The 57,671-nt window shown below is 50.4% G+C and carries 49 protein-coding genes and 1 pseudogene (2 of these 50 running past the window's edge); 40 read left to right on the forward strand and 10 right to left on the reverse strand.

Annotated elements, in window-relative coordinates; translation table 11 throughout:
• Positions 1-99: the start of an RICIN domain-containing protein gene (locus AC6B99_RS08855; RefSeq protein ID WP_056032829.1), read on the reverse strand. 1,512 nt of this gene lie to the left of the window's left edge; 99 of the gene's 1,611 nt are visible here — the first part of the coding sequence; it begins with the start codon at positions 97-99; its stop codon lies off the left edge, out of view.
• Positions 100-396: 297 nt separating this feature from the next.
• The gene (locus AC6B99_RS08860) at positions 397-621 is read right to left on the reverse strand and encodes a helix-turn-helix domain-containing protein (RefSeq protein WP_006040330.1); all 225 of its coding nucleotides are present in this window, start codon (positions 619-621) and stop codon (positions 397-399) included.
• 218 nt (positions 622-839) lie between these two features.
• Between AC6B99_RS08860 and AC6B99_RS08865 the strand changes: the two genes are divergently transcribed.
• The 7 genes from AC6B99_RS08865 to AC6B99_RS08895 all read left to right on the forward strand — a co-directional run bounded on the left by AC6B99_RS08865 (position 840) and on the right by AC6B99_RS08895 (position 10,174).
• A complete protein-coding gene (locus AC6B99_RS08865) occupies positions 840-1,514 on the forward strand; it encodes a tetratricopeptide repeat protein (protein WP_056030272.1) in 675 nt (224 codons plus the stop codon).
• A gap of 100 nt (positions 1,515-1,614) precedes the next feature.
• On the forward strand, positions 1,615-3,372 hold the full coding sequence (locus AC6B99_RS08870) for a sensor histidine kinase (RefSeq protein WP_056030269.1): 1,758 nt from the start codon (positions 1,615-1,617) through the stop codon (positions 3,370-3,372).
• A gap of 162 nt (positions 3,373-3,534) precedes the next feature.
• Positions 3,535-3,960, forward strand: coding sequence for a MarR family winged helix-turn-helix transcriptional regulator (locus AC6B99_RS08875; protein ID WP_056032827.1), 426 nt, complete (start codon positions 3,535-3,537; stop codon positions 3,958-3,960).
• A gap of 33 nt (positions 3,961-3,993) precedes the next feature.
• Positions 3,994-4,581 (forward strand): NAD(P)H-dependent oxidoreductase, encoded by a 588-nt coding sequence (locus AC6B99_RS08880; RefSeq protein ID WP_496663213.1) that lies wholly within the window; start codon positions 3,994-3,996, stop codon positions 4,579-4,581.
• A gap of 625 nt (positions 4,582-5,206) precedes the next feature.
• Positions 5,207-6,817 carry an SWIM zinc finger family protein gene (locus tag AC6B99_RS08885; protein ID WP_056030264.1) on the forward strand — a complete coding sequence of 537 codons (1,611 nt, stop codon included), beginning with the start codon at positions 5,207-5,209 and terminating at the stop codon, positions 6,815-6,817.
• Positions 6,814-9,819, forward strand: coding sequence for a DEAD/DEAH box helicase (locus tag AC6B99_RS08890; protein ID WP_056030261.1), 3,006 nt, complete (start codon positions 6,814-6,816; stop codon positions 9,817-9,819). The genes AC6B99_RS08885 and AC6B99_RS08890 overlap by 4 nt, the downstream gene beginning before the upstream one ends.
• Before the next feature lie 7 nt (positions 9,820-9,826).
• Positions 9,827-10,174 carry a hypothetical protein gene (locus AC6B99_RS08895; protein WP_056030258.1) on the forward strand — a complete coding sequence of 116 codons (348 nt, stop codon included), beginning with the start codon at positions 9,827-9,829 and terminating at the stop codon, positions 10,172-10,174.
• A 181-nt stretch (positions 10,175-10,355) separates the two neighbouring features.
• On the opposite strand, the gene yfbR is transcribed toward AC6B99_RS08895, so the two are convergent.
• Complete coding sequence (yfbR, locus tag AC6B99_RS08900) at positions 10,356-10,955, reverse strand: 5'-deoxynucleotidase (protein WP_056030255.1); 600 nt, start codon at positions 10,953-10,955, stop codon at positions 10,356-10,358.
• Positions 10,956-11,177: 222 nt separating this feature from the next.
• Between yfbR and AC6B99_RS08905 the strand changes: the two genes are divergently transcribed.
• The 10 genes and pseudogenes from AC6B99_RS08905 to AC6B99_RS08950 all read left to right on the forward strand — a co-directional run bounded on the left by AC6B99_RS08905 (position 11,178) and on the right by AC6B99_RS08950 (position 26,718).
• A complete protein-coding gene (locus AC6B99_RS08905) occupies positions 11,178-12,110 on the forward strand; it encodes a bile acid:sodium symporter family protein (RefSeq protein WP_494878422.1) in 933 nt (310 codons plus the stop codon).
• Between the two features lie 251 nt (positions 12,111-12,361).
• A complete protein-coding gene (locus AC6B99_RS08910) occupies positions 12,362-13,399 on the forward strand; it encodes a LacI family DNA-binding transcriptional regulator (protein ID WP_056030248.1) in 1,038 nt (345 codons plus the stop codon).
• A gap of 210 nt (positions 13,400-13,609) precedes the next feature.
• On the forward strand, positions 13,610-14,977 hold the full coding sequence (locus AC6B99_RS08915) for an ABC transporter substrate-binding protein (protein WP_056030245.1): 1,368 nt from the start codon (positions 13,610-13,612) through the stop codon (positions 14,975-14,977).
• Between the two features lie 250 nt (positions 14,978-15,227).
• Positions 15,228-16,157: a carbohydrate ABC transporter permease gene (locus AC6B99_RS08920; RefSeq protein ID WP_496663214.1), complete on the forward strand. Its 930-nt coding sequence runs from the start codon at positions 15,228-15,230 to the stop codon at positions 16,155-16,157.
• Between the two features lie 4 nt (positions 16,158-16,161).
• The gene (locus AC6B99_RS08925; RefSeq protein WP_056030239.1) at positions 16,162-17,013 is read left to right on the forward strand and encodes a carbohydrate ABC transporter permease; all 852 of its coding nucleotides are present in this window, start codon (positions 16,162-16,164) and stop codon (positions 17,011-17,013) included.
• 27 nt (positions 17,014-17,040) lie between these two features.
• On the forward strand, positions 17,041-19,044 hold the full coding sequence (locus tag AC6B99_RS08930) for a glycoside hydrolase family 127 protein (protein ID WP_496663215.1): 2,004 nt from the start codon (positions 17,041-17,043) through the stop codon (positions 19,042-19,044).
• A 220-nt stretch (positions 19,045-19,264) separates the two neighbouring features.
• Positions 19,265-19,396: a hypothetical protein gene (locus tag AC6B99_RS08935; RefSeq protein ID WP_268795402.1), complete on the forward strand. Its 132-nt coding sequence runs from the start codon at positions 19,265-19,267 to the stop codon at positions 19,394-19,396.
• A 183-nt stretch (positions 19,397-19,579) separates the two neighbouring features.
• Positions 19,580-23,164, forward strand: a pseudogene (locus AC6B99_RS08940) (DUF5695 domain-containing protein); the annotation flags it as partial.
• Between the two features lie 961 nt (positions 23,165-24,125).
• Positions 24,126-25,901: a two-component system histidine kinase PnpS gene (gene pnpS, locus AC6B99_RS08945; RefSeq protein ID WP_155972778.1), complete on the forward strand. Its 1,776-nt coding sequence runs from the start codon at positions 24,126-24,128 to the stop codon at positions 25,899-25,901.
• 91 nt (positions 25,902-25,992) lie between these two features.
• On the forward strand, positions 25,993-26,718 hold the full coding sequence (locus AC6B99_RS08950) for a response regulator transcription factor (RefSeq protein ID WP_056030237.1): 726 nt from the start codon (positions 25,993-25,995) through the stop codon (positions 26,716-26,718).
• Positions 26,719-27,102: 384 nt separating this feature from the next.
• On the opposite strand, the gene AC6B99_RS08955 is transcribed toward AC6B99_RS08950, so the two are convergent.
• A complete protein-coding gene (locus AC6B99_RS08955; RefSeq protein ID WP_056030234.1) occupies positions 27,103-27,969 on the reverse strand; it encodes a helix-turn-helix domain-containing protein in 867 nt (288 codons plus the stop codon).
• A gap of 137 nt (positions 27,970-28,106) precedes the next feature.
• Here AC6B99_RS08955 and AC6B99_RS08960 point away from each other — a divergent pair, with 137 nt between their 5' ends.
• On the forward strand, positions 28,107-29,075 hold the full coding sequence (locus AC6B99_RS08960) for a 2-hydroxyacid dehydrogenase (RefSeq protein WP_496663216.1): 969 nt from the start codon (positions 28,107-28,109) through the stop codon (positions 29,073-29,075).
• A gap of 146 nt (positions 29,076-29,221) precedes the next feature.
• Here AC6B99_RS08960 and AC6B99_RS08965 read toward each other — a convergent pair whose 3' ends face one another.
• The 3 genes from AC6B99_RS08965 to AC6B99_RS08975 form a co-directional block, all read right to left on the reverse strand.
• Positions 29,222-29,503 carry a hypothetical protein gene (locus AC6B99_RS08965; RefSeq protein ID WP_494857962.1) on the reverse strand — a complete coding sequence of 94 codons (282 nt, stop codon included), beginning with the start codon at positions 29,501-29,503 and terminating at the stop codon, positions 29,222-29,224.
• Between the two features lie 87 nt (positions 29,504-29,590).
• Positions 29,591-30,757, reverse strand: coding sequence for a M20 family metallopeptidase (locus AC6B99_RS08970; RefSeq protein ID WP_056030228.1), 1,167 nt, complete (start codon positions 30,755-30,757; stop codon positions 29,591-29,593).
• Between the two features lie 209 nt (positions 30,758-30,966).
• Complete coding sequence (locus tag AC6B99_RS08975) at positions 30,967-31,794, reverse strand: AraC family transcriptional regulator (protein WP_056030225.1); 828 nt, start codon at positions 31,792-31,794, stop codon at positions 30,967-30,969.
• 142 nt (positions 31,795-31,936) lie between these two features.
• Here AC6B99_RS08975 and AC6B99_RS08980 point away from each other — a divergent pair, with 142 nt between their 5' ends.
• The 5 genes from AC6B99_RS08980 (at position 31,937) to phoU (ending at position 39,354) form a co-directional block, all read left to right on the forward strand.
• Entirely contained in the window at positions 31,937-34,003 is a 2,067-nt protein-coding gene (locus tag AC6B99_RS08980; RefSeq protein WP_056030222.1) for a beta-galactosidase, read from the forward strand.
• Positions 34,004-34,180: 177 nt separating this feature from the next.
• Positions 34,181-36,292 carry a methyl-accepting chemotaxis protein gene (locus tag AC6B99_RS08985; protein WP_496663217.1) on the forward strand — a complete coding sequence of 704 codons (2,112 nt, stop codon included), beginning with the start codon at positions 34,181-34,183 and terminating at the stop codon, positions 36,290-36,292.
• A gap of 195 nt (positions 36,293-36,487) precedes the next feature.
• Positions 36,488-37,705, forward strand: a complete 1,218-nt coding sequence (locus AC6B99_RS08990) for a methyl-accepting chemotaxis protein (protein WP_496663218.1) — start codon at positions 36,488-36,490, stop codon at positions 37,703-37,705.
• A 157-nt stretch (positions 37,706-37,862) separates the two neighbouring features.
• The gene (gene pstB / locus AC6B99_RS08995; protein WP_056030213.1) at positions 37,863-38,618 is read left to right on the forward strand and encodes a phosphate ABC transporter ATP-binding protein PstB; all 756 of its coding nucleotides are present in this window, start codon (positions 37,863-37,865) and stop codon (positions 38,616-38,618) included.
• 76 nt (positions 38,619-38,694) lie between these two features.
• The gene (phoU, locus tag AC6B99_RS09000) at positions 38,695-39,354 is read left to right on the forward strand and encodes a phosphate signaling complex protein PhoU (RefSeq protein ID WP_056032815.1); all 660 of its coding nucleotides are present in this window, start codon (positions 38,695-38,697) and stop codon (positions 39,352-39,354) included.
• Between the two features lie 64 nt (positions 39,355-39,418).
• Here the strand turns inward: phoU and AC6B99_RS09005 are convergent, their stop codons facing one another.
• Complete coding sequence (locus tag AC6B99_RS09005; RefSeq protein WP_056030210.1) at positions 39,419-40,321, reverse strand: LysR family transcriptional regulator; 903 nt, start codon at positions 40,319-40,321, stop codon at positions 39,419-39,421.
• A gap of 167 nt (positions 40,322-40,488) precedes the next feature.
• Here AC6B99_RS09005 and AC6B99_RS09010 point away from each other — a divergent pair, with 167 nt between their 5' ends.
• From AC6B99_RS09010 to AC6B99_RS09060, 11 genes are all read left to right on the forward strand, one after another.
• On the forward strand, positions 40,489-41,445 hold the full coding sequence (locus AC6B99_RS09010) for a phosphate ABC transporter substrate-binding protein (RefSeq protein ID WP_056030206.1): 957 nt from the start codon (positions 40,489-40,491) through the stop codon (positions 41,443-41,445).
• Positions 41,446-41,521: 76 nt separating this feature from the next.
• The gene (gene pstC / locus AC6B99_RS09015) at positions 41,522-42,445 is read left to right on the forward strand and encodes a phosphate ABC transporter permease subunit PstC (RefSeq protein ID WP_056030203.1); all 924 of its coding nucleotides are present in this window, start codon (positions 41,522-41,524) and stop codon (positions 42,443-42,445) included.
• Complete coding sequence (gene pstA, locus AC6B99_RS09020; protein WP_496663219.1) at positions 42,442-43,329, forward strand: phosphate ABC transporter permease PstA; 888 nt, start codon at positions 42,442-42,444, stop codon at positions 43,327-43,329. The genes pstC and pstA overlap by 4 nt, the downstream gene beginning before the upstream one ends.
• A 14-nt stretch (positions 43,330-43,343) precedes the next feature.
• A complete protein-coding gene (gene pstB / locus AC6B99_RS09025) occupies positions 43,344-44,102 on the forward strand; it encodes a phosphate ABC transporter ATP-binding protein PstB (protein WP_056030197.1) in 759 nt (252 codons plus the stop codon).
• Between the two features lie 254 nt (positions 44,103-44,356).
• Positions 44,357-45,964 (forward strand): GGDEF domain-containing protein, encoded by a 1,608-nt coding sequence (locus AC6B99_RS09030; protein WP_496663220.1) that lies wholly within the window; start codon positions 44,357-44,359, stop codon positions 45,962-45,964.
• A complete protein-coding gene (locus AC6B99_RS09035) occupies positions 45,915-47,150 on the forward strand; it encodes an EAL domain-containing protein (RefSeq protein ID WP_494857973.1) in 1,236 nt (411 codons plus the stop codon). Before AC6B99_RS09030 ends, AC6B99_RS09035 begins: the two co-directional genes overlap by 50 nt.
• Positions 47,151-47,366: 216 nt before the next feature.
• Positions 47,367-50,042 carry a DNA polymerase I gene (gene polA, locus AC6B99_RS09040; RefSeq protein WP_056030185.1) on the forward strand — a complete coding sequence of 892 codons (2,676 nt, stop codon included), beginning with the start codon at positions 47,367-47,369 and terminating at the stop codon, positions 50,040-50,042.
• A 48-nt stretch (positions 50,043-50,090) separates the two neighbouring features.
• Positions 50,091-50,948 carry a DNA-formamidopyrimidine glycosylase gene (gene mutM / locus AC6B99_RS09045; RefSeq protein ID WP_494878403.1) on the forward strand — a complete coding sequence of 286 codons (858 nt, stop codon included), beginning with the start codon at positions 50,091-50,093 and terminating at the stop codon, positions 50,946-50,948.
• 140 nt (positions 50,949-51,088) lie between these two features.
• Entirely contained in the window at positions 51,089-51,826 is a 738-nt protein-coding gene (locus AC6B99_RS09050) for an MntP/YtaF family protein (RefSeq protein ID WP_056030179.1), read from the forward strand.
• A 17-nt stretch (positions 51,827-51,843) separates the two neighbouring features.
• The gene (coaE, locus tag AC6B99_RS09055) at positions 51,844-52,443 is read left to right on the forward strand and encodes a dephospho-CoA kinase (protein ID WP_056030176.1); all 600 of its coding nucleotides are present in this window, start codon (positions 51,844-51,846) and stop codon (positions 52,441-52,443) included.
• 38 nt (positions 52,444-52,481) lie between these two features.
• Positions 52,482-53,024: a lytic transglycosylase domain-containing protein gene (locus AC6B99_RS09060; protein WP_331458039.1), complete on the forward strand. Its 543-nt coding sequence runs from the start codon at positions 52,482-52,484 to the stop codon at positions 53,022-53,024.
• 76 nt (positions 53,025-53,100) lie between these two features.
• Here the strand turns inward: AC6B99_RS09060 and AC6B99_RS09065 are convergent, their stop codons facing one another.
• Positions 53,101-53,319: an alpha/beta-type small acid-soluble spore protein gene (locus AC6B99_RS09065; protein WP_046230244.1), complete on the reverse strand. Its 219-nt coding sequence runs from the start codon at positions 53,317-53,319 to the stop codon at positions 53,101-53,103.
• Between the two features lie 110 nt (positions 53,320-53,429).
• Here AC6B99_RS09065 and nrdR point away from each other — a divergent pair, with 110 nt between their 5' ends.
• From nrdR to AC6B99_RS09095, 6 genes are all read left to right on the forward strand, one after another.
• Positions 53,430-53,909 (forward strand): transcriptional regulator NrdR, encoded by a 480-nt coding sequence (gene nrdR, locus AC6B99_RS09070; protein WP_046230243.1) that lies wholly within the window; start codon positions 53,430-53,432, stop codon positions 53,907-53,909.
• A gap of 176 nt (positions 53,910-54,085) precedes the next feature.
• On the forward strand, positions 54,086-54,532 hold the full coding sequence (locus AC6B99_RS09075) for a GNAT family N-acetyltransferase (protein ID WP_056030170.1): 447 nt from the start codon (positions 54,086-54,088) through the stop codon (positions 54,530-54,532).
• 144 nt (positions 54,533-54,676) lie between these two features.
• Positions 54,677-55,309 (forward strand): 3-hexulose-6-phosphate synthase, encoded by a 633-nt coding sequence (gene hxlA, locus AC6B99_RS09080; RefSeq protein ID WP_056030167.1) that lies wholly within the window; start codon positions 54,677-54,679, stop codon positions 55,307-55,309.
• Positions 55,310-55,314: 5 nt separating this feature from the next.
• A complete protein-coding gene (gene hxlB, locus AC6B99_RS09085; RefSeq protein ID WP_056030164.1) occupies positions 55,315-55,872 on the forward strand; it encodes a 6-phospho-3-hexuloisomerase in 558 nt (185 codons plus the stop codon).
• Between the two features lie 65 nt (positions 55,873-55,937).
• Positions 55,938-56,291, forward strand: a complete 354-nt coding sequence (locus AC6B99_RS09090) for a winged helix-turn-helix transcriptional regulator (RefSeq protein ID WP_046230239.1) — start codon at positions 55,938-55,940, stop codon at positions 56,289-56,291.
• A gap of 183 nt (positions 56,292-56,474) precedes the next feature.
• The gene (locus AC6B99_RS09095) at positions 56,475-56,957 is read left to right on the forward strand and encodes a DUF4261 domain-containing protein (protein WP_496663221.1); all 483 of its coding nucleotides are present in this window, start codon (positions 56,475-56,477) and stop codon (positions 56,955-56,957) included.
• A gap of 83 nt (positions 56,958-57,040) precedes the next feature.
• On the opposite strand, the gene AC6B99_RS09100 is transcribed toward AC6B99_RS09095, so the two are convergent.
• On the reverse strand, positions 57,041-57,671 hold the 3' portion of the coding sequence (locus AC6B99_RS09100) for an aldo/keto reductase (RefSeq protein ID WP_496663222.1). The gene runs 338 nt beyond the window's last position; the window shows 631 of its 969 coding nt (coding positions 339-969); its start codon lies beyond the right edge, outside the window; the stop codon is at positions 57,041-57,043.

A 57,671-nucleotide genomic window follows, 5' to 3' on the forward strand; every position in this document is an offset into this window, starting at 1 on the left:
AGCAGCCTCGGCCTTTGGAATAGAAGCAGTGAATGGCCATACACTCAAAATTAGAGCGAAGCAAAGGGTGATGCTGGCGAATCGAAAGGATTTGGACATTTTCAACCGTTACGCCTCCTCGTTCTGGGTTTATGGAAAACGATCTAGTCTGTAAACTAGCTGTTGTCGGTTGCCTCGCTGCAGGCTCTGTTGATTCAGAGCTTGTACCACCTCCTTATAATGAAAAGAGACTAAAGGGGCTTGGGAAAAAATGGATTTGCTGTGGTATCAGCTTTGCTTCAGAACCAAAAATAAAGACAGCATAGCGCACTATGCTGCCTCGCGAAATACCATAAATGGTAACAACCTATTAGCAAATGGCTTTTGCCAAAGCAATAAAGAAGGGAGAGCCGTGAATTAAATCTGCAGCTCCCCGAGCTTGATTAGCTCGACAACCGCTTGCGAACGACCTTTAACGTTTAATTTTTGCATCACATTAGAGATATGGTTGCGGACGGTCTTCTCGCTAATGAACAGCTGTTGCGCAATATCTCGTGTTGTTTTGTCTTGGACTAGAAGCTCGAATACCTCGCGCTCACGATGTGTCAGTAAAAACTTGCTCTTATGGTCGCTACCTTTCACCTTTTCAGTCACCCCTCCTTGCTTGGGTTTTTATGGTTTAACAAGGTTAAGGGATACAGTCAAAATATAGTATGAATGACGGGTACTAATGGTGCTGTTGGCGGAGAAAATGGGCGCAAGCGGAGAATTTTATGGTATGATAGATGAAAATTTAACCAATCGACGCCGGAGCCCCTGCTGTATATGCTCGCGGTGTTATTCAGGCATGGGAGGAACGAATGAGTAAAATCTTTTTATTTTTCTTCTTGACTTGGCTCACGGGAAATCCGTTTATTGCGATTATCGTGCTGCTGCTTATTTTGTATGCGCTGGATCGCCGATTTGTCGGCTTGACGCCTAGCTTTGTGCGTCCTTTGCGAAGATCGAGCCAGCTCAGAAAGCTGAGACGCCATGTCGATATGGCTCCCAATGATGTGTCCTCCAAACAGGAAATCGCGAGAATTTTAATCGAGAAGAAAAAATATAACGAAGCGTTAGCCTGGCTTTCTCCTATGGAGCATACGCTGGAGGATTCCGCCGAATATTGGGATGACCTTGGCCTTTGCCTGCTGCAAACGGGACAGACGGAGCGCGGCGAAGCGGCCATTAAACGGGCGCTAACTTTAAACGAGCGGGTGAAATACGGCGCGCCGTATTTGCGTTTGGCTGCGTTGTATGCAGGCAAAGATGCATCTCAGGCTATTTCCTATATTGAAGCGTTTCAAAGCATTCAATCGTCCTCCTGCGAGGCTTACGAGCGCCTTGCGGGCATATACAAGACGATGGGCAAGGAGCAGGATGCGAAAAACGCAATTGAGGAAGGCTTGCGCATTTATCGAACGCTGCCCAAATATAAAAAACGCGGCGAGCGAAAATGGGCTCTTCGCTTGTGGTTCAGAAGATGGAGCAAGTAATGGCAAAGATTGCAATGCGGCGTTTAAAAAACGTTTATTGTCGTTTGCCTAAAAATCGTACATAATCTAATTAATAGCGTACACGATAGAGGAGCAATACATGCAGCGAAATATATGGTTTATGGCGATTTCAGTTATTGTGGTCATTATTTTATTGAATAACACAGCTTATTATTTTTTAACGAAAGAATCATTGGAAGATGCGTTAAATCGGGAAGTTGCCGCCGTGGCCAGGCAGATTGAGTTTTCAGTGGAGCAATCGCGGCTAGGGGCGGAGCGTTATCAGGATTTAATCGGCGACGAGCTTCGGGTCGTATCGATTGCTGCCCAATATGCCCTTGATCCCGACGTCGATAAAGTAACGAATGAGCAATTGGTGGAGCTGAGCGCGAAGCTTGGCGTCAACCATATTACGCTGCTTAAACGCGTGAAGGACGATATTTTATTATATAAATCGTCCGATAAAACGCAGCTAGGCAAAAGCACAAAATCTTGGGACCCTTGGTTTATCGTGTTTAACCAGCTGTTTGATCAGCGAAATGTGGAAATCGACTGGCTTGGCAAATCGCTGCCCAACTTTTGGAGCGGTCCATTCGAGGTGGCTTCTACCGATCCAGGCAGCATTTATAAATGGGGCTATTATTTTGACGGGACGACGAATTACATAACCGATCCTTATGTCAGCTACACGAAGCTGGCGGAATACGAGGAGCTGACAGGTGTAGATTCGTTGATTAAGAAGACGATTGCAAGCAATAAAGCGCTTCTGGAAGTTACAGTGCTTAATCCGGAGACGTTTGCGAAAGGCCCTTTTGAGACGGTTCACCCGAATGGCGATGTGCAGGAGCATATTTTGCAGCAGCCGATCTTGTACGGGAGCTATAATTATGTTGCGGACAGCGACGTAGCTAATGTGTCGAAGGCCTTCAACACGAAGCAAAATGTAACCGTCGATGAGGTAGTGGGCGGCAAGCATGTTTTCAAAATGTTCATTCCCGTCTTTACCGAGGACAAAGGACTGAATATTGTGGATGAGAACGGCGTGCCAATGGACAGCTATGTGCTGACGCTGGTGTCCGATTATCAGGTTATTCGTGACCAAATGTCTACGCAGCTGCTGAATATTGCCATCATTATTGTCCTTGTAACGGCGCTTAGCCTAGTGACGGCAGGTGTCGTGATGAACTATTACCGCCGTTCGCGTGATAATGCCGTGCAGGTCACTCAGCAAACGTACGTCGATGAAATCAATCAGATGTTTCAATCGATTCGGGCGCAGCGCCATGATTTTCTCAACCATGTGCAGACGATCCATTCGCTTGCAGAATTGAACAAGCATGAGGAGCTCATTGCGTATACGAAGGAGCTGACGGGCGAAATTCGGCAAATGAACGATATTATTAATATTGGCAATCCGGCGATTGCCGCGCTCATTCGCTCAAAAACTTCGCAGGCGGAAAGCTACCGAATTATGTTTGAGTGTACTTTTACAAGCTTCGACAAGCTGGAAATGGGCGTCAAAACGCTTGATTTGAACCGTATTCTCGGCAATCTCATTGACAATGCCTTCGATGAGACGATGAGATATCCGGAGAGCATGCGAGTGGTTGAGCTGCAAGGCTTGCAGCGAAACGGCTTTCTAGAATTTACGATTACGAATACATGCGAGGATGCTGAGAAGGTGGCGGCCATGCCGCTTTTCCAAGCGGGCTATTCCACGAAGGGTGATCAGGATCACCAAGGGCTGGGCTTGTCCATCGTGAAATCTATTGTAGACAAGTATAAAGGAACAATTGACATTTATGCCGATGGACCTGACCGTCTGACCTTTTTTATAACGATTCCTCATAAAATTTAATCGTTTTGCCCTACAGCAGCTCCTGCTTTTCTCATGAAAGCCAGGAGCTGCTTTTTTTATGGCTAAGCCGTTCTTGTGATTATTTTGAGCATAGCGAGGGAAATACTAGCATTGAAATAATAAGTGCTTGAAAATACATAGACATCTATGTATAATCGCAATATGATAAAACACAACGCATTGTCATTAGTTGCTAAAATTCGAGACAAAGCCAATAAGCTGATTGTAAGCGAGCTGGAAGCGAAGCAAATTACGGGAATAGTACCTTCGCACGGCGATATTCTCATGTTTTTATATCGGGAGAAGCAGCCGCTGTCTGTCAAGGCATTATCGGAGAAAATCCATCGCACACAGCCGACGACGACCGTGCTCATCAACAAGCTGGAGCAGCTTGGGTATGTAGAGCGGGCAAAGGACGAGAGGGACAGCCGAGTCTCACTGATCGTTTTAACCGAGAGGGGCCTAGGGCTGGAACCGATTTTTCTAGCTATTTCCCAGCAGGTCAATGACGTGATTTACGGCGGCTTAAGTGAGGAGCAGAGCTTGCAGCTAGAGCAGCTGCTGGAGCAAGTACACAGCCGGTTTTAAAAAATCCAACGATTATTTAGGAGGCATTTTTCTATGAAACATCTTATCGTATTTGCCCATCCGAACGAAGATAGCTACAACCGTGCCATTTTGGACACAGCGGTACAAAGCTTGAAAGCTGAAGGTCATGAAGTAACGGTGCGTGACTTGTATGCGCTGAAATTTCAGCCGGTGCTTACCCTGGAAGACACAGCAGCCATGCGTGCTGGCCAGACGCCTGAAGATATTTTGACAGAGCAGAAGTATGTGACTGAAGCAGATGCGATTACCTTTATTTCTCCGATTTGGTGGACGGGTCTTCCAGCCATTATGAAAGGCTATGTTGATCGCGTATTTGCTTACGGTTACGCTTATGCGTATGGAGAAACCGGCATTGACAAGCTGCTTACCGGCAAAAAAGGCTTTATTATTAATACGCACGGCACGCCAAGTGAAATTTACGATCAAAACGGCATGACTGCCGGCATGAAAATGACTTCCGATACGGGCATTTTTGATTTTGTCGGCATAAAGTCCGTTGGACATCTGTTCTTCGGCAGCATTGGCCAAATCGGCGAAGCGGAGCTGAAGGCGAACTTGCAGCAGGTAGAGCAGACGGTTAAGACGGTATTTCAGGCTTAATGAATGATAGCGAGTATGATCTATTCGCCTCTGGCACGACTGCTAATTAAGCAGCTCGGCTAGAGGCTTTTTTTCTAGGCTCTTTCTGGCAGTGATGAGTACAGAAATGAGCAGGAACCTGCGCACCGAAAGGCAGCTTCGTGCATGGACTTTTGGTGGACACAGCGGCCGCTATTCCAGCCGAATCACAGGTTTTGGTTGAGGATGCGGACTCAGTAGACGCTAATGCGCTGCCAAACATTATTTTGAAGGGAAAATCAAGGAAATAACGGATTTCCTGTCCGCGCACGACCTCAAATCTTCTTATAAGCCAGAATAGCGGAACCTCAGTCCTTCAAAAAAAGGAGGTAGTTTTTCTCTCATTATAAATAAAAACAAGGCAATTCTTCGGCGTTGACTGCTGGGGATTTCCTTGTTTTTTTATGATGTCATAAGCCTGATTTTGGCATCCTCAAGTGAAATAGCCGCCTTTTCCAATTCGATTAAAGTTCTTATCAAGCTGATGATGGTTTGCATCTTACCATAAAGGTTGGTTGTCTCTTCTTGTCAGCGCAGCAGACTTCTCGGAAAGTCGTCTTCTCATGTGTTATAATGGAAAGAATGTTACTTGAGCGGAAGGAAGCGGGTGAACAAAGCTTTGACTAGAAATGACGGTCAGCTATTGAAGCTGTTAGAAGGCAATATCAGGGAGCATATGCAGCAGGTTATTGTCGAGCGCGGCTGGGAATATTTTCGTAAAGGCTATGTTCGAAAAGTGGAGGTGCATGATCAGCATTTGCTGACAGGCGTCGTTGCAGGGTCGGAGCTGTATGCGGTAAGCATTGATGTGATGGATTTTGCATATAGCAGATGTACGTGTCCGTATGGCGGGTTCTGCAAGCATATGTCCGCCGTATTTTTTGCTTTTTGCGATCAAAATCAGGCGCTTCATGGCACTCCGGAGTCTGCGTATCGGCGCCTGACCGGGCTTCAGCCGGAGCCTGCGCCGCGGGCGGCTGTCGTTGTGGAGCAGCGGGGGAGAGCAGCCTCTACCCCGGGCATGGATGCGTCTCCTGCAGATTGGCAGGAGTGGATGGAGCAGGAGTATGGCGATTCATGGCGCGTATGCCGCCACTCGCTGCACTCCTTGCAGCCCGTGCTGTCTGCACTCAAAGGCACGTCCAAAGACTGGGATAAAAAAAAGCAGCGCCTGCACTGGATGAATGTCATTTTATTCGTGCTGGATCAGGCGGAGCTGGCGATTAAAGCGGTAGATTCATTCAGCCGCTATTATCACGAAATGTCGTTCGTCCGTATGGCTGAGCCATGGCTGGAGCATTATTATACGCTCGTACTGGAGCTGTCTCCTGCCGAAATGCTGGAGGATGAGCGTGAATGGGCTGATGCGGTTGTTGGATATGCCTATAACCGAGCTCTGCGCAAGGAGCAGCAGCTGTTCGACTGGCCTTATATTTATTTGGCGCTGTGCGGGAAGATGTCGGAAAACCGGGACTGGCAGCAGCGTGAGCTGGCTTCGATGCTCGCATCGGCAGGTGAGCAGACGGAGAACGCTGATGAGCAAGTAAACGACACATTTATTCATACGGCGATTGCGATGATGTATTTTTTCGATGGGCAGGATGAGGAAGCTTTGGCCCATTTCGGGAAAACGGATTTTAGAGGCTCGCAAAAAATGGTATATACATGCGCAGCTCAGCGGCTGGAAGCAGGCGACTGGGAGCCGTTTGAGGCGTGGATGACCTATCTTTACAAGCAAATTTATGCGATTCGGAGCGGAAGGACAGTGGGACCGTTTCTAACTTTATGCCGCCGCGCGGATACGGATCAACCGGATAATTTGAAATGGACGTCCTACATGACGTCGCTGCTGCCGCATTCTTATTCGGAGCTTACGGAGCATTGGTTTGCGCAGAAAAAATACGAGGAATGGGCTGAGCTGCAAATGCTGATTGGCGCCCAGCCCGATGATTTGCCGATTCAGGATGTGCGCGAGGTGTCAAAGGTGAACCCGCGCGTCATGATGCCGCTCTATCATCAGGCCATCGACAATTGGATCAGCTCGCGCAATCGCCAAGGCTATCGAATGGCGGTGAAGCAGCTCAAAAAGCTGGAGCGTATATATAAAGCCGAGAAGGAAATGGACAGATGGCAGGTTTATATTACGGGCGTCAGCCGTAAATACCAGCGGCTGCGCGCGTTCCAAGAGGAGCTGTGGAAAGGAAAAATTGTGACATGAGAGCATCTATTGGCACTGGAATTTTAACGATGGACGCCTGCTGGATGAAAGCGGAGAGCGGCGAATACCGGATAGCTCTGTTTGCTAGCGACCAGCAGGAGTCGGCGATACGTCTGCGTTCCGTGCTATTCGCTTGGCACAAAGCATCCTGGTACGGCACGGAGGTGGAGGATGCCCAGCATGGCGATCGCAAGGCTTTGCTGCTGTCGCCGCTGCTGGCGGTCGATTATTTGTCGCAGCCCAAGCATGCACGGCTGCTGCAGGTAGAGTGGACGGAGCGAGCCCAGCGGCTGAGAGAGCTGGCTTCCCTGATTCGGGAGGCACTGCTGCAAGGCTGGTTTATGCCGGATTGGAGCGGCTGGTCGGAGGAGCAGCGGGCGTGGAAGCTGAATGTGCCGGAAACGAAGACAGGCGGCGAGGCAAATACGCTGTGGGAACGGCTTATTCAGGAAGCCGGGCATGCGGGAGATGTTGATGTGCAGCGCTGGCTAAGCTTGGCGATAGAAGAGGTTTTGCAGCAACCGGATAGCTTGGCTGCGGAAGCGTGGCAGAAGGTCGGCACAGCTGCTGGCGGCGAAATCGTCGTTTTGCGCAAAGCGGCCGAGGAGGAAGATTGGCTGATTGCGCTTGGGCTGCGTAAAGATTCGCTGCCGTTTAAGGTGGCTTTGCAGCTCGTGGAGCCGGGCGAGCAGCCGGAATGGACGCTGCGGCCGGCTTTGCAAAGCCGCAGCGGCGGTGCTTGGCTGCCGCTAGTACGCGGCGCTGCCGGAGCATGGGAGCTGACTGCGGACAGCGAGCCTGAATCTCCGCTTTCGTGGAAGGCGGGGACGGAAGGTTTAGGGCCTGCTGAGGCTGAGGCGAGTCTGCCCGAAGAGTGGCTGCCCCTGCTGCCCGCAAAGCTTGCGAAAGAGGAAGCGAAGTGGGTTAGCGCATTGCCGGGTTGGCAGGATCCGGCAGCAGCCGGACAAATCAAGCTGCGGCTGTCAGACAATGAAGCATGGAGCTTCATGGAATCGGCAAGCTTGACGCTGCTTGACGCGGGCTGTCCCGTGCTGCTGCCAAGCTGGTGGGAAGCCGTTAGATCACGCAAGCTGCGGCTAAAGGCGAAGGTCAAATCATCGGTTGGCTCGGATGCGCAGCCGATGTTCGGACTCGACCAAATCGTGCAATTCGATTGGAAAATGGCGCTCGGCAATGTCGATCTGTCGGAAGCCGAGTTTATGCGCCTCGCAGAGGAAAACCGGCGCTTGATGAAAATTGGCGGCGAATGGGTGCATTTAGATCCGCAGGATGTGGCGCAAATCCGCAGCTGGGTTTCGAAAATGGGCAAGAAAAGCGGTCTGTCCTTCCGCGATGTCATGGAAATGCACTTGATGGGCGGAGCTGTACTGGAGGAAGAGGAGGAGCAGGTCCATGACCTGCGGGCCGAAGTAGAGCTCAATGAACATCTGTCCAGATGGCTGGAACAGCTTCAGCATACGTCGGAAATTCCGCTTATCGACAAGCCGGAAGGTTTCCTTGGCGAGCTTCGTCCTTACCAGCTGCAAGGGGTTTCTTGGCTGTTGTTTTTGCGGAGATTCGGCTTTGGCGGCTGCCTTGCAGACGATATGGGTCTCGGAAAGACGATTCAGTTCATGGCTTATCTCGTTTATGTGAAGGAGCAGCGCGAGCAGCAGCTTAAGCTCGGAGCTTCCTTGGCATTAGCTCACGCGCCTTCGCTGCTTGTATGCCCAACTTCGGTAATCGGCAACTGGGAGAAGGAGCTGGAGAAATTTGCTCCGCAGCTTAAGGTTCATCTTCACTATGGCCCGAAGCGGGAGAAGGGCGAAGCGTTCGAGGAGGCTGTACGTGACATGGATCTGGTCATTACCTCGTATTCGCTGGCCCAATTGGATGAAGAGGATTTAGGCGCCGTATCTTGGGATGCATTATGTCTGGATGAGGCGCAAAATATAAAAAACATTTACACGAAGCAGTCGGCAGCCATTCGCAAGCTGCCTGCAAGGCACCGGGTAGCGCTGACGGGCACACCGATGGAAAATCGGTTGACCGAACTGTGGTCCATCTATGATTTTATTAATCCAGGTTATTTGGGCGGGGTTAATGAGTTCCGCAAGGAAGTTGTCGCTCCAATCGAACGGACGCGGGATGAGAAGATGATCGCAGGCTTGCAGCGCTGGGTGAAGCCGTTCATGCTTCGCCGCATTAAGAAGGACCCGGCTATCCAGCTGTCGTTGCCGGAGAAGTTCGAAGGCAAGACATATATTTCGCTCACGGCAGAGCAAGGCGCGATGTATGAAAATATTGTTTCAGATCTGCTGGAGAAGCTTGATACGCTAGGAGCGATGCAGCGGCGCGGTCTTATTCTGGCTTCCTTGACCCGGCTTAAGCAGCTTTGCAATCATCCCGGCCTGATGGAAGGGGATAACGGCGGAGCGAAGCAGTGGGAGGAAGATCGTTCGAACAAGGTCGCCCGCCTGATGGATATGGTGGAGGAGGTCGCTGCCGAAGGGGAGCGCTGCCTGATTTTTACCCAGTTCGTTGAGATGGGCCATCAGCTCAAGAAGCTGCTGGAAGAGCGGCTGGGCACGAGCGTTCCTTATTTGCATGGCGGAGTGCCCAAAATAAAGCGAGATGAGATGATTCAAGGCTTTCAAAATCCCGAGCAGCCTTGCAGCGCTTTCGTCCTTTCGCTTAAGGCTGGCGGTACGGGACTCAATCTTACAGCGGCCAATCATGTATTTCACTTTGACCGCTGGTGGAATCCGGCGGTGGAAAATCAAGCAACTGACCGCGCCTTCCGGATTGGGCAGACGCGCGAGGTGCAGGTTCATAAATTTATTACGCTAGGCACGCTTGAGGAGAAAATCGATGAAATGATTGAACGCAAGCAGTCGCTGAATGACCAAGTGGTCGGCCAGTCTGAGCAGTGGATAACCGAGCTGTCTACAGATGAGCTGAAGGAACTGTTTGAGCTGCGGAAAAACTGGCTGAAAGGATGAGTGCCAGATGGCGGAAGAGAAGCTGAGAGACCAGCTAACGAAAGTAATGGCCGAGCGCCGCAAGCGCAGCGGCGAAGGAACAGCCGAGGCCGAAGTAGGTCAGTTGCAGGCCCAAACGCTGGGAGTGGCTTCTAGTGAAGCATGGAGCACAGCTTCAAATGCAGCAGGAGACGTGCCTAACGATGCACGAAACGAAGTATCAAGGGCTGAGGAGCTTGGGGCGATTAACCCTATACAGCCTTCGGATGATCAGCTGAAGATGCTTCCTGAGACTAGTTCAGCAGAACAATCGAATGAAGAATGGAAGGCTTTCTATGAAGCAGTCAGCACTTATGTAGCGAAAATGCGCGACTGAGCTTAGGGCTGCTTAGCGAAAAAAATGGAAGAAAGGACGGGGTTTATTCCGTCCTTTCTTCCATTTCGTGTATGGAGCAGCCTAGATGAATACGCTAGGGCAACAATATCCAGCAGCTGCGGACCCGACTTGGCTTGGGTTAGTTTAATATCGCTAAGCTTAGATAAGAGCTAGCTTAGCGTCAGTCAGACAGCTCATCAAGCGTCATGCCGAGGCTTGGCGCCATATGCGCGAGAAACCATTCGACCTCGGGCATGCTTAGCGCAGCCAGCGCTTGTTCGGTTTGTCCCCGAGCCACGAGAAATTCGCGATTGCCTGCTGATAATTCATAGAGGCATTTCAAGTAAGCGTCGAGCAAATCAGCGGCTTTCACCATCGCTTGAAGCGTTTGCTCCTCGGGAGAAAGGCTGCCGTGGTGCTTGCCGAGCAGCGGGCCGTAGGTTTTCTGCATAGGCTCAGGAACCATCGCGAGCAGCCGCTCAGCGGCGAGGGCTTCAAGCTCGCGAAAGCTGGCGAGCATTTTAGGATTATGATGCTTGACGGGGGTAGGGATATCGCCAGTGAACACCTCCGTCGCATCGTGAAACAAAGCGAGCGTCACCGCGCGATCGGCATTAAATTGTTTGGCAAAAAACGAATTGCCGATTTCGCATAGCATATGCACGAGCAGGGCAACGCGGAAGGAGTGCTCGGCGACGTTTTCCTTTGTCGTATTGCGCATGAGGCTCCAGCGCTCAATATAGTTCAGGCGGTACATATAAGCAAAAAAATGACTGTCCATGAGATGCTGACTCCTTTGTGCGATAAAATAGATATGAAAGCAAAAGACGTTTGCTGTTCTATGCTATTATAAAGGCTGAACGCAAGGGCAGCTAGGCTGCGCCTGCATCTTGATTTTATTTTTATTGAAAATATGGCTTATATAGACTTCTAGAACCTAGCAAAAGAGGGATGGCTTACGAAAGCGTTTGGACTAGCTTTTAACCGTTATTTTGAGCAATGGATGTTCGTTATTATTCCCGTATCGCTAATTGTTGGATTTATATTTGCCGATAGGCTTAGCAGCATGGTGGCGGCCGTGCCTTATTTGTTCGCTTATGTGACATTGACGATGGCGCTTGGCTGCGGGGTGAAGGAGCTTGGTGCGGTCATGAAGAAGCCGGGCGTGCTTGCCTGGACGTTTCTGCTCGCCCATGTGCTCTGTCCGATTATCGCCTATGGCCTTGGGACGCTGCTGTTCGGTGCATCATCGCCTTATGTGGTGGGGCTCGTGCTGTTTACTATTATTCCGCTTGGCGTGTCTACGGTTCTATGGGTCGGCATGTCAGGCGGCAGCGTACCGCTCATGCTCGCAATGGTCGTTATCGATTCGGCATTATGCCCATTTGTCGTGCCGGCAGGGCTCCATTTATTTTTCCAAACGGCAGTAGAGGTAGAGAGTGCGCCGCTGATGCTGGACCTGCTGCTCATCATTGTGCTGCCAACGCTGCTTGGCGTGCTGCTCCATCAATTGAGCCGCGGGCGGCTGCTGGAGCAGGTTAAGCCTGTCGCAGCACCCCTTTCAAAGCTGTGCTTTGTGGCGGTAGTCGCGCTGAATGCAGCGGCAATTGCCCCGTATACCGAGCAGCTTAAGGGCGACCTGTTCAAGCTGCTGCCGCTCGTTGTGCTGCTCGTCTCGCTATGCTACGCTGTCGGCTTTATCGGAACGATGCGTGCAGTAAGCAAAGAGGTGCAAATTACGGTATCGTTTGCGACAGGCATGCGCAACATTTCCTTAGGCATGGTGCTGGCGCTCGGCTATTTCAGCCCGCTGGCTGCTGTGCCGGTTGTTCTGTCTATTATGGTGCAGCAGCCGCTGGCGACGCTCCATCATTTTATTTTGCAAAAGATGCAAAAAAGGAGAGAACACTTAGAGAAATCAATGATTATACGTTAGGGAGGTTTATCATAAGTATGTGACTAGCGAAAATGATACAAGAACGAGACTGTCGGTTTGGTAAAACAGTTGATAACTCACTTCATGTAATGCTCATAGGAAGAAGGAGTTTCCAAGCCTAAGGTGATTTTGAGACCTTGGCTTTTTTTAAAATTCATGGCCTAATAAAAAAGCGCTTGCATAAAAATGAATTCATGTGTTATAACCAATTTAGAACAAAATCTAATCGTTTAACATAAAGGAGTGACGGTTTGTCGACTATTAGCATTAAAGACATCGCTGCCAAAGCCCAAGTTTCAACCGCCACAGTCTCTTATGTCATAAATGGCACGCGAAATGTCAGCCGAAAGACGCGCGAAAGGGTCGAGCAGGTCATTGAGGAGATGAACTACAAGCCTAACAATGCGGCTCAGAGCTTGAAGCGCAAGCGGACGAATACGATTGGAGTCATTGCAGAGGATGTGACGGTGTTTAATGTGCCGGAGATTATCGACGGCATCAACGACTGCGCAGATCGCCTCGACATGCATATATTGCTGACCAACCTGCGGCTGGATAAGCGGATAGGCCGCCAGTTCGACCAGGTGGACGCTTACCGCAAATATGCGGAAGATGCCGTGTCCGAGCTGCTTGGCAAGCAAGTGGACGGCATGATTTATATCGGCGCGCATCCCCGTGATTTGACGGGATTGTTCGATACGGAAGGCAAGCCCATCGTCTATACGTATTGCTATACGCAAAACGATGTGTCCATTCAGTACGACGACGAGCAAGCTTCTTTTGAAGCCATCAGCTATTTGACCAGTAAGGGCCACTCCCGAATTGCAATCATCAGCGGGGCGGTGGATTCCATGCCCTCGCGGCTGAGATTGGGCGGTTTCTATAAAGCGATTACGGCATTCGAGCTGCCATTCAATCCACAGTGGATTAAAATGGGCGACTGGGAGGCAGAATCCGGCTACCGGCTGGCGAAAGAGCTGCTGGAGACACCCGAGCCGCCTACGGCTATTGTGGCCATGAATGATGTTATGGCTGTCGGCGTCATGCGGGCCGCGAAGGAGCTGGGCATCCAAATTCCTGAGCAGCTATCGATTATCGGCTTTGACAACCGCGAATTTAGCGAATACGTTAGCCCAAGTATTACAACGATGGATCTTCCGCTTCATGAAATGGGATATAAGGCCATGGAGGCGCTGTCGCATATCCTGCAAGGAGAGAAAGTCGAAACGGGCGAGAAGCCTGTCTGCAAGCTGATTGAACGGGATTCAGTAGCTGAGCTTGCCACATGAATAGGTACCCTGATTATTAAAAATGAGTATGACAATAACGGATGGTTGCCCACTACCTGCTGCAATACGGAAGTATATGGTGAAAAACGGTACCATCCGTTACTTTTCAATATAAATCTAAACGTTTAACCTTTAACTGTAAGCGCTTACTAATGTGCAGCTATAATCCGCAAGGATTAAGCATAAAAAACGTTCACGGGGGATGATGGAATGCAAAAAGGGAGATTGGGTATAACCGCAAGCATTTTAGCAGTCACAATGCTGATGGCGGCTTGCAGCAGCGGAAATGGGAATGGAGGGGCCGCACCAGCGAACAGCGGAACGACTGAGCCGTCAGCAGCAGCTTCCGCAGAGACGGTGGCGCCTGCAGCAGACCCGGTCAAGCTGACGCTGTGGACGTTCGTCCAGCAGCATGCAGACTTCTACACGTTTATGGCGGATGAGTGGAACAAAAACAATCCAGAACAGCAAATCGCGCTGGACGCTCAAACGATCCCTTATGATGACATGCATACACGTCTGCTGCTTGCTCTGCAATCGAATGAAGGGGCACCGGATTTGGTCGATATCGAGCAAAGCAAATTCCCGAATTTTATGAAGGGAGAGGTTCAGCTTGCGGAGCTCAATGATATCGTTGATCCAGAAATTCCGAATATCGTTAAATCCCGCGTCGATATTTACAGCAAGGACGGCAAGTATTATGGCGTAGATATGCACGTTGGCGCAACGGTCATGTATTACAACAAGGAGCTGATGGATAAGGCAGGCGTCAACCCGGATGATATTAAGCTGTGGTCCGATGTTGAGAAATACGGGAAAACGGTAGTGGAAAAAACAGGCGTGCCGTTCATCACATTTGAAGGCGCGGGCAACTGGTCATGGTGGCCGGCCATCAATCAGCTGAAATCCGATCAGGTGGGCCCGAACGGTGAAATTACCGTTGATGATCCGCGCAATATCGAAGCGATGACTTTCTTTAAAAAGCTGGTAGATGAAAAAATCGCTGCTGTCTCACCAGGTGTTGGTCATGATACGCCAGAGTACAAAGCCTTTATGAATGGCGGCGGAGCAGCATCGGTATTTATGCCATTTTGGTTTATGAACCGTTTCACGGATGAAATGCCTGATTTGAAAGGGAAAATGATCATTCGTCCAATGCCGGCATGGGAAGAAGGCGGCAATCGTTCAGCAGGCATGGGTGGAACCGGCTTGTCGATTACTGTTCAGACGAAAAATCTGGAGCTGTCCAAAAAATTCCTTGCTTATGCGAAGCTGTCCAAAGACGGCAACATTCAAGTATGGAAGCAGCTTGGCATGGACCCAATCCGTACCGAAGTATGGAGCGATCCAGCAATGGCGGAGCCAAATAAATTTACCGACTACTTCGGCACAGATATTTTCAAAACATTGACTGAAATCAAGGATGAAATTTATCCGGTTAACATTCGCGAGACGTCGCCAGTTGTGTTCGACGCTGTACGTAATGAAATCGTTCCTAAAATCTTTCAATTCAATGAAGATCCAGCAACCGTAATTGCAGAAGTCGCAGCCAAGCTTCGCAAGGATACAGGGAAATAATCAATTAATCAATTAACCACAGAGCTAAAGAGCAATTCGAGAGGGACACAGGTTTAAGCAAGACGCCTGCGCTCGCATGGCTGCCAGTGCTCTAGCCGAAAGGCTGCAACTTAAGCCCGGCTTGCTCAGGCAGCCAGCGCAAGCGCTGCGACTATACAGAAAACGTTAACTATAAGAGACTGCGACGAAATAAAGTACCGCTAATTTCCTCGCAGCTCCTAAGTATGCGCAAGTCGGAGGTGAAATCAGCATGAATGCCAACACGGGCAGGCTCGCCCTTAAGAAGCAAAAAACAGCGCCCAGGCGCATGAATTCGCAGAAGCTTGCTCCCTATTTGTTTATTTTGCCGTTTATCGTCTCGTTTCTGCTGTTTTTCTCATACCCGCTCATTCATGCGGTCATTATGAGCTTTCAGCAGGTGCTGCCAGGCGATGTGAAATTTATTGGCTTAGCCAACTACCGCAAATTGTGGAACAGCGACTTTTATCAGGCTTTATGGAACAATTCGCGTTATGTGTTTTGGACGCTGCTTGTGCTCATTCCGCTGCCGCTCACGCTTGCGGCACTGCTGAACTCCAGCATTATGCGGGCGAAAAACTTTTTCAGAGCCAGCTTGTTTATACCGGCTTTGACCTCCATTGTGGTCGCGGGCATTATTTTCAGGCTTATTTTTAGCGAGCTGGATGGGGCCATTATGAATTCCTTCATTTCGCTGTTTGGCCTTCCCAGTCAAAAATGGCTGCTTAGCCCCTCGCTTAGCATGTTCGCGCTAGTCGTGCTCGCCACCTGGCGTTGGGCAGGCATTAATATGCTGTACTTTCTGTCGGCGCTGCAGGGCATTCCGCGTGAGCTGTATGAATCGGCGGACATGGACGGTGCGGGCACGCTGAGCAAGTTTTTCAAAATTACCATTCCGCTCCTAAAGCCGATCACCATTTATGTTTTCACGATTACCATTTATGGCGGTTATGCCATGTTTACCGAAAGCTTTATGCTGTGGGGGAGCCGGGGGTCACCGCAAAATATTGGCCTGACGATGGTCGGCTACATTTATCAACAAGGCTTTCAGTACTTTGATCTAGGCTTTGGTTCAACGATTGGGATTACGCTGCTGGGCATCACCTTGGTCGTTAGCGTCATCCAGCTGAATTTGCTCGGATTTTTCAAAAAGGAGGATTAGGGAGATGGCTGAAAAAACGGGGAATAAAGGGTTCTCCCTCCTGCTGGTTCTGTTGTTCGGGGCGTTTGCAGTGCTCGCGCTGTTCCCGCTGTTTGCACTGCTGCTAGCTTCGTTTAAACCAGCGTCAGAGCTGTTTCGTTACGGACTGAATGTGAGGCTGGACTTTGATGTGATGACGCTGGCCAACTACAAAATGATTTTTTCGGGAAAAGGGGGCTCGCAAAATTATTTCGACTGGTATCGCAACAGCCTTGTCATTACGCTCTTGTTTACCTTCCTGTGCCTGCTGCTTTCCTCGATGGTTGGTTATGGACTAGCGATGTACCGCTTCAAAGGAAGGGCGCTCGTATTTACGCTCGTGCTTGCCGTCATGATGATTCCGGTGGAAATTATTATTCTTCCGCTGTATAAGCTGTCGATTGACCTGCTGATCATCAACTCGATTTGGGGCGTTATATTGCCATTTGTCGTAGCGCCGCTGCCGATTTTCTTTTTTCGCCAATTTGCGATTGGGCTGCCGAAGGACTTTATGGATGCGGGCCGCATAGATGGGTGTACGGAATTCGGCATTTTCTTCCGGATTATGGTTCCGCTGATGCTGCCTGCTTTTGGCGCGATGACGATTTTGCAAGCCTTGTTCAGCTGGAACAACTTTTTGTGGCCGGTCATCGTACTGCGCTCAACTGAGAAATTCACCTTGCCGATTGGCTTATCTGGCTTGCTGTCGCCTACGAGCAACAATTATGAGGTGCTGCTTGCAGGCTCGATTATGACGATTATTCCGATTTTGGTGCTGTTCTTGTTTTTTCAACGCTTTTTCATAGCAGGACTTACAGTAGGCGGCGTTAAAGGCTGACCATAGATAGAAGAGGAGAGGAAGAGAATGAATAACCAAATGAATGAGCAGCTGCAGGAAGGAATCAAGCTATCGGATCGCTCAAAACCGCTAACCTTGGACAAGGTGAGAATTAGCGACCCGTTCTGGTCCGATTATATTCGGCTTGTGCGCGAGGTGGTTGTGCCTTATCAATGGGAGGCGCTGAACGACCGGGTGCCGGAAGCTGAGCCAAGCCATGCGATTCAAAATTTCAAAATCGCCGCTGGCGAAGCAGAAGGTGCTTTCCACGGCATGGTATTTCAAGACAGCGATGTGGCGAAATGGCTGGAAGCCGTCAGCTATTTGCTGGAAACAGAGCCCGATCCCGCGCTGCAGCAAGTAGCAGACAGCGTCGTGGAGTTGATTGCGAAAGCCCAGCAGCCTGACGGCTATGTAAATACGTATTTTACGGTGAAGGAGCCTGAAAACCGGTGGACGAATTTGGCGGAATGCCATGAGCTTTATTGCGCGGGCCACTTAATAGAAGCAGCAGTCGCCTATAACAAGGCAACGGGCAATGAGACAATTTTGCAGGTAGCTTGCCGTTTTGCGGATTATATTGATCGTGTATTTGGACGGGAACCCGGCAAGCTGAACGGCTATGACGGTCATCAGGAAATTGAACTGGCACTTGTGAAGCTTTACCATGCGACGGGAAAAGACCATTATTTGGCGCTAAGCCGTTATTTTATAGAGCAAAGGGGCGCTAAGCCGTCCTTCTATGAGCAAGAGTGGGAGAAGCGCGGGCGCAAGGTTCATTTTCCACAACTGGACATCGCCCATGACCTGCCCTACAGCCAGGCTCATCTTCCGGTACAGGAGCAGGAGCAAGCGGTTGGCCATGCGGTGCGTGTCGTCTATATGTGCACGGCGATGGCCGATTTGGCCGCTGAAACGGGAGATGAAGCCTTGCTGCAAGCGTGCAAAAAGCTATGGGACAACATAGTAGCAAAGCGCATGTACATTACAGGCGGCATTGGCTCAATGGCGGAGGGAGAAGCTTTTACATCCGATTATGATCTGCCGAACGATACGGCTTATGCCGAAACATGTGCCTCGATCGGCCTGATTTTCTTCGCCCACCGCATGCTGCAAATCGAGCCGGACAGCCGCTACGCGGATGTGATGGAGCGGGCGCTTTACAATACGGTCGTCAGCGGGATGGCGCGGGATGGCAAAACCTTTTTCTACGTCAATCCGCTGGAGGTGAATCCTTCACAGCTGGCCGGGAATAAAAATACGCATCATGTATGCGGGCAAAGGCAGGGCTGGTTCGGCTGCGCCTGCTGTCCGCCGAATATCGCGCGATTGCTGGCTTCGCTTGGGCAATATGTGTACACCGTACAGAAATCAGCCATTTATGTGCACTTGTATGTAGGGGGCGCGGCAACGCTTGAAGTAGCGGATACGGAAGTGCAGCTTGAACAGAAGTCGGCCTATACTTGGGACGGTGAAGTCAGCTTTACGATCAGCACCGCGCGTCCGATTGCGTTTGCGCTCAAGCTGCGTGTTCCGGATTGGTGCGGTGCAGCATCATGGGTCGTTAATGGTGGCGAGCCGCAGCAAATTAACAGCAGTGACATCGACAATGGCTACGCGAAAATCGATCGTGTATGGCAAAGCGGCGATACGGTAGAGCTCGTATTTACGATGCCGATTCACCGGATGAAAAGCCATCCGCTAGTGCGCGAGAATGCCGGCAAAGTGGCTTTGCAGCGCGGCCCCTTCGTTTATTGCTTGGAGGAAACGGACAATGGCGAGCAGCTTTACCAATTGGCGCTGCCTGCGGGAAGCGAGCTTAGTACCGCTTTTGAGCCTGCTTTGCTAGGAGGCATGCAGACGATTTCGGGGCTTGGACAGCGGCAGGTTTCGGACGGCTGGCAAGGACAGCTGTACCGTCATAATGCCGATTGGCAGCAGGAAGCTGCCGAGCTGAAGTTTATTCCGTATTTTGCTTGGGCAAATCGCGGTGCAGGGGAAATGGCCGTTTGGGTGAGAGAAACGATATAGAAGTAAATGGAAGTATAGTTGATAGAAGTATAGTTGATAGAAGTATAGTTGATAGAGACCTAGTTGATCCATCCTATAGCGTTCACAGCATGAAATGGTTTGCCGGATGAGGGAGTAATGGTTACTCCCCCATCTTCCCTATTGCCAGCAGCAGGCTAACGGAGTCGCAGCTCTGAGTAATAGGGTCTTTTTTGATGGAAAAAAGCGCTGAGAGGAGGTGGTGTGGGGATTACAAAGCGGCAAGGCGGCACAGCGGCATACCGGCGTACCATACCGGAAGTGCAAGACGCTGCCCCAAGGTGAAACGGCTGTCGCCGTCCTGTGGCGGCGCGGTTCAGTCCGAGAAATATAGAGAAAGTATGGCGAAATCATATACTTTCCTATATTTCAAGAAAATGATGGCTTTTTACATCCTGGGGAGGACAGATGCATTATAAAAATAGGTTCAGGGAGGCTAAACCGCATGACCATGCAATGGCTACCTCGTTCAAGGCAAATGCTTAAGCTGGCAACATCTGTTTTTGTAACCGCTTTAATGGTAATATTGATTCCTCACATCGCTTCCGCTTACACGCTTTCCGACAGCAATTTCAACATTTCCACCGGCACTAACGGAGAAATCAATTCGCTTCGCCTGACGGGAGACACCTTCAACACGCAATATGTGATGAACCCGACAGTAACGCCGAATCAGAACACGGCCGATCACCAGTGGCTGGGCGAGCTCATGTTCAAGTACCGCTTCGGTACTGGAGCTTGGCAGACGGCACTGACACAAAGCTCCACCGATGGCAGAACGCAGAGCCAGACGGGCAACAACGTAACGATTACTTATCAGAACTCGACGAATGCAAATGGCGTCAAAAACTTTAAGCTGGTTAATACGTATTCGCTCGTAAACGATTATTTTTTATGGAAAATCGAACTGACGAATACGAGTACGCAAACGATTGAATTTGGCGACGTTGGTTTGCCATTGCCGTTCAATGAATTTTGGACGGGCGGCAGCAACGAGCAAATTTATGAAACGCGCGTGCTTACCCACTCCTTTGTCGGCAACAACAGCTCCTATATTACAGCAGCACGGCCAAGCGGCATCGGCCCTTATTTGCTGATGGTTCCTGATGCAAGCACAGGAGCAGGCTTTGAATACCAGGACCGCTGGAGAGTCGAGGAGCATCCGGGAAGCAAATGGGCGATGGATCAAGGCGGCTGGATTGAAGGCCTTAACGTTTTCTACATCCACTCCAATGTGATCAAAAGCACGAATCGCGGCTATTTGCCGAATACGAGCCTGACGCTCGCACCAGGCGCAAGCAAAACGTATGCCTTTAAATTTTTCAAAGTAGCCAACGAAAATGATGTGAAGGACCGTCTTTACAACGAGGGCCATATCGATGTAACGGTCGTTCCGGGCATGATCGTGCCAACGAACCAAACGGCTAAATTTGATCTGCATACTACGAAAACGATCAATTCGATTACAGCGCAATACCCGTCCGATACGACGATTACGTCACTCGGCACAACGGGCACGAATCATAAGCTGTATTCGATTACGATGAACAAGCTGGGACAGAATCTGATAACGGTCAACTATGGAAGCGGGGAAAAGACGGTTCTGCAGTTTTATGCGATTGAACCCGTTGATGCAGCGCTCCAGCGGCATTCCACCTTCATGGTGAACAGCACGCAGTGGAACGTTCCGGGCGATATTCGCGACAAGGTGTTTGACGACTGGATGATGGATACAAACTCCAAACGCAATATTTTCAACGGCTATTGGGGCTGGGGCGATGATTGGGGTTACACCCATGCACAGTTCCTAGCGGAGAAAAATGTTCAAACCCCCGTTGCCTCCGAGGTTACGGCGCTTGACGATTATTTGACGGTCGCTATTTGGGGCAGGCTGATGGCGCAGCATCAGACGGATTATTTGATCCACGACTTCCTGATGCCGGAGCCAAATGACACGCCAACCTACCGCGGCTACGCTTATCCGCATATTTACAACACGTATTTCAGCATGTACAAAATCGCTAAGCTGTATCCGAATTTGATTACGTATGATAACCCGAAAAACACCTATCTGCTGCGGGCTTATAACATTTTCAACGCCCTGTACGGATCAGGTGTCGCATACAACTGGAACACGGGCCTAATGGGCGAAATGACGACGCCGGACATTATTAAGGCGCTTCAGGACGAGGGCTACACGGCGGAAGCGAATAATTTGATCGCTAAAATGGCGACCAAATACAATAATTTCGCGAACACGACGTATCCTTACGGCTCAGAGTACAACTACGACAATACGGGCGAAGAAGCGGTTTACACGCTTGCCAAAATGAACAACAACAATACGATGAAAAGCAAAATCAATATGAAAACGCGGGCAGCACGCGGTCATATGCCGGTCTGGTATTATTATGCCGATCCGGTGACGATTACCGGCGAGAACTGGTGGAATTTCCAGTACACGGTATCGCTCGCAGGCTATGCGATGGACGATTGGGTTCGCAACAACTCGACCAACGCAGAAGTTGAGCAGCGCTTGTCCTATGCAGCTAAAATCGCAAACGTCGGCGCGATCAATTCCGGTCAGATCAGCGCAGACGCAGCAGATCTTGGTGCTGTAGCCTGGACGTATCAAGCGGAAAAAGGCAACTATGCAGCACTAGGAGTAGGCGGCGGCGCTTTGCAGAACGGCTGGCGCGGCATGGCGGGAGAAGCAGATCTGGGCTTGTTCGGCGCCATTAAAATTTTGAGCTCCGACGTAGCTGTTGATCCTATTTTCGGCGTCTACTGTTATGGCTGCGATGCAACCGACAATAGCACCAGCTATACGGTTGTGCCGAAGGACGGCGTATTCCAGCGCCTCAACCTCATTACTGAGAAATTTGGCATGGAGCTGGAGCGCGACAAAATTGCAACAGCAACGATTACGAAGGCCAAAAACAATGTAAAATTCAATTTGAAAAGCTCGACTTCTGGAACGGCGCATACAACGAAAGTAACTTTCAAAGGTTTGGCTGCTGGCTATTATAATATTTTGGTTAACAATGCTGTAGCTGGCGGAGTAAATGTTTCAAGCAGCGGAGCAGCTGTAATTACCCTCAACATTGGTACGGCTGCAACGTATGACATTGAGCTTGCGCAAGGAACAGCGCCAACGAATACGGCACCGATTGTAAGTGCGGGCACAGCAGGCACGTTCACGCTGCCATCGCCAGTTGCTCTGGCTGGAACAGCAACGGATGATGGTTTGCCTTCTGGCACTTTGACGAGCGTCTGGACGCTTGTTAGCGGTCCAGGAACGGCTGTATTCGCAAACGCAGCAGCTGTAAATACGACGGCGACGGTGTCGACGGCGGGAACTTATGTATTCAGGCTTACGGCAAGTGACGGCAGCTTGACCGCGAATGCAACGGTTACGCATACGGTTAACCCTGCGGCTCCTTTGCCAGAGGTCATTGTGAACTACTTGTTTAATCAGACAAGCGGAACGACAGCGACAGATTCCTCAGGCAATGGGAAAAATGCAACGTTATCCGGCACGACGGCATGGGTAGCGGGGCATTCCGGCAATGCGCTCGACCTTAACGGCACGAGCGGCTATGCGTCCTTGCCGACGGGCATCGTCAGCGCTGTAAATGATTTTACGATTTCGACATGGGTCAAATTAGATACCATTAGCGACTGGTCGCGCATTTTCGATTTTGGCACAGGAACGAATGCCAATATGTTCTTGACGCCGCGTGCTGGCGGCAGCGGGCTGCGCTTTGCCATTACGTCAAGCGGCAATGGCGCGGAACAGCAGCTTAATGCAACAGCATTGCCAACGGGCGTCTGGAAGCATGTTGCAGTGACGCTTTCGGGCACGACGGGCAGAATGTACGTCGATGGGGTGCAGGTTGCAATTAATACATCGATGACCTTAAAGCCATCAAGCCTTGGCAATACGAATTTGAATTACCTCGGCAAATCTCAATATGGCGATCCGTATTTGGATGGAGCTTTGGATGATTTCAAAATTTACAGCCGTGCGTTAAGCGCTACGGAAATCGGTTCCATATTCAGCGGTTCCTCGCTGGCTGCGGATATTTCAGAGCAAGGCACACTGACGACTTCGCAGGATGAAGCGCAAGGTGTGGACGCAGGAACGGAGTCCAGCGGTGAACAGACAGAGAGCCAGCCTGGTACTGATACTGGTACTGGTACTGGTGCGGTGACACCAGCAGCGGCAGTTGGGCTGCATCTGCTTCGGCTTGTCGCACTAAGTGCGGAGGCTCCTTCAGCAACCGAGGCACCGAGTGTTCCTGCTCTTGGTTCAGAGGCTGTTGAAGCGCCTGTTCAATGGGCGCAATACGAGTTTGCCCAAGACTACACGATTAGCAGCATTCGTGTTCATTGGTACGATGGTGAAGGTACGATTAAGCTGCCGGAGCAATATTCCGTTCAATATTGGGACGGCGAGCAATGGCTTGACGTAGCGGAAGCATCGGGTCTTGGCTTGAAGGCGAATGAAGACAATGAAACGAGCTTTACGCCGGTGAAGACGAATAAAATTCGCGTTCTTATTCCTGGCGATGAGTCGGTGCTAACTGGTCTCCAGTCTTGGAAGGTATTTGGATATTAAAAGTATGAAATGGCGTTTAGAAGCGAATTTACAATAATAATATATTTGCTTTAGAATAGCCATTGCCCACGTTGAAAAGCGGGGCATAATCCCTATAGGGCTTGCAGTAGGCGAGCTTATCTGTCAAGATAAGCTCCTCGCCGCAGCCCTATAGGGATTTTTTTATGAAAAATGCGGGTGCCATTTTTCTATATCTGTATGATAAGATGTTCAGGATGGAAAAGGTTTTTTTAGAAAACAGGTGGACGGTGCGAGCGGAGTGAAGGGTTGGTCTGGAGAAACGGAGTGTTCGCTTTTGGTGTGGATTTTCTTCCGATGAAGTATTTATTGTTCAGGAAAATCAACACCAATGGCGATCGGAAGACCAACCTTTCGCGCAGCGAAGTACCTTTTCCACCATTAATCTAATAAACGAGTGCAATGAACACGAGGAGTGGTTGGCGTGAACAGCTTTCGAAATCGGCTGACGATTATTATGATTTTAATGATTGCTTTATCCGTTACGGCGGCCGGACTTATTATGGCAAATACGTTTAAGCAAAATCATATTAGTGCGTTGGAAGACAATATGGTACGGGAAATGCACATCATTTTGGCGAAAATGGAATGGAAGCAGGGCACGCTGAGCGAGGTGGAGCCTTATTTTACCGAGGAAGCAAAAAGTCTTAAAGGCTTCACCGGCGCCCGAGTCACATTTATTTCCGGTGATGGCGTCGTGCTGGGCGACTCGGATCATGAAGTGTCCACGATGGACAATCACAACAGCCGCTCGGAGGTTGCCGAAGCGCGCGAGGACGGCGTTGGCCGAACGATCAGGAAAAGCGATACGCTGCATCAGAATCTGCTTTATGTGGCGATATTGACGGATAGCAGCAATCCGAACTCCAATGTTATCCGATTGGCCATGAGCCTAAGTGAAGTCGAGCAAAGCATCCGCAACGTATGGACGGTTATTGGCGGCGGGCTGCTGCTGCTGTTTTTGGCTGCTGCCTTTGTCAGCTACCGCATTGCGCTCAGCCTGACGCGGCCGCTTGAGCAAATTACAAGCGTCGCGAAGCGGATTAAAAATATGGATTATCAGGCGCGCGTGGTAGTAGCCAAGCAGGATGAGATTGGCGAGCTTGGCAATGCGATTAACGCCATGGCGGACAGCCTGCAGGTGCAAATGACGCAAATCCGCCAAAATGAAAGCCAGCTGGAAAGCGTGCTGGACAATATGATCAACGGCGTCGTCATGATCGACCGTACCGGACGTTTCGTCCTGATGAACAGACATGCAGAGGAATTGCTCGGCTTCTCGGCACGCGAGCTCGTAGGGCGCCATTACGCCGAAGGCAAGCAGCAATTTGAGCTAGCCCAAATGATTCAGGAGGGGCTGGAGACGCACGAGCATATCCGCGAGGAGGTTACGTTCTATTTTCCCGAGGAGCGGCTGCTGGAGCTGAATCTGGTGCCGATTGAGCAAGAGGGGGAAGAATATGAGGGCATGCTGCTCGTGCTGCAGGATGTGACCGCCATTCGCCGCCTGGAGCGGATGCGCAGCGAGTTCGTAGCGAATGTATCGCATGAGCTGAAAACGCCAATTACGGCGATTAAAGGCTTCGCAGAGACGCTGATCGCAGGAGCTGTCGATGATGCGGAAACGTCACGTTCGTTTCTGCAAATTATTTTTGATGAGAGCGATCGGTTGAACCGGTTGATCGGAGATATACTGGAGCTGTCGAAAATCGAGTCGCGGCGGGTTCCGCTTTATTTTTCACCGGTCAATATGGATGCATTTATGGATAAAACGCTCAAGCTGCTGGAGGCGGAGGCATCGCGCAAGGTGATTGAGCTGAAAATGGACCTGGAAGCAGGCCTATATATGGAAGCGGATGAAGACCGGCTGCGGCAAATAGTGATGAATTTGCTTTCGAACGGCATCAACTATACGCCAGAGGGCGGGCGGGTGACCGTGAAAATGGAAGGCATAAACGAGGACCATATCCGCATACGTATCAGCGACACGGGAATCGGCATTCCGAAGAAGGATTTGCCGCGCATCTTTGAGCGCTTCTACCGGGTAGACAAGGCGCGTTCGCGCAGTTCAGGCGGCACGGGGCTTGGCTTGTCGATCGTTAAGCATTTGATCGAGCTGCACAAAGGAACGATTTCCGTAACGAGCGAAGTGGGCCGTGGAACGACATTTATTATTGAGCTGCCCGTGCTTCAGCAGTAGCGGTTTCACACTTAGCGCAAAAGGTTTACCACTTCTATATAATTTCATGTTAGAATAAGGTTGAATAAATGCAATAATGCTGGAGGTTACCATGTCGCATAAAGTGCTTGTCATTGAAGACGAACCGACACTCGCTAGGCTTCTGTCATACAATTTGACGCAGGAAGGCTACGAAATTACGGTCGCCGATCATGGTGGAGAAGGTTTGCAAACGGCGCTGCAGCGCAGCTTCGATCTTATTATTTTGGATATTATGCTGCCGGGAATGAACGGCTTCGACATTTTAAATCGCCTGCGTCAAAATGGCCTGCGGACGCCGGTCATTATTTTGACAGCCCGCAATGCCGAGGAAGAAGTCGTGCAAGGCTTGAAGCATGGTGCGGATGACTATATTACTAAGCCGTTCGGCGTTGCCGAGCTGCTGGCGCGCGTATCTGCGGTGCTGCGCCGGACTCAGCTTCAGGACGATAACATGATGCCTGAAACGACAGAGAAGATCATTACAGCGGGCGAGCTGTCGATCTATCCGGATAAGTATGAGGTTGTGCTGGATGGGGAATCGATCCCGCTGCGTCCGAAGGAATTTGAAGTGCTGCTGTATCTTGTCCAGCGGCCAGGCATGGTTATTACGCGCGATGATCTGATGAATGTTGTGTGGGGCTTCGACTACATTGGCGGTCAGCGTACCGTAGATGTGCACGTCAGCTCGCTTCGCAAAAAGCTGGAGCTTGGACAGCAGTCGGTGCAAATCGAATCGATTCGCGGCGTCGGCTATAAGCTCGTTATGCACAAAAAGCTTGTCACACCTAAAAGTTAAGGTGGACAAGCTTTTTTTATCGTTCGTTAGGGACGCGTGCGGCGGCTCGGTGAGGAAGGGCTGTGCTGCGCTGCGTGAAAGGTTTGGCTTACGATCGCCATTGCTGCCCAATTTCTCTAAACAATGCTCCGCATCGTTGAAATTGGGCAGCAAAAGCGAACGCTTCGCTTCTCCAGCTCAAACCTTTCACTCCCCTCCACACCAGCCCCACCTCTCCTCGCGCTCCCTAAAAATCAATAAAAAAAGCAAAGTCTGTAAAGCAGGAAGAGCGAAAGTGCAAAAGACAAAGAGCAAAGAGCAAAGACTAAGAACAAAGAGCAAAAGACTAAGAGCTTAACAACCGAAGACGAAAATGGTAACCCAAAATCAGAGAAGCTATTAGCTTTAGCTGCGGTCCCATTCCAGCATTTTGCGCTGGAATTGCTTGGGGGAGCAGTCGTTGTATTTTTTGAAGGTTTTATAAAAATGGGCCATATTCGGCATGCCAATCCGCTCGCCTACATCGGCAATGCTTAAATCCTTCGTTAGCAAAATACGCTCCGCCCACTTGATTTTGCGGTAATTGACGTATTCGGTGAAGGAAAGGCCAATCGTTTTTTTGAAAAACTTAACGAAATAATAGTAGCTCATATTCACAATTCGGCACATGTCCTCGACCTGAATGCGCTCGCCCAAATTGTTTTCGACATAGTCAAGGACAGGCTTGAGCCGGATATGGTCAAAATCATCCTGCCTAGCCAGGATGCGCTGGCTGTCGCCACGCAGCATAAGCAGCAGTAGCTGCTTGATCTGGATGCTGACGGCGATTTCATAGCCGGTTTCCTTGTGGGTTGCTTCATGCAGCAGCTTAGTAATCGCTTCGCTTGCCTGCTGCCGGATGGCTTTATTTTCACGAAAAATATAATTGGCGCGGCTCAGCGGATTTTCCGTCTCGGAAAAATAGCGGATATAAGGTATGGTGCTGTTGTCGAAAAAATCCTCGAGATTAAATTGCAGCACAATATAGTCCAGCTTGCCAACATTACGGTCGCGATGCAGCTGGCTTGAGCCGAGCACGACAATGTCTCCGCTTTCAAGATCAAAGCTGTCATCCTCAATATCGATCTTGAGACTGCCATTTATAATATAGATGAGCTCCAGCTGTTTGTGATAATGCCATTTGATCAATTCGCTGGTTGAGCGCTGTGTTCGAAAAATTCGGATAGAAAGCAACGGGTTCTCGTAAGGAACCTGCTCGTTAAAAGCTTCCAAGGCTGCTCCTCCTTCAGGGAACGAAATCGATTGTTGGTACCGGGAGGCAATATGATTTATTGTAGAGGGGATAGGGCTGAAAGGCAAGAGCAGGAAAGCAGGAACATCATGAATTCTGGAAAATGGAGGATTATAACATGAAACCAAAAGTATTTATTTCGAGCAAAATACCCCCAGAGGTGAAAAACTATCTCGATGAGCATTGCGAATGCCGGATGTGGGAGGGCGAGCAGGGGATTACTGGCGCGCAGCTGGCGGAAGAAATTAATGAAGTGGAAGGTCTGCTTGCTGCGGGCAACGCAATCAGCGAGCGTCTGCTGTCGGCGGCGCCGAAGCTGAGAGTCGTCAGCAACATTTCCGTCGGCTACAACCATAATGATCTGGATGCGATGAAAAAACGCGGCATTATCGGTACACATACTCCCTACGTGCTAGACGATACGGTGGCAGATTTAACGATGGCGCTCATGCTGGCTGCGGCCCGCCGGGTGGCGGAGCTTGATAAGCTCGTTCGCGCAGGCGAGTGGAAGCGCGGCATCGGTACGTCCTTGTTCGGCATTGATGTTCATCACGCCAAGCTTGGCATTATAGGCATGGGCCGCATAGGGGAAACGATTGCCAGACGTGCAAAATACGGCTTCGATATGGAAGTCAGCTATTATAATCGTTCGCGCAAGCCAGACTTCGAACAGCAGCTTGGCGTTCAGTACAGCCCGCTTGATCAACTGCTCCAAGAGTCGGATTTTATCGTGCTGATGACGCCGCTAACGCCGGAGACAAAGCATATGATCGGCAAGGAGCAGTTTGCCATGATGAAGCGCAGTGCCATCTTTATTAACTGCTCGCGTGGGGAGACGGTTGATGAGGCGGCGCTCATTGAGGCGCTGAGAAACGGAACGATACGCGGCGCAGGGCTGGATGTTTTTGAAAAAGAGCCGGTTACGCCGGATAATCCGCTGCTCCAGCTCGACAATGCAGTGCTGCTGCCGCATATTGGCTCGGCTACCCATCAGACGAGATATAATATGGCAATGCTTGCAGCGCGCAATCTTGTGGATGGCCTTTATGGACGTGAGCCGCAATATGTGATTCCTGAGCTGAAGTAGTATTTTTTCATTCCTTTATTCATTCAATGAATAGCAACTTTATTTGTCGTTACTAAATAAGGCCGGTATGCTCACTCTTAGGAGCAGCTACCGGCCTTTTTGCATGCGATTAAAACTATACGCCGATCATCTACTGGAGCAATCGGTTAATTTTTGTACGAGCTAGCCAAGCTGACCAAGTAGTAGATGAGGAGACCGAAAATGATGGCAAGCCCCAAATTGATGAATCCGAATACGAGATAGAGTGTCCGTGTGCCTGAATCGACCAGAAAAGCGGCGATGAGTTGAACAATCGCAGGAATAAGAAAAGCCAGCCAACAATATGCAAGACCCTTCTCCCAGCGGAAGCTGGCCCACACTAGCCCGCACGAGAAGGGAAGCAAGATCCAGGTCAATATGGTTTCCAGCATTTCAATACGAAGCTTCACGCTCCCTCGTGTTTAATTATGCTGAGCAGATATCGGCTTATTAAATGTTGCTGACTAAGTATCTCTAAAAAATTGCTAATCTGTATTTTAGTTGGTCTGCTGCTCAAACTCTGCTCTAATGCGTGCCAGCAAAGCTGGATCGTTATACACATCCGCAGCGGTGGCAGCGAGCATTTTCGCCCCGAAGATCATGCGCTCCAGGGCGCGCTCTGTAATGGCTGCGTCACGAAACCCTTCCGTATGCAGCAGCAAGCGCTCCTCGACGATTTTCACATAAGGATGAATAGCTGGGCAGTGCGTGGAAACATTGCCGAGGTCAACCGAGCCATGGTCCTTGCCGATTTGAATTTCGCCAACCTGAATGCCTGCCGCAATCAGGTTGGCGGAAAATTGCTCCGATAGCGCTTCATTCGTGCGCAGCTCATCATAAGACAGCTCATAATTGTTCGTGCGCAGCTCGCAGCCGGTTTGCAGGGCGGCTCCTTCGGCGCAGCGAAGCACCTTCGCGGTCAACTCGTTCGTATACATGCGCGAAGCCGAGCGAATATAAAATTTCGCCGAGGCATAGTCGGGGATAATGTTGGGCGCCTTGCCCCCATTGTCGATAATGCCGTGAATGCGCGTATCACTGCGGGTTTGCTGGCGCAAGGCATTGACGCTGTTGAACAGCTGAATGACCGCATCGAGCGCATTAATACCCTCATAAGGGCTGGCTGCCGCATGAGCAGCCGCTCCTGTAAATTCGAACTGCACGGCATCCATCGCCAGCGATTCGCCGGATTTTTCAAACGTATGGTAAGGATGCGCCATCAAGGCGAAATCGCAATCATCGAACAAGCCAGCTTCTGCCATCGGCACTTTAGCGCCCTTCGTTTCTTCCGCAGGCGTCCCATAGACGCGAATGCTTCCCGCTTCTAAAACCGATTTCAAGCCGACTGCGGCGCCGATGCTCATCATGCAGATGAGGTGATGACCGCAGGCATGACCGATTTCCGGCAATGCGTCATATTCGCAGAGGAAAGCGGCGATCGGGCCAGGCTTGCCTGTATCATAGGTAGCGATGAAAGCAGTAGCCAGCCCAAGCGTGCCCCGCTCAACGCTAAAGCCTTGACGCTCAAGCTCCGCGCACAGCGCAGCCGAGGCTTCAAATTCCTCATGTCCAAGCTCTGGATTCGCAAAAATCGAACGGGAAATCGCCTTAAAGCCCTCGCTATGACGCTCGATTTCCTCAAAAATCGCAGGTTTATTCAACATCCTCTTCATTCCTTTCTAAGCAACCACTTGTAACCACATCATAAATAAAGCAGATGCTGGCATTATAACATGCCGCGCAGTCTGCTAGATAGCCAGCGGCACCCATCGGCATACGCGGAGGGCAAGCTGAACGAGCTAATCAACCACAGTAGAACCACAGTAGAACCACAGTACAAGCGTCTGTTCCCAGAGTTGTGCGAATAGCTGGCTTAACGCATGCCGTGCATTTTTTTAAACTGCTCGGGCCCAACACCTTCCAGCCGCTTGAAGACGGAGCTGAAATAGCTTGCGCTGTCGAAGCCGGACAGCTTGGCGATTTCCTGCATTTTCAGCGTGCTCTCACGGAACATCAGCTGCTTGCTGCGGCTAATTCGCTCGCGGTTCACGTATTCCATCGGCCGCATGCGCATCGCTTTTTTAAACAATAGGCATAAATATTGCGGCGTCACATTAATCGCCCCTGCTAAATCCTCAATCGTAATGAGGCTGCCGGCATGCGCTTCAATATATTGAATGACGGGATGGAGCCGCGATAGGCTTTGATGCGCCGAATGGGAGCTGACACGAACAACCTTCAAGAGATCAAGCAGCATCGCATAGAGCAGTTTGGAGCATTCCAGGCCGAGAAAAGGACGGTCCGACTGCGACATCGCATATATGCTGCGCATATGTGAAATTAATACTTCTCCGTCTGCTGTTGCATAGACGCCGGATTCAGTAATGCCGGCCTGCTCGAACAACGTTTCGCACAGGCTGCCGCCAAAGCTGACAAAATGCACATCCCACGGCTCGCGGGTCGCATAATAACGATGCGGCACTCCGGGGAACAGGCAGAAGCCTTGGCCATTTTTCACCGAATAGCTTTTTTCTCCGATAATAAGCTCGCCTTCCCCAGAAGCAACCTGCAGCCATTGATAGTGGGGAAAGCCGTTCATGCGATCGATCGTCTCCTGATTGCCCCAATGTCCGATTATGTCGACGTAAAGCGGCAGCGCAAGCTCGGTATCCGTTACAAGCGGGAATGCGATTGTATCCATATGCTGCACATCCTGTTTCATATTTTTATAGAGATAAGAATATTGTGAGATTTAGTTTCAATAAAACGAAATATATAATATGAATATAGTTAAAGAATGAGCGTTCGTCAAACGAATGCCGCTATTACAGGAGGTTACACAGATGAGCAGCAAATTTCCACCAATCAGCTCGAAAATTCCCCAAATGCTTCATGGCGCGGATTATAATCCGGACCAGTGGCTTAAATATCCTCATATTTTAGAGGAAGATATTCGTTTAATGAAATTGTCGCACAGCAATGTCATGTCGGTTGGCATTTTTGGCTGGGTTGCGCTGGAGCCAGAGGAAGGCGTCTTCACTTTTGAGTGGATGGATCAATTGCTCGACCGCTTTGCGGCCAACGGCATTTATGCACTGCTTGCAACGCCGAGCGGAGCGAGACCGGCATGGATGTCGTCCAAATACCCGGAAGTGCTCCGTGTAGATGAGAATGGCATTCGCAATCTGCATGGCGCACGTCATAATCACTGCTTCTCCTCTCCGGTCTACCGCGAGAAAGTGCAAATTATGAATACGAAGCTTGCTGAGCGTTATTCGAGCCATCCGGCTGTTATTGGCTGGCATATTTCCAATGAGTTCGGCGGCGAATGCCATTGCGACCTGTGCGCAGAGGCGTTCCGCGGCTGGCTGCAGCAGCGTTATGGCACACTTGAGGCATTGAATGATGCTTGGTGGACGACGTTCTGGAGTCATACGTATACCGATTGGAGCCAAGTCGATACGCCAACGCGGCGCGGAGAACGGGCGGTTCACGGCATGAATGTGGACTGGATGCGTTTTGTTACGGACCAGACGGTGGACTTCTGCCGCAAGGAAATGGAGCCGCTTCGCGCAATCAACCCGGAGCTGCCAATTACAACTAATTTTATGCTCGACTTTGAAGGGCTTAATTATTGGAAATTTGCAGATATGCTCGATATGATTTCGTGGGATGCTTATCCGACTTGGCACAGCCTGGAGAGCGATAGCGAGCTGGCGGCTTGGATCGGCTTCAACCATGACATTTTCCGCTCGCTCAAAGGCGGCAAGCCATTTATGCTGATGGAAAGCACGCCAAGCATGACGAACTGGCAGCCGGTCAGCAAGCTGAAGAAGCCGGGCATGCATTTGCTTTCTTCCATGCAGGCCGTTGCCCATGGCTCGGATACGGTGCAATATTTCCAATGGCGCAAAAGCCGCGGCTCCAGCGAGAAGCTGCATGGCTCGGTCGTTGACCATGTCGGACATGAGCATACCCGCGTATTTAAAGATGTAACGGATGTAGGCCATGCGCTTACACAGCTTGGGGGAGTCGTAGGAACATCGGTTAAGCCGGAAGTCGCGATCATTTACGATTGGGAAAACCGCTGGGCGGTCAAAGACTCCCAAGGCCCGCGCAACTGCGGCATTCATTACGAGGAGACGGCGCGCAAGCATTACCGTCCGTTCTGGGAGCTAGGTATTCCGGTCGATATTATCGATTCCGAATGCGCATTGGACTCTTATAAAATCGTGATCGCTCCTATGCTGTACATGGTACGTCCAGGTGTGGGCGAGGCTATTGAGAAGTTTGTTGAAAATGGCGGCACGTTTATTGCGACTTACTGGACCGGCATCGTGAACGAAAGCGATCTATGCTTCCTGACGGGCTTCCCAGGGCCGCTTCGCAAAACGCTCGGCATCTGGTCGGAGGAAATTGATTCCCTTCATGACGGCGAGACGAATCGCGTAGTCATGACGGAAGGTAATGCACTGGGCTTGTCCGGCGAGTACGAAGCGCATGAGCTGTGCGACCTTATTCACCTTGAAGGAGCAGAGGCACTAGCCGTATACGGAGAAGATTTCTATGCTGGCCGTCCGGCATTGACGGTGAACCGCTTGGGCAAGGGGAAAGCGTATTATGTAGCTTCCCGCAACAAAGAACCATTTTTCACAGATTTCTTCAAGACGCTTGTGGAGCAGGAGGGCATTCGCAAAGTGCTCGATACCGAGCTGCCTGAAGGCGTGACTGCGCAGCTGCGTGGCGATGGGGAGTCGGACTATGTATTCGTATCCAACTTCACGCCGCAAGAGCAGCAGGTAGTGCTCGATAGCCATTCCTATGAGGATGTTTTGAATGGTGGTCAAGCGGAGTCTGCACTCACACTTGCTGCGTATGATGTTCGGATTTTAAAACGTAAATCTCGTTAATCGTTTCAAAATGATGAGAGAGCCGCGAACCTCGTTCGCGGTTCTTTTGTGCTGGAATACGCTTTATTGAATTTTAAAATATGAGAAACGTTGAATATGGTTCTAAATACCTATAATCAAATATAGGCATATTGTCGATTAACGATTCATGTTGTTTTGTATGGAGGAGTGGGTAGCATGAGAAGGAAGCAGCTGCATTTATCTTTGACGGTTAAATTGGTATCCTGTGTGGTCATTTGCTTGCTTGTCATTTTTACTGTAATGAATGTGCTGAATATTAATCAACTGGAGTCGCTTGCTGTGACGAAAGGCGAGCAGGAAGCGCAGTTGGCCGGAACTGATTTTGTGATGTCGGTACAGCGTGAGCTTACGGCAACCGAATCCAAATTGGAAAATCTGATGCTTGTCCTAAAGGAAACGCGAAGTGAAAAGCAGCTATCGCGTCAAAAGGTCGTTGAAATGCTGCAAACCATGGTCGAAAATGATCCACGTGTGCTGGCGTATTATACGTTGTGGGAGCCGGATGCTTTTGACCAAGAAGACGAGGCCAATAGTAATTACTCGACATACGATGATAAAACAGGCCGTTTTATTCCTTATGTTTTCCGTAACGGCAGTGGGACGGCAATCAATCCGCTTTCGGATTATACGGTGGAAGGGGCGGGAGACTATTATTTGCTGCCCAAGCAATCAAAAAAAGTAACTTACGTTGATCCTTATTTTTATAATGTAGCCGGTCAGCAGACGCTTATTACATCAATTGTTGTTCCCATATTGGATCAAAGTGGCAGCTTCCTCGGGATAGTCGGAGCAGACTTATCCATTGAGAGCTTCCAGAAGGCGGCAGCCGAATATTCGCCAATGGGCGGTTATGTATCCCTGATTAGTGAAAAAGGCAATTATTTGGCTAATCCGAATGATTCGGCAGCACTGAATGAGGCTTTCGGGGATAATGAAGGGAAGCAGGCGCTTCTGGATGATGTGATGAGCGGTACGCGTTATTCGGGCTACACGGCGGATTCGAATGGCGACGAAGTCATGCGGCTGTTTGAGCCGATAGCGCTGCCGGGAAGCAATCAATTCTGGTATAGCCAGAGCGTTGTTCCTAAAGCAGCGATATTTGAAGATTTTAATGCCAGTCGCACGACATCGCTGGTTATTGCCTGTTCTTCGATGATTTTATTAGGTGTTATTATTTCTCTCCTGATCCGCTTTATGGTTATTCGCAAGCTGAACTTGTTTAATATAGGACTTGAAAAAATGGCCGAGGGCGATCTTACCCAGACGATTGCCATTAAACAGCAGGATGAGCTAGGTCAGATGGCTGCTTCCTTTAATAGGATGACGGAGAAGCTGCGGGGCATGTTCCAGCTCGTAACGAATCTCGGGGTAGCCGTAAGTGAAACGTCGGAGCAGTTGACAGCTAGCGCCGATCAGACGAGCAAAGCGTCAGAGACGATAGCCGAATCGATTCAGACGGTAGCGATGGATGCCGAGACGCAAAATCAGCATGCCGGCGGCACCGCAGAAGCGATGTATGCGATGTCCAGCCATGTTCAGCGCATAGCTGAATCGAGCGATCAAGTAGCCTCCTCAGCGAATGGGGTCGCGCTGCAGACAGCGGATGGTTATCAATTGATGCAGGAAGCCGTCCGTCAAATGGGCCAAATCCAGCATTCGGTGTCGGAGACGGAAGCAGCGATTGAACGGCTTAATGAACGCTCGACCCAAATCGGACAAATGACGGGCCTGATTACAGCAATCAGCGTACAAACGAATCTGCTTGCGCTGAATGCCGGCATTGAGGCTGCGCGGGTAGGCGAGCATGGCCGGGGCTTTGCCATAGTAGCGCAAGAGGTGCGCAAGCTGGCGGAGCAGACGAAGCAGGCAGCGGATCAAGTATCACAGCTTGTGGATGGCATCCGCAGCGATACGGATCATGTGGCGCAAACGATGCAAAGAGGCTCCAAAGAAGTGGCGAGCGGCGCGCAAACGGTAGAGGGAAGCGGCGAGCTGTTCAATGCGATTATGAATGAAATGAGCGCAGTCAGCAGCCAAATTCAAGAGGTTTCAGCGGCGGCTGGCCAAATGAATGCAAGCTCGCAGCAAATGACCGCAAGCGTTGAACAAATGGCGGTTATAGCGGGCGACACGGCATCCAATTCCCATAATGTCGCAGCGGCCTCCGAGGAGCAGCTGGCATCGATGCAGCAAATATCGGCGGCGGCCGAGTCACTGGACCATATGGTTCAGGAGCTGCTGGAAAAATTGTCGCAGTTTAAAATTTAATTTCTCTCCATAAACCGCTATTCGCCTGCTCATTCAGCAGCGTGAATAGCGGTTTTTTTGTTCCTTTTCCTTAAAGTGGAATTTCCGAGAAGCGGGCTTGGTCTAATTTGACATTGCGTTAACATAGCAAAGTATTTCCGTTGATGCTAAAGACCTATAGTGAAGGAAGAAGGAATTACGGAAGGATGATGACCAATGACGACTGCTGAGCTAGCGTATCCGATGGATATGAAGCTGGAAATGGACGAATTAGAAGCCTGGCATCCAGAGCAGCAAGCAGAAAACGTCTTAACTGCGGAGGCTGCCGGTTGGGGAGAGCAGACAGACGCTCCGTCGCATCAGGCTGCTCGGCTTGCCGATTTTATTCGTCAGGCGCCGATTGTGCGGGAGGAGCGGACCTGCAAAGAGACGATAGCGGTCTTCAAGCAGCATCCCGAATCGGAATGTGTGGTCGTTTGCGACGCTGCCGATCGAGTGAAGGGACTCATGATGCGGAATCGTTTTTTTCTAAAGCTGGGCCATCGTTTTAGTGCCGATTTATATTATGAAAAGCCTATAACCGTCATGATGGATGCAACTCCGCTCATTATTGACTTCGAAAGCGCCCCGGACCATCTCATTGAGCGGGCGCTTAATCGTCAGGAGAAAGTACTCTATGATTGCGTGCTTGTGACGGATGCAGACAAATTCACTGGGGTCTTGACAGTTGCCGATTTGCTGAAGCTTTCCAAAAGGCTGCAGGAAGAGGCGGAGTTGGCCCAGCGCAGGACGATTCGATCTGCGGAGGAGCGTGTAAAGGAGATCGAATCAGCAATTCAAAGCGTGCGCGGCTCCACGGAGGAAGGCGAGGAGCTTTCGGTCGTGATGGTCGATTTGACGCTGAAGGGGAAAAACGAGCTGGATAACGTAACGAAGGCATTCGCTTCCATCGCGGCCAACTCCCAGCTTCAGGAGGAGCGAATGCGTGCCTTGCAGGCGGAAGCTGGCTCGATTAGCAAGGTGTCAGGGCTGATTAAGGAGCTGGCAGAACAAAGCAATTTGCTGGCGATCAATGCTTCGATTGAAGCAGCGCGGGCTGGCGAGCATGGGCGAGGCTTTGCAATCGTGGCTGGCGAAGTGATGAAGCTGGCGAACCAGACGAAAACATCAGCGGGTACGATTACATCGCTTATTCAAACGATTATCCAGGAAATTGAACAAACGGCGCAGCTGGCGAAAAACGGCAGATTGGAGACGGCGTCTAGCGAAGCGCATGTGCATGAGGTAGAAGGCGCATTCAATAGCCTGTTTCAAGCGGCAGCCGAAAATCGCGGCAATGCCGGGCAAATTGGGGCATTGTCCGAGCAGGCTTATTTGCAAGTGCAGCACGTCGCACAGGAAATGAGCAGCCTGCAAAAGAGCACTCTTTCATAAAACGTCTACTTTTAACACTACGTTAACATAAATGCAATATAAGATTTACAAACAGTCTGTAACATATAGAACGGAACAGACTAGTTGCGGCATGAATCACATACAACCCATAAACAAGGGGTAAACGGGCAATGGAAAGCAATAAGGAGGAGAACGTTTGGAAGCGCTAATTAACATAGACAAGCTGAATCTTTATTACGGGGCGTTCCACGCACTGAAGAACGTATCGCTTACGATTCCGGCTAAGGCGATTACCGCCTTTATCGGGCCTTCCGGCTGTGGCAAATCGACCTTGCTGCGGACGCTTAACCGGATGAATGACATGATTCAAGGAACGAGGATCGAAGGCAGCATTATCATTGACCAGCAAAATATTTATTCTAGCGAGGTAGAGGTAGAAGCGCTGCGCCGTAAAATCGGCATGGTGTTCCAGCAGCCGAATCCTTTTCCGAAGTCGATTTATGATAATGTGGCTTATGGCCCGCGTCTGCACGGCATTACAAACAAAAAAGAGCTTGATGAAATTGTAGAAACGAGCTTGAAATCTGCGGTGCTGTGGGGCGAAGTGAAGGATTCCCTGAAGCGCTCGGCACTGGGCTTATCGGGCGGTCAGCAGCAAAGGCTTTGTATCGCCAGAGCGATTGCGGTAAATCCGGATATTTTGCTGATGGATGAAGCGACTTCGGCGCTAGATCCGATTTCTACCTTGAAAATCGAAGAGCTGACCCAGGAGCTGAAGGACAAATATACGATTGTAATGGTCACTCACAATATGCATCAGGCGGCTAGGGTGTCCAACCAAACGGTGTTTTTCCTGAACGGCGAAGTCGTTGAATATGCGGATACGGAAAAGCTGTTTTCCAATCCGTCCGACCAGCGCACGGAAGATTATATTTCCGGACGCTTCGGCTAAATTTGGCTAATGCCAAATAAGCGGGCTCATGCGTTTTCCATGTAAAGATTGATCATTTGGGAGGAAATTTAAAATGATGACAACACGCAAGGAGTTCGACCTCGGCCTCGAGCAGCTGCATAATTTTGTAATTGAGATGGGGAATTTTGTTGAAAATGCTTTGGTCGAATCCATCGAAGCTCTAAAAGCCGTTGATGTGGCGCGCGCGCAGCAGGTTATTGCTGCTGATCCTTCGCTCAATCAACTGGAGGAGAAAGTAACAGAGCTTGGGGCAAAGCTCATTGCGACGCAGCAGCCGGTAGCGAAGGACTTGCGCCGGATTTTATCTTCCTTCCGCATTGCCAGCGATTTGGAGCGGATGGGCGATCTGGCGGTTGATATTGCCAAGGTCGTATTGCGCATGGAAGGGCAGGAGCTGATCAAGCCGCTCATCGATCTTCCGCGCATGGCCGAAATTGTACAAATGATGACAACGGAATCCATCCAATCCTTCATTCAAGAAAATGTCGACCTCGCTTACAAAATGGCCAAGGATGACGATCAGGTCGATGCGCTGTACGGGCAAATTACCCGTGAGCTTTACTCGCTAATGATGGAAAATCCCCGCAACATTACGCAATCCTCGCTGCTTAGCTTTGTTGGCCGTTACCTGGAGCGCTTCGGCGACCACGCCACCAACATCGGTGAGAGCGTCGTCTACATTGTGACAGGCACAAGACCAGATTTGAACGTTTAGCCTCATAACCTAGTGAAAAAGGTTCCGTCTCCACGCTGCTGTGGAAATGGAGCCTTTTCTTAATTTATAAGCTGATTCTATCCAGCACCTGCTGCATAAAAGCTTGATCCCAGTGCTGGCTGCGCCAGCTGGCGATCATCGGCCACCGGGCTGCCTCACTGTCAAGGGCGGCAAGCTGTAATCCAAGCTCATCTAGCTTAGCCGCTTGCGGCAGTAAGCATTCGGGCAATATAGCAAGGTCACCGCAGGCTGCGGCGGCATTTATAAGCAGCTCCACCGATCCGAAGGACGCATGCGAGGTTAAGGAATACTGGTGCTTGCGGCTCCATTCATGTATACGCTGTGCGACGGAGCTGTCAGCAAGCTCGGCAAACTCATATTTCTCGAGCTGGGAGTCCAATGAAATTTCTTCTGACCAAGCATATAAAGGATGCTGCTGAGGAATCATAACCCGGAGCGGCGAGGCGCCAATCGTCTGATAGCGGAATTCGCCGCCATCAACCTGCTGTTTTCCTTCCCCATACATAATAAAGTCAACCGTTCCCAGATGCAGCTTCTGATAAAGCTCCTCCTCATCATGAACGGCGATGGACATAATAGCGGCATGGCTTTCGGAAAGGGTCCGCAGCTTTCCCATTGCGGTACTGTTTGTGAGGTAAGCGGCGGTACTGGTCGTACAGCCGATTACAAAACGATTTTTCTCTGCCGCATGAATGGCGCCAAGTCTCGACTCCGCCTCGCTATATAATTGGTCGATTTGCGACGCATAATGAAGCAGCAGCTTTCCATTGCGAGTGAGGAGCACTTTCCCCGTTCGCATCTCGAACAGCTTGACGCCCCATTCCTCCTCCATTTTCTTCATATGAAAGCTGACGGTAGGCTGTTTGATTTGCAAGGCATTGGCCACCGCCGTGATCTGTTTATAGCGATCGATGAGGACCATTAACTTCATTTTTAACAAACTCATGAGCTGCCTCCTGAAATCTTTCATTTTATCTATATCATATCCACATTCATAGAAAAAATCTATGAGATTTAATTGATAATTTTACAAACAGAAAACATTAGGTTAATGCCCCCGATCTACAATAGGTCTTGTGAAGCAAACAAGGTATTGAGAGGGGAAAATAAGAAATGAAGAAGTCTTTGATGTTGATTATGGCAATGGTACTGACATTTACACTGGCTGCATGCGGCCAAGCAAACAATGGAGGTACAACAGCTGGCAACACAACAAGCTCAAGCAGCCCATCCACAGAGCCCTCCGCTGAACCGTCAGCAGAAGCATCTGGTTTAACAGGCTCGCTTCTTGCAACTGGATCCTCTGCCCTGCAACCATTGGTTGACCAAGCATCGAAAATGTTTATGGAGAAAAACAGCGGCGTTACGATTCAAGTACAAGGCGGCGGCAGCGGTACAGGCCTGACGCAAGTATCCGAAGGACAAGCAAATATCGGCAACTCCGACGTTTATGCAGAAGAGAAGCTGGATGCAGATAAAGCAAAAGAATTGGTTGACCACCAAGTGGCAGTAGTCGCTATGGCAGCAGTTGTAAACAAGGATGTAAAAGTAGACAACCTGACGAAACAACAGCTGATTGATATTTTCACAGGCAAAGTAACGAACTGGAAAGACCTTGGCGGAGATGATGCAGCAATCGTAATCGTAAACCGTCCAGCAAGCTCCGGTACTCGCGCTACTTTTGAGAAATATGCACTTGGCCAGAAATCCGAAGATCTTCAAGGCTCGATCCAAGAGGATTCGTCCGGTACCGTTAAGAAAATTATCGGTGAAACACCAGGCGCTATCGGTTACCTTGCTCTTTCTTACCTTGATGATTCCATCAAAACAGTAAGCTATGACGGCGTAGCAGCTAACGTAGAAAACGTAGCCAACGGCACGTATCCAGTATGGGCTTACGAGCACATGTATACAAAAGGCGAGCCTGATGCAGCAGCAAAAGCTTTCCTGGAATACATGATGAGCGAAGAAATCCAAAACGAAAAAGGCTTGGTTGTTGAGCTGGGTTACATCCCAACTAGCCAAATGCAAGTCGTTCGCGATCTTGACGGCAACATCACTAAGAAGTAATAGCTAATCATTCATAGGCCAGCACAAGAGGCGGATTCGCAATCTGCCTCTTTCTGGCTGTATAGAGGAGATTATTATGGCGCAGACGATACCGAAAAAAACGGCGGGCAATGGCCGTACCGCGGGCAATAACCATTTTGTTGAAGAATGGGTCGGTAAAGTATATACAACCTTATGTGTTCTGTTTTTGGTTGCGACGATTATTGCCATGGTGTATTTTGTCGCTTCCCGCGGACTAAGCACCTTTTTTAAAGATCATGTAAACGTATTTGAGCTGTTAGGCGGTTTAAAATGGAGTCCGGAAGGATCTCCCCCATCCTTCGGCGCATTCCCGTTCATCTTCGGCTCCTTCAGCACGTCGCTGCTTGCCGCGCTGCTTGCTGCGCCACTTAGCATTTGCGCATCGATCTTTATGATTGAAATTACGCCGAAATTCGGACGTAAATTTTTGCAGCCGGTTATTGAGCTGCTGGCGGGCATTCCATCCGTTGTATACGGTTTTATCGGTCTTAGCGTCATCGTGCCTTTATTCCGTGATATTTTTCCTGGACAAGGTTTAGGTGTAGCTGCGGGCGCCCTTGTATTGTCCATTATGATTTTGCCAACGATGACGACGGTTGCGACAGATGCTTTAGCATCTTTGCCTGCCGGGCTTAAGGAAGGCTCGTACGCACTCGGTGCCACACGCTGGCAAACGATTTATCGCGTCGTTATTCCGACCACGCTTCCCGCGCTCATGACGGGTGTCGTGCTCGGTATTGCCCGGGCATTCGGCGAGGCGCTGGCTGTACAGATGGTTATCGGCAACGCGCCTTTTGTGCCGCGCTCCCTGTTTGAGTCGGCTTCGACGCTGACAAGCGCTATAACGCTCAGCATGGGCAACACTGCTGCCGGCTCAACGCATAACAATGCTTTGTGGTCGCTTGCGATGATTTTGATGCTCATGACATTCGTGTTCGTATTTATCGTACGCTGGCTGGAAGGCAGGTCTAAACTATGAAACCAAAAACAGTAGATAAAATTGCCACAGCCGTCATTATTTGCGTAGCTGCATTCATCGTGCTGCTGCTGATCGGCTTGCTCGGCTTCATTCTTGTGCGCGGGCTAGGCCATATTAGCTTCAGCTTCCTGACCTCGGCTCCTGAATCGTTCAGGGAGGGCGGAGGCATTGGGCCGCAGCTGTTCAACTCCTTGTTCCTGCTCGTGCTTACGATGATCATCACCGTTCCGATTGGGATTGGCGCAGGCATCTATATGAGTGAATATGCGAAGCCGAGCAAGCTGACTGATTTTATCCGGCTTGTCGTTGAGGTACTATCTTCGTTTCCTTCCATTATTGTAGGTTTGTTCGGCTTACTTATGCTTGTCAATTATTTCGGTCTTGGTTTTTCCTTGCTTGCGGGTGCGCTTGCGCTGACCGTATTCAACCTGCCACTCATGGTGCGGATTACGGAGCAGGGCCTCAAAAGCGTGCCAAGAGAGCAGAAGGAAGCGAGTCTGGCTCTGGGCTTGACGAAGTGGAAGACGATAACGTCCACCATGCTGCCCATCGCTTTGCCGATTATTGTATCGGGCACGATATTGGCTGCGGGCCGTGTATTCGGCGAGGCGGCGGCATTGCTCTTTACGGCAGGAATGAGCTCGCCTAAACTCGATTTTTCGGATTGGAACCCATTTAGTCCGGTATCTCCGCTTAACCCTTTGCGTCCGGCTGAAACGCTTGCGGTTCATATTTGGAAAATCAATTCTGAGGGGCTAGCTCCCGATGCTGCGGAAATTGCTGCTGGAGCTTCGGCTGTACTGGTCATCACGGTGCTGCTGTTTAATTTGCTCGCACGCTGGCTCGGCCGCTTCATGTACCGCAAGTTTACCGCTACGAAATAGGAGGATGGCAGCATATGGCTGAAAATGGCATATCCGTACGCGATTTAAGCGTTTATTATGGCAGCAATAAGGCTGTTAAAAATGTATCGATCGATTTTGAAAATAAACAGGTTACAGCGCTCATCGGGCCGTCCGGCTGCGGGAAATCGACGTTTTTGCGGACGCTGAACCGGATGAACGATTTGATTCCGAATGCCAAAATGACCGGTGAGATTTGGATTGGCGATGAGGATATCAACAATCCGAAAACCGATGTGGTGCTGCTGCGCAGACGCATCGGCATGGTATGGCAGCGGCCGAACCCTTTTCACAAGTCGATTTATGAAAATATTGCTTTTGGCCCGCGTTACCATGGCATCAAAAATAAAAGTGAGCTCGATGAGCTGGTGGAGGAATCGCTCCGCAAAGCGGCGCTTTGGGAAGAGACGAAGGACCGCTTGCATACGTCGGCGCTTAGGTTGTCTGGCGGACAGCAGCAGCGGCTGTGTATTGCCCGCTCCATTGCGGTTAAGCCGGACATTATTTTGATGGATGAGCCTGCTTCGGCGCTCGATCCTATTTCGACCTCTAAAGTAGAGGAACTGATCACGGAGCTGAAGCAGGACTACTGCATCGTGATTGTCACGCACAATATGCATCAAGCGGCGCGGATTTCGGCCAAAACGGCGTTTTTCCTGTCCGGCGAGCTGGTGGAATTCGAAAATACAGAGAAAATGTTTACGAATCCCAGCAAAAAAGAAACGAGCGACTATATTTCCGGTCGTTTCGGGTGATCCCCTTGCGCGCATGCTTCCAGCATAGCCATAAGGAAACCCTGTATGCCCCAGCAACAACTTCTGCCTGCTAAGCAAGCCGGTATGGAGTTGTTTTTTTATATGCTAAAAAGTAGGTATAGCACTCAAGCCTGCTTGCGGCAGCTAGGGCAAAAGTCTTGTGCTTTACAGATAGTTTACATGAATATGTTACTCTGCTCACATTTGGCTGGTAATGTAGAAGCAGAACAACCAAGACTAAAGGGAGACCTGGCATGGACGAGATGGCAATTGGTCTGATCCATATAGAACTGCTCCAAGTGATGAGAGAAAGCTGGCGGCTTGGGGGGATTGGCGTCATATATATACGGCTTACGGAGGAACGAGCCTTGCCCGAAACATGGCTCCTGACATGGGAGCGGAGGCTGAAGCCGTTCAAGCTGATCTGGAAGCGCAGCTTTGGACAGGAGTATTACATTATGCTCGGCTGCAATGGCTCGAGGCTTGGAGCTGAGCAGGCGATGAATGACAGCGCAGCGGAGCTGTATACGCTCGCAAGCCGGGAGCTGAGCGTTATTATAGGCCATGTAATCGCATATCCGCCTGCGGGGCAGAGCCATGAAGCGGCTGAGCAAGCCGCATGGAAAGCGCTTAGGGAAGCTTGGCGGCGAGCGGAAATGAGCAGCATGCGGGTTTCAAGCAAGCAGGCAGTGGAAGCGGCCAAGAGCCCGGGTCCAGATAGGCAGCTGGAAACAACGGCGGCATTGGCGCTTGAAGAAAGGCAAAGTCGGCAGGAGATAGCGGTTGCGCTTGAACCGGAAGAAGCGGCGATCGCTTATTATACGGCCCCAGGCATGAGCATTGGCGAGCAGGCAGCGCCGTTTCCCGTCTTTTCAGCGCAGGCGCGCGTGACGGAAATTGCCGATTTTTTCAATATGAACGGCAAGGAGCAATGCGTGATTCTGCAGGAGGAGGGACGCCCCGTCGGCCTGCTGATGAAGCAAAAGCTGCATGAGCTGTTAGCTGGGAAATATGGGCTGCCGCTTTATTCCACTCGTCCTGTTGAGAAAATTATGAATGCATCGCCATTAATCGTGGATGCGGACATGCCGATTGAGCATGTATCTCAGCTGGCGATGGCGCGGGATATTTCCCATTTGTATGATGTCGTTATTATTACGGCGCGAGGCCAGCTGCTTGGCGCAACGACGGTTCGCGATATTTTGGAGCGCATTACGACGCTGCGGATGGAGGCGGCAAGATCGGCCAACCCGCTGACGGGTCTGCCCGGCAATGAGGGCATCCAGCTGGAGCTGGCTCGCAGAAGCAGTGGCGACAAGCCGTTCGCCGTTATTTATGCGGACTTGGATTATTTCAAATGGTTTAATGATTGCTTTGGGTTTAGCCAAGGCGATGCGCTCATTCGTTTTTTGGCGGATACGCTAGTTGGCATCAAGGAAGAATATGGGCTGGCAAGCGACTTTATCGGGCATATTGGCGGTGATGATTTCATTATGGTGACGGAAGCCTCTTATGCTGAAAAAATGTGCAGCAGGTTGATTGAACGTTTTGACGGCGGGGTAAAAAGGTATTACGGTGGAGTGGAGGTCAGCATGGTGGAGGACCGTCACGGCAACACAGTGGAGCAGGAGGGGGTTACTTTGTCCCTATCTTTAATGCTTGCTTCCGGCGGGACGGCGCCAAGCCACATATCCACTTTAACAGCGAAGCTCAAGAAACGTGCCAAGATGCAGAAAGGCAGTGTGTATGTCATGGAAGATATGACCTCCTGCACACAAGAACGCAATGCTACAGAGGGGATCGAAGTGAGACGTGGGACATCATCAAGCGATAGTGCAGCGAAGCAACCTTATAGTGGATGAAAAGCCGGAAAATATTGGCGTTATCTATTTATCCTGGCACAGTAAACAGTCGGCAGGAACCTTTGAGCAGCTGCCCCCCTCATTTATGAAGAGATGGAAGCTATACATAGAGTTAATGATTTATGCGAACCCGGAGACAGCTGTCCATGTACGGGACAAGTTTTGGATGGGCGAAGATTTGTATATTGTAATGGCTTTGCCGGATTTGCAGCAGCAGGAGCTGCAGGGAAATTTGCTGCAAGCCGCAGGCAAATGGCAGGAGGAAGCCGAGCGGGGGTTCAGTGGCGCCGAGCTTGGAGCCATGCCGGATATGCGCCTGCATGCAGGCGTAGGTTTGGTAGAGCGCGGCGATACCGGAAGCCCAGTCTCCCGCCTGTATGAAGCTTCTAAGCGAGCGCTATTATATGGGCAGCAGAAGGAAGCTTTAACACGCGCCATGCGGCTTCAATATTTGAACGGCCTAATTCGCGGCAAGCTGCTCATTCCGGTCTATCAGCCGATTATGTCGCTACAGGAAATCGGCAGCGAGCGGGCAGCATTCGGATATGAGGCACTCACCCGATTTCCTAAAAATAAATGGTTTTCCAGTCCGCTCGACTTGTTTGCCTTCGCAGAAGAGTCGGGAGAGGTTGCACGGCTGGATCAGACGGCGCGCGAGCAGGCAGTGGAGGGCATCACCGGCCTTCAGCCGCATCAGAAGCTGTTTCTAAATATGACGGCGCAATTGCTAAATGAAGGAAGCTTTTACCCCGACAGGCTCGCCAAAATGATGGAGCAGCGAGGCTTGTCGCCCCATCATATCGTCTTTGAAATTACGGAGCGTTCGGCTATTCAGGATTATGGCTCCGTGCTTGCTACACTTGCGCAGTATCGCCGTCAAGGCTTTCAAATCGCAATCGACGATGTAGGCGCAGGATATTCGTCGCTGCAGGCTATTATTGAGCTGAAGCCGGATTATATAAAAGTAGACCGCTCCCTCATTATGGGCATTCATGAGCACGAGATGAAGGAGCATATTGTGCATACGCTTGTCCAGCTGGCCGACAAAATGGCGATTGGCATTATCGCCGAAGGCATTGAGCATCAAGAGGAGCTGGACAAAGTAAAGGCAATGGGCGTGCATTATGCCCAAGGCTATTTGCTAGGGCGCCCGGGCGAGATTGCCGGTCTGGTCCAGCGGCGATAGCCGGGATGAGAAAAGCTGTTTCTGAGCGATCCATATGGAGCTTGGAGAGAGCTTTTTTTCGCGAAATGGGCCATGTATGAAGTGGACGGCAGCCTTGCTAATGCTAGCTGCGGAAGCGGGTTTTCAGGAATGTTGGCTGCCCAGCGCGAGAAGGAAGCAAAGGCATTTGCAGTTATGGTATGATAACCATTAGAACCGATAAATGAGGTGTCAATAATGGATAAATGGATGTTGTTAGATGGCAATAGTATTGCGTACCGGGCATTTTTTGCAATGCCTCCGCTTACGAATTCGGCTGGTTTACATACGAATGCGATATATGGCTTTACAACGATGCTGCTTAAGCTGCTGGAAGACGAGAAGCCGACGCATGTGCTCGTTGCATTTGATGCAGGGAAGGCAACCTTTCGCCATGAAGGATATGCAGAATATAAAGGCGGACGGGAAAAAACGCCACCGGAGCTGTCGGAACAGTTTCCGGTGCTCAAGGAGCTGCTGCAGGCTTTTCAAATTGCGCAGTTTGAGCTGAACGGGTTTGAAGCGGACGATATTATTGGCACGCTCACCCGGCTTGCGGACGAGCAGAAGGTCGAGACGCTTGTCGTCACGGGCGACAAGGATATGCTCCAGCTCGTATCGGAGCATGTGACCGTAGCGCTGACGCGCAAAGGGGTGAGCGAGCAGGAGCGATATTCTCCGGCTGAAATTAAGGAGAAATACGGACTGACGCCGAATCAAATCATTGATTTAAAAGGGCTGATGGGCGATGCCTCCGACAATATTCCGGGCATTCCGGGTGTTGGCGAGAAAACAGCGCTCAAGATGCTGCATGAATTCGGCACGGTTGAAGAAGTGCTGGCGAATACAGCGAGCTTGAAGGGCAAGATGAAGGAAAAGGTCGAGCAGCATAAAGAGGATGCGGTGATGAGCAAGAAGCTCGCGACGATTCACCGCGAGGTGCCGCTTGCGCCGGAGCAGGAGCCGGAGGCGATTCGCTACAGCGGCTTTAATGGGCCCGCGCTTGCGGATGTGCTGCGCCGGCTGGAATTCCGATCCGTTCAGGAACGGCTCGGACTGAGCGGCGAAGGAAGCGGTTCAGCAGGCGAAGCGGCCGAGCTGAACCTGATTGCGATAGAGTCGGCTGCGGATGCGCCGAAGCTCGATGAGCTGATGAAGGCGCTTGAAGCAGATGACAGCGGCTTCGGTCTATATGTGGAAGCGATAGGCGAAAATCCGCATCAGGCTGAGCTGGTCGGGCTGGCGCTGGCAAACGCCGAAGCGGCATATGCGCTGCCTTTCGCCGCGCTGAAGGAAGCTTTCGCAGAGCCGCTGCGGAGCTGGCTCGCTGATCCTAGCAAGAAGAAGGTCGGCTTTGATACGCATAAAGTGGAGCTGGCTTTGAAGTGGGCGGGCATCACGCTGAGCGGCGTGAGCTTTGATGTCCAGTTGGCTGCTTATGTGATTGATCCGACGGAATCGAGCCTTTTGCTCTCCGGCATTACCCATCGCTACGAACAGCCAGCTGTGCCTAGCGATGAGTCGGTATACGGCAAAGGAGCGAAGCTTAAAGTACCAGCTGCGGCCGTGCTGTATCAGCATCTGGCAACGAAAGCCGATGCGGTGCGCAGAGTGGCGCCTTTGCAGCGCGACGAGCTGAAGGAAACAGGCATGCTCAGCTTGTATGAAGAGCTGGAGCTGCCGCTCTCCGTTATATTGGCGGGGATGGAGCATCAGGGCATCAGCGTCGAGAAGGCGGAGCTGGAGATGCTTGGCAGCGAATTGGAGCGTCAGCTTACGACGCTGGTGACGGAAATTTACAAGCAGGCGGGTATGGAATTTAATTTGAATTCGCCGAAGCAATTGGGCGAGGTGCTGTTCGAGAAGCTGGGCTTGCCCGCGAGGAAAAAGACGAAAACGGGCTACTCGACAGATGCCGAGGTACTCGAGGAGCTGGCGCCATACAGTGAAATTGTTCCGCTGATTTTGCATTACCGGACGCTGGCGAAGCTGCAATCCACCTATGTGGAAGGGCTGCTCAAGGAGATTCGCGAGCAGACAGGCAAAATCCATACGTATTTCCGCCAGACGATAGCGGCAACAGGCCGTCTGAGCAGCCAATTCCCGAATTTGCAAAACATTCCGATCCGTCTGGAAGAGGGCCGCAAAATCCGCAAAGCATTCGTTCCGTCCGAGCCTGGCTGGACCATTCTAGCAGCAGACTATTCGCAAATTGAGCTGCGCGTGCTCGCCCATATTTCCGGCGATGAGAATATGAAGGAAGCGTTCATTCAGGACATGGACATTCATACAAAAACGGCGATGGACGTATTTGGCGTAACCGAGGATCAGGTGGATTCCAATATGCGCCGCTCGGCGAAGGCGGTCAATTTCGGCATTGTGTATGGCATCAGCGACTTTGGGCTGTCCAACAACCTGAACATTACGCGAAATGAAGCCGGTCGGTTTATTGAGCAATATCTCGGCGTCTTCAAAGGCGTGAAGTCGTTTATGGATCGGATTAAAGTCGAGGCGGCGAAGCAAGGCTATGTGACGACTTTGCTCGATCGCAGGCGGTATTTGCCGGATATTAATCATTCGAATTTCAATAAACGCTCTTTCGCAGAGCGCACCGCAATGAATTCGCCGATCCAAGGCACAGCAGCGGACATTATTAAGCTGGCGATGGTGCATATGAATAAGAAGCTGCACGAGCTGAAGCTCAAAAGCCGCATGCTGCTCCAAGTACACGATGAATTGGTATTTGAGGTGCCAGAGGATGAGCTGGAACAGATGAAGAAACTTCTTCCTGAAGTGATGGAATCCGCCATCAAGCTCGATGTTCCGCTTAAGGCGGACGTCAGTTTTGGAGCGAACTGGTATGAAGCGAAATAACCCGCTGGGAGCGGAAATCAGGTATAATAGAAGTTGAGGTGAGATGCAATGCCGGAACTTCCAGAGGTAGAAACGGTTAGACGAACATTAATTGAGCTTGTTGCAGGAAAAAAGATTAAATCGGTTACGGTGCGGCTGCCCCGCATTATTCAGCGTCCGGCTGTGCCGGAGCAATTTGAGGATGCGCTCGTCGGCATGACAATCGAGACGGTCGAGCGGCGCGGAAAGTTTTTGCGTATCGTCATGGACGGGCTTGTGCTCGTATCGCATTTGCGCATGGAAGGCCGCTATGGATTATTTCAAAGCGATGAGCCCATCGAGCTTCATACGCATGTCCTGTTCCATTTTGAGGATGGAACGGATTTAAGATATAAAGATGTCAGGCAGTTTGGCACGATGCACTTGTTCACGCCGGGCACGGAGTTTGAGCTGCCGCCGCTGAATAAGCTGGGCCTTGAGCCGCTTGAGCCTGCATTTACTCGCGATGTGTTGCATGCCAAGCTGGCAAGGCGCTCTACGAAAATCAAGCCGCTGCTGCTCAATCAGGAATATGTGGTCGGGTTGGGTAATATTTATGTAGATGAGGCGCTGTTTCAAGCGGGTATCCATCCTGAGCGGAGCGCCAGCTCGCTTACTGCCGGAGAATGGGATAAGCTGCATGCAGCGATCTGTTCGACGCTTGGCAAAGCGGTGGAAGCGGGCGGCTCATCGATCAAATCCTATGTAAATGGGCAAGGCGAGATGGGCATGTTCCAGCATCAGCTGCTCGTTTATGGCCGAAAGGACGAGCCGTGCCCGGTTTGCGGAGAAGCCATTGAAAAGTTTGTTGTTGGAGGCAGAGGCACGCATATTTGCCCTAGCTGCCAGAAGGCGCCGGAGCAAGCAGGCGAGCAAAGCGCCGGCTAATCGCGATAACTAAAGCCAAGCCCTCCATGATGTAGTCATTCACCCTAGGCATGCATCTGCATATGCTGTTGTGAAGAACAATAGGCAGATGCCCTGTAGGGTGAAATCGGGGCACCTGCGTATGCAGGGAGTGACGAGGGTTGGCTTTGCATCTGGTTTCGTTGATCGTGCTCGCTTTTGCTGTGAGCGTGGACGGCTTCGGTGTTGGCATTACGTATGGTTTGCGCCGCATTCGCATCCCGTTGCTGTCCGTGCTGATTATCGCGTGCTGTTCAGGCCTGATCATTTTATTGTCTATGAAGCTAGGCAGCGTTATCGCCAATTATTTGTCGCCAGGCTCGGCAAGCTTGATTGGCGCCATCGTGCTGATGGGTATTGGCTGTTGGGCGCTGCTTCAGCTGCGGCGAAATCGCCATGAAAGCAAGAAGGTGGATGTGGAAAATGCGTCTGCCGCTTCTGGTGCTAGCGGCCCGGTTTCAGAGGATCGTTCCGATCTGGCGGCAGTAGAAACAAACGCTGCGGAGGCAAGCCATCCGGTGCTCGTTGTGATTGTTGAGCTGAAACGCATTGGGCTTGTCATTCAGATTTTACGGACACCGCAGGCTGCTGACGTTGATAAGTCGGGCACGATTTCCGCCTCCGAGGCGATTATGCTCGGCGTAGCGCTATCGCTCGATGCTTTCGGCGCAGGAATCGGGGCCGCGATGATTGGTTTGCCTGCTTTGCTGACAGCGATTGTGATTGCTGCGGCTAGCGCCCTATTTTTGCTAGGGGGCATCAGCTTCGGCTTTCGCTTCTCGCATTGGAAGGGCATGCAGGCGCTGGCGGTACTGCCAGGCATTTTGCTTATTATGATTGGAATATCAAAGCTGCTGTAAAGATGAGGTGGAAGGGCATGAGGATCGGATTAACCGGCGGCATTGCTACTGGAAAAAGCACCGTTGCCCACCTATTAGTGGAGCTTGGAGCGCTGCTGGTGGATGCCGATCAGGTAGCAAGGGAAGTTGTTTTGCCAGGGGAGCCCGCTCTAGCGGCGGTCGCCTCTGCGTTTGGACAAGCTGTGTTACATAAAGACGGTACACTTGATCGGGCAGCGCTCGGCCAAATCGTATTTAATAATAAAGCGCAGCTGGGGCAGCTTGAGGCGATTTTGCATCCGGCTATTCGGTCTACGATGCAGCAGCGAATGGCTGACTATGAACGGCAGCATCCAGGCAAGCTGGTCGTTGCTGATATTCCGCTGCTGTATGAGACGGAGCAGGACCATTTATATGAAGGCGTGCTTGTTGTGTATGTGCCAGAGCATATCCAGTTGGAGCGCCTGATGGCGCGCAACAACGTAGATGAGCAGGAAGCAAGGCGGCGCATGGGGCTGCAACTGAGCATGGAAGAGAAGAAGCGCAGAGCTAATTGGGTCATCGACAACAGTGGAACGCTGACGCAGACGAGGGAGCAGGTTCAGGCGTTTTGGCAGAGCATGGGTCATACATGCTGAGGGCCAAGAGAAGAAAGGTCGCTCGTAGAAGGCTGTTTTTGCTATTATTTATTATCATAGTTGTCATTATTGTCGCTCAGCCCGCATGGATGCTCAAGAAGCTCTATCCTATTGATTATAAGGCCGATATTCGGGCAAGTGCCATTAGCTATCAGGTTGATCCCCATCTGGTGGCGGCCATTATTAAAGCGGAGACGAATTTCCAGACGGGCAAAGTTTCGAAGAAAGGTGCGCTCGGACTGATGCAAATTATGCCGACCACCGCCAAATGGATTGTCGAGAAGGCAGGCTTCGAGCAGGTGACAGAGGAGACGCTGCGCAATCGTGCTGATGTGAGCATCGAGCTGGGGGTATGGTATCTGGCTTCACTGCACAAACAATTTGATGAAAATAATATCGTTGTCATTGCTGCCTACAATGCAGGACCAGGTAAAGTCCGGCAATGGCTCGATTCGGGGGAATGGGACGGCACGTTCGAAGAAGCCGCTAAAATTCCATATAAAGAAACACGCGATTATGTACAAAAGGTCGTGAAGTATTATAATAAGTACAAAGACTTGTACCCGGAACTTGAGCCGTAAACAGGAAGAAGCTTTGGCTGCTCGTCACTTCAGGACTTAAGCAGCCAAAGCTGTCTGTTATTACAAGAGCTATTTATTAATGGGAGCCCCCTGCAAGGGATTGCTCAGCGATTTGTACCAGACGGCGGGTAATGTACCCTCCGATGGAACCAGCGTCCTTTGTAGCCATGTTACCGTAGTAACCGTCTTGTGGAATCGCGATTCCAAGCTCTTGAGCAACCTCGAATTTCATTTGGTCGAGTGCTGCTGTCGCTTGTGGTACAACCAGTTGGTTGCTGCTGCGGTTTGCGCTCATGTGTGTTCACCTCCTCGCGGTTGGTAAAAGTATTATGTGCGAAAATCCGAACTTCATTACAGGGATTGTTTGGTAATTTTTAGGGATAGCTTAGAAGGGAGGAAAAGAGAATGAAGTGTCCATATTGCGACTACTCCGGAACGAAGGTGCTGGATTCGCGTCCCGCTAACGAGAACAAGTCCATTCGCCGCCGCCGGGAATGTGAGAAATGCAAAAGCCGCTTCACGACGTTCGAGATGATTGAGGAAACGCCGCTCGTTGTCATCAAGAAGGATGGCAGCCGTGAAGAGTTCAGCCGTGATAAAATTTTGCGTGGTTTAATCCGTGCTTGCGAGAAGCGCCCCGTGCCCGCTGAAAGGCTGGAGGTTGTCGTTTCTGAGGTAGAGAAGGAGCTGCGCACAACTGCACACGCCGAGGTGGAGAGCCGTGTCATTGGCGAACTGGTGATGGGACAGCTGTATCCAGTAGATGAAGTAGCTTATGTCCGTTTTGCTTCTGTTTATCGGCAGTTCAAGGACATCGATATGTTCATGAAGGAGCTTAGCAGTCTGCTGTCGAAGGACAGCTCACCCAATGGAATGAAGGATTAAATCTAATGCTGCTTCCGAAGCAGCGGTATGAATAGATTGGAGAAAACAGCGCCGCTCCAGGCGTTGTTTTTTTGTTTTTTTGTTTTTTTGCGTTAGAACGCCTTAAACAATAGTGAGTTGAATATTAAAACAGTTAAGTGTATAATTATTCATTGTTGAAAGGGAGGTTTTTTTATATGTCATTCAAAATTAGGCTGGCGGAAAAGAAGGATATCGGCAGCTTGACCGAATTAATGCACGACTATATCGTAGGCTTCTATCAAAATCCTTGGCCGGGCACACCAGAAATTCATCAATTAATTGAGCAGCTGCTGGAAAAGCAGGGCGGTATCCAGTTTGTCGTAGAGAAGGAGCAGCAGCTGATTGGCTTTGCTACTTTATATTTTACGATTAGTACAATGAAGACAGCGCGGATTACGCTAATGAATGACTTTTTTCTGCTGGAGCCGTATCGGGATACGGAAGTGGAGGAAGCGCTATTTTTGACATGCAGAACGTACACACAGGAGCAAGGCTTTGCTCATATGTTCTGGATAACAGCTCCGCAAAATAAGCGGGCCCAACAATTTTTCGCTAAAATGGATGCGGTTCAAGGCAGCTGGGTGAACTATACAATTGTCTAGAAAGCCTGATAAACCGCAATAGTATCCTTCAAGTAACTACACCACTTTCAAGTGCGTACTTCCTCAAATGTCGGAAAGGGGCTAGACTAAAACCTGTAGCAAGGTTAACAATTTCCAACATTTGATAAAGGAGTGTGCGTATACATGGAATTGCAATTGGCGCTTGATTTGGTGAACATTGAGGAAGCAAAGGTTTTGGTCAAAGAGGTTGAGTCGTTTATCGACATCGTTGAAATCGGAACACCTATCGTTATCAACGAGGGTCTGCATGCGGTAAAAGCGATTAAAGAAGCTTTCCCTAACCTCAAAGTGCTGGCCGATCTGAAAATTATGGACGCTGGCGGCTATGAAGTGATGAAGGCTTCCGAAGCGGGTGCGGACATTATTACCGTTCTTGGTGTTTCCGACGACTCCACCATTAGGGGCGCGGTTGAAGAAGCTCGCAAGCAGGGCAACAAAATTATGGTCGATATGATTAATGTGAAAAATATTGAAGCCCGTGCAGCAGAAATTGATGCGCTTGGGGTAGACTATATTTGTGTCCATTCCGGCTATGATCACCAGGCAGAAGGCAAAAACTCCTTCGAAGAGCTGGCAGCGATCAAGCGTGTTGTAAAACAAGCTAAAACCGCAATCGCAGGCGGCATCAAAATCGATACGCTGCAAGAGGTTATTTCGGCAAAGCCTGATCTGGTTATCGTAGGCGGCGGAATTACGGGTGTTGAAAATAAATCCGCAACTGCATCGCAAATGCAGCAGTGGATCAAACAGGCCTAAAGCTGATGCGTATTAGTCAGCTTGCAGGAGAAATCGTACAGGAGCTGGAGCGGCTGACGCAGCTCATTCCGGATGAAGCCGCAGGCGAGCTGGCTGATGCGATTATGCGCGCGCCGCGTGTTTTCGTCTCAGGCGCTGGACGCTCAGGCCTGATGGGCAAAGCTTTTGCAATGCGGCTCGTGCATATGGGCTTTGACGCTTATGTGGCTGGCGAGACGGTGACGCGTGCACTCGGCAAAGACGATGTACTTGTGTTGGGTTCGGGCTCAGGCGGGACGAGCAGCCTCATTGCGATGGCACAAAAGGCGGAGGCGCTCGGCGGCAAGCTGGCTGTCATTACGACGAATCCAGAGTCGGCGCTTGGACGTGCGGCGCATATCGTCGTAACGCTGCAAGCTGCGGCGAAGGAAGAGCAGGATGGGGCCAAGCAGACCGTGCAGCCGATGGCTTCTCTTTTTGAACAAGGCCTTCTAATTTTCTATGATGCGGTTATTCTTAGCTTGATGGAGAAGAAAGGGCTTAGCGGCAACACCATGTACAGCAATCACGCGAATCTGGAGTAGCAGGTGGCGCGCAGCATAGCTGGAAGCTGCTTCATCATGTATACTGGGAAGGAGGGGGAATGGATATGGCTCAGGAATTAAAGGAACGTATTAATTTACGTGAAATCAACTGCGAGAAGGAGCTTACGCTGGCCGTCATTGGGGGCAAGTGGAAGCTGATCATATTGTGGCATCTTGGTCTTGAAGGAACGAAACGTTTCAGTGAGCTGAAGAAAATGATTCCCCATATCACCCAGAAAATGCTGACGAATCAGCTCCGCGAGCTGGAGGAGGATTTGCTGGTTGAGCGCAAAGTGTATGCGGAGGTTCCGCCGCGAGTGGAATATACGTTAACGGCTTACGGCGAAAGCCTGATGCCTGTGCTGCGCATGATGTACGATTGGGGCAAAAACTACGGCGAGGAAGTCGTATGGAAATAGCGGCAATAGCAACTTGATAGCTAAGGAAGGCTGGGGTGAGGGGCAGAGGATGCTTCTGGCTTCGGCCTTTTTTTTTGATTTGAAATCGGAACCTATAATTGGTGAAGTTGTTCATGGCTGTGTTTCCTATTAAAATAAAATGATATCGAGCATTTATATTTGAATATAAGGAGAGGCTGATGGTTGACTACACATGTGGATGAGCAGTTTGAAGATCTAAGCCCGGAAGAGCAACAAGTTCTTGAAGAGGAGAGCGATAAGCTGGTTGAGCCGAACGTCTATTTGGATATGTTGGAGCAAGGTAATTTGTTGTACGGTGCGATGAATTTTCGCTTCTATAATGTAGGGTTAACAGCTAGCGAGCGCGAGGAATGGTTAATGGATACACTAGGGCTTGCAGCAATCGGCATTCCGGATGTGCAGTGCCACTTTTATGATTTAGACCCTAACGAGGTAGCCCAAAATTTTGGGAATATCGCCTATTATTTATTTGAAAATGGGGATGTTATCAACGATGGAGAGACGGTCGGCGGAACCGAGGACATACGCTGGCGCTGTGAGCATCAATATGCTCTTGCCGCACCACGACGCGTCGTCCTCGACCTTGATCCGGGAGAGCCTTATTATGCCGGTATGCAAGGGGGAAGCAACGACAGAAAAGACTGATGCAGCAGCTTGTACAAGACGCCAGCCGTTAAGGCTGGCGTCTTTGCGTTTATTCCATTTTCAATATGATGAGCCTGTCATGCTTAATAACGGCTGCCGAAGGTGCTGCCGACAGGAGCAAGCTCATTCAAGCTGGATAGCTCTTCAGATGTTAAGCGGATGGATAATGCCTCTACATTTTGCTGCAAATATTTCACGCGCTTTGTGCCCGGAATCGGAACGATATCGCTACCTTGCGCGGTTACCCAAGCTAGTGCGATTTGGGCGGGAGTCACTCCTTTTTGCTGGGCGAGCAGCTGTATCCCATGGACGATATTTTTATTTTGTTCGAATGCCTCATCAGAAAACCGGGGATTATACATCCGCCAGTCGCTTTGTGCCAGTTGGCTTCGACTTGAGAGAGTGCCAGTCAAAAATCCTCTTCCAAGCGGACTGTAGGGGACAAAACCGACGCCTAATTCTCTGCAAGCATTCAATATACCAAGCTCAGGCTCTCTGGACCATAAGGAATATTCCGTTTGAACGGCTGTAATGGGAAAGACAGCGTGAGCATCGGCCAATTGTAGAGAGGTTACTTCTGACAGGCCCAAATAGCGGACTTTTCCTTCTTTCACGAGCTCAGCCATGGCACCAACCGTCTCTGTGATCGGAACATTAGGATCTGCCCTATGCAAGTAATACAGATCGATGTAGTCTGTGCCTAAGCGATGCAAA

The sequence above is a fragment of the Paenibacillus liaoningensis genome (assembly GCF_059609455.1).

Coding starts and splice junctions, on each gene's coding strand:
- AC6B99_RS08865 (WP_056030272.1), top strand. CDS start 840: ATGAGTAAAATCTTTTTATTTTTCTTCTTGACTTGGCTCACGGGAAAT.
- AC6B99_RS08870 (WP_056030269.1), top strand. CDS start 1,615: ATGCAGCGAAATATATGGTTTATGGCGATTTCAGTTATTGTGGTCATT.
- AC6B99_RS08875 (WP_056032827.1), top strand. CDS start 3,535: ATGATAAAACACAACGCATTGTCATTAGTTGCTAAAATTCGAGACAAA.
- AC6B99_RS08880 (WP_496663213.1), top strand. CDS start 3,994: ATGAAACATCTTATCGTATTTGCCCATCCGAACGAAGATAGCTACAAC.
- AC6B99_RS08890 (WP_056030261.1), top strand. CDS start 6,814: ATGAGAGCATCTATTGGCACTGGAATTTTAACGATGGACGCCTGCTGG.
- AC6B99_RS08895 (WP_056030258.1), top strand. CDS start 9,827: ATGGCGGAAGAGAAGCTGAGAGACCAGCTAACGAAAGTAATGGCCGAG.
- yfbR (WP_056030255.1), bottom strand. CDS start 10,955: ATGGACAGTCATTTTTTTGCTTATATGTACCGCCTGAACTATATTGAG.
- AC6B99_RS08905 (WP_494878422.1), top strand. CDS start 11,178: ATGTTCGTTATTATTCCCGTATCGCTAATTGTTGGATTTATATTTGCC.
- AC6B99_RS08915 (WP_056030245.1), top strand. CDS start 13,610: ATGCAAAAAGGGAGATTGGGTATAACCGCAAGCATTTTAGCAGTCACA.
- AC6B99_RS08920 (WP_496663214.1), top strand. CDS start 15,228: ATGAATGCCAACACGGGCAGGCTCGCCCTTAAGAAGCAAAAAACAGCG.
- AC6B99_RS08925 (WP_056030239.1), top strand. CDS start 16,162: ATGGCTGAAAAAACGGGGAATAAAGGGTTCTCCCTCCTGCTGGTTCTG.
- AC6B99_RS08930 (WP_496663215.1), top strand. CDS start 17,041: ATGAATAACCAAATGAATGAGCAGCTGCAGGAAGGAATCAAGCTATCG.
- AC6B99_RS08950 (WP_056030237.1), top strand. CDS start 25,993: ATGTCGCATAAAGTGCTTGTCATTGAAGACGAACCGACACTCGCTAGG.
- AC6B99_RS08960 (WP_496663216.1), top strand. CDS start 28,107: ATGAAACCAAAAGTATTTATTTCGAGCAAAATACCCCCAGAGGTGAAA.
- AC6B99_RS08970 (WP_056030228.1), bottom strand. CDS start 30,757: ATGTTGAATAAACCTGCGATTTTTGAGGAAATCGAGCGTCATAGCGAG.
- AC6B99_RS08975 (WP_056030225.1), bottom strand. CDS start 31,794: ATGGATACAATCGCATTCCCGCTTGTAACGGATACCGAGCTTGCGCTG.
- AC6B99_RS08980 (WP_056030222.1), top strand. CDS start 31,937: ATGAGCAGCAAATTTCCACCAATCAGCTCGAAAATTCCCCAAATGCTT.
- AC6B99_RS08985 (WP_496663217.1), top strand. CDS start 34,181: ATGAGAAGGAAGCAGCTGCATTTATCTTTGACGGTTAAATTGGTATCC.
- AC6B99_RS08990 (WP_496663218.1), top strand. CDS start 36,488: ATGACGACTGCTGAGCTAGCGTATCCGATGGATATGAAGCTGGAAATG.
- phoU (WP_056032815.1), top strand. CDS start 38,695: ATGACAACACGCAAGGAGTTCGACCTCGGCCTCGAGCAGCTGCATAAT.
- AC6B99_RS09005 (WP_056030210.1), bottom strand. CDS start 40,321: ATGAGTTTGTTAAAAATGAAGTTAATGGTCCTCATCGATCGCTATAAA.
- AC6B99_RS09010 (WP_056030206.1), top strand. CDS start 40,489: ATGAAGAAGTCTTTGATGTTGATTATGGCAATGGTACTGACATTTACA.
- pstC (WP_056030203.1), top strand. CDS start 41,522: ATGGCGCAGACGATACCGAAAAAAACGGCGGGCAATGGCCGTACCGCG.
- pstA (WP_496663219.1), top strand. CDS start 42,442: ATGAAACCAAAAACAGTAGATAAAATTGCCACAGCCGTCATTATTTGC.
- pstB (WP_056030197.1), top strand. CDS start 43,344: ATGGCTGAAAATGGCATATCCGTACGCGATTTAAGCGTTTATTATGGC.
- AC6B99_RS09030 (WP_496663220.1), top strand. CDS start 44,357: ATGGACGAGATGGCAATTGGTCTGATCCATATAGAACTGCTCCAAGTG.
- polA (WP_056030185.1), top strand. CDS start 47,367: ATGGATAAATGGATGTTGTTAGATGGCAATAGTATTGCGTACCGGGCA.
- mutM (WP_494878403.1), top strand. CDS start 50,091: ATGCCGGAACTTCCAGAGGTAGAAACGGTTAGACGAACATTAATTGAG.
- coaE (WP_056030176.1), top strand. CDS start 51,844: ATGAGGATCGGATTAACCGGCGGCATTGCTACTGGAAAAAGCACCGTT.
- AC6B99_RS09065 (WP_046230244.1), bottom strand. CDS start 53,319: ATGAGCGCAAACCGCAGCAGCAACCAACTGGTTGTACCACAAGCGACA.
- nrdR (WP_046230243.1), top strand. CDS start 53,430: ATGAAGTGTCCATATTGCGACTACTCCGGAACGAAGGTGCTGGATTCG.
- AC6B99_RS09075 (WP_056030170.1), top strand. CDS start 54,086: ATGTCATTCAAAATTAGGCTGGCGGAAAAGAAGGATATCGGCAGCTTG.
- hxlA (WP_056030167.1), top strand. CDS start 54,677: ATGGAATTGCAATTGGCGCTTGATTTGGTGAACATTGAGGAAGCAAAG.
- hxlB (WP_056030164.1), top strand. CDS start 55,315: ATGCGTATTAGTCAGCTTGCAGGAGAAATCGTACAGGAGCTGGAGCGG.
- AC6B99_RS09090 (WP_046230239.1), top strand. CDS start 55,938: ATGGCTCAGGAATTAAAGGAACGTATTAATTTACGTGAAATCAACTGC.